The sequence below is a fragment of the Streptomyces azureus genome (genome assembly GCF_001270025.1).
GTDB lineage: Bacteria > Actinomycetota > Actinomycetes > Streptomycetales > Streptomycetaceae > Streptomyces > Streptomyces azureus.
This window is the reverse complement of sequence record NZ_DF968469.1, coordinates 1-44,705: the sequence shown is the minus strand read 5'-3', so window position 1 is coordinate 44,705 and position 44,705 is coordinate 1. Positions and strand designations below refer to the sequence as shown.

General features: G+C 70.3%; 36 protein-coding genes and 5 pseudogenes. 22 read left to right on the top strand and 19 right to left on the bottom strand.

Translation table 11 applies throughout. The features are described from left to right. Positions 1–354 (bottom strand): MOSC domain-containing protein (locus AOQ53_RS36070; RefSeq protein WP_148640428.1); only part of this gene is annotated, 354 nt, incomplete at its 3' end. A gap of 45 nt (positions 355–399) precedes the next feature. Further along, the gene (locus AOQ53_RS36065) at positions 400–831 is read right to left on the bottom strand and encodes a DUF6643 family protein (RefSeq protein ID WP_059423876.1); all 432 of its coding nucleotides are present in this window, start codon (positions 829–831) and stop codon (positions 400–402) included. Positions 832–1,129: 298 nt separating this feature from the next. Here AOQ53_RS36065 and AOQ53_RS36060 point away from each other — a divergent pair, with 298 nt between their 5' ends. Further along, positions 1,130–2,404: a TerD family protein gene (locus AOQ53_RS36060; RefSeq protein ID WP_059423875.1), complete on the top strand. Its 1,275-nt coding sequence runs from the start codon at positions 1,130–1,132 to the stop codon at positions 2,402–2,404. A gap of 15 nt (positions 2,405–2,419) precedes the next feature. Here AOQ53_RS36060 and AOQ53_RS36055 read toward each other — a convergent pair whose 3' ends face one another. Next, positions 2,420–3,613, bottom strand: coding sequence for a glycosyltransferase (locus AOQ53_RS36055; protein WP_059423873.1), 1,194 nt, complete (start codon positions 3,611–3,613; stop codon positions 2,420–2,422). Between the two features lie 39 nt (positions 3,614–3,652). Here AOQ53_RS36055 and AOQ53_RS36050 point away from each other — a divergent pair, with 39 nt between their 5' ends. Both AOQ53_RS36050 and AOQ53_RS36045 read left to right on the top strand, forming a co-directional pair. Next, positions 3,653–4,438, top strand: coding sequence for a glutamate racemase (locus AOQ53_RS36050; RefSeq protein ID WP_059423871.1), 786 nt, complete (start codon positions 3,653–3,655; stop codon positions 4,436–4,438). 116 nt (positions 4,439–4,554) lie between these two features. Further along, positions 4,555–5,109 carry a hypothetical protein gene (locus AOQ53_RS36045; RefSeq protein WP_059423869.1) on the top strand — a complete coding sequence of 185 codons (555 nt, stop codon included), beginning with the start codon at positions 4,555–4,557 and terminating at the stop codon, positions 5,107–5,109. A gap of 12 nt (positions 5,110–5,121) precedes the next feature. Here AOQ53_RS36045 and AOQ53_RS36040 read toward each other — a convergent pair whose 3' ends face one another. Beyond that, positions 5,122–6,147 carry an O-antigen ligase family protein gene (locus AOQ53_RS36040; RefSeq protein ID WP_059423867.1) on the bottom strand — a complete coding sequence of 342 codons (1,026 nt, stop codon included), beginning with the start codon at positions 6,145–6,147 and terminating at the stop codon, positions 5,122–5,124. A 319-nt stretch (positions 6,148–6,466) separates the two neighbouring features. On the opposite strand from AOQ53_RS36040, the gene lnt reads away from it, so the two are divergent. The 4 genes from lnt to AOQ53_RS36020 all read left to right on the top strand — a co-directional run bounded on the left by lnt (position 6,467) and on the right by AOQ53_RS36020 (position 11,500). After that, positions 6,467–8,083, top strand: coding sequence for an apolipoprotein N-acyltransferase (gene lnt / locus AOQ53_RS36035; protein ID WP_059423865.1), 1,617 nt, complete (start codon positions 6,467–6,469; stop codon positions 8,081–8,083). A gap of 68 nt (positions 8,084–8,151) precedes the next feature. Then, on the top strand, positions 8,152–8,631 hold the full coding sequence (locus AOQ53_RS36030) for an NUDIX hydrolase (protein ID WP_059423864.1): 480 nt from the start codon (positions 8,152–8,154) through the stop codon (positions 8,629–8,631). 54 nt (positions 8,632–8,685) lie between these two features. Next, positions 8,686–9,486, top strand: coding sequence for a 3-hydroxybutyrate dehydrogenase (locus tag AOQ53_RS36025; RefSeq protein WP_059423862.1), 801 nt, complete (start codon positions 8,686–8,688; stop codon positions 9,484–9,486). A 73-nt stretch (positions 9,487–9,559) separates the two neighbouring features. After that, the gene (locus tag AOQ53_RS36020) at positions 9,560–11,500 is read left to right on the top strand and encodes a helix-turn-helix domain-containing protein (RefSeq protein ID WP_059423860.1); all 1,941 of its coding nucleotides are present in this window, start codon (positions 9,560–9,562) and stop codon (positions 11,498–11,500) included. Between the two features lie 60 nt (positions 11,501–11,560). Here the strand turns inward: AOQ53_RS36020 and AOQ53_RS36015 are convergent, their stop codons facing one another. The 3 genes from AOQ53_RS36015 to AOQ53_RS36005 all read right to left on the bottom strand — a co-directional run bounded on the left by AOQ53_RS36015 (position 11,561) and on the right by AOQ53_RS36005 (position 16,438). Then, on the bottom strand, positions 11,561–12,946 hold the full coding sequence (locus AOQ53_RS36015; RefSeq protein ID WP_059423859.1) for an MFS transporter: 1,386 nt from the start codon (positions 12,944–12,946) through the stop codon (positions 11,561–11,563). Between the two features lie 642 nt (positions 12,947–13,588). Continuing rightward, complete coding sequence (locus tag AOQ53_RS36010; RefSeq protein ID WP_059423857.1) at positions 13,589–14,809, bottom strand: metallophosphoesterase; 1,221 nt, start codon at positions 14,807–14,809, stop codon at positions 13,589–13,591. A gap of 123 nt (positions 14,810–14,932) precedes the next feature. Continuing rightward, positions 14,933–16,438 carry a S53 family peptidase gene (locus AOQ53_RS36005; RefSeq protein WP_059423855.1) on the bottom strand — a complete coding sequence of 502 codons (1,506 nt, stop codon included), beginning with the start codon at positions 16,436–16,438 and terminating at the stop codon, positions 14,933–14,935. A 401-nt stretch (positions 16,439–16,839) separates the two neighbouring features. Between AOQ53_RS36005 and AOQ53_RS36000 the strand changes: the two genes are divergently transcribed. Then, positions 16,840–17,880 (top strand): acyltransferase family protein, encoded by a 1,041-nt coding sequence (locus tag AOQ53_RS36000; protein WP_236711933.1) that lies wholly within the window; start codon positions 16,840–16,842, stop codon positions 17,878–17,880. On the opposite strand, the gene AOQ53_RS44330 is transcribed toward AOQ53_RS36000, so the two are convergent. Further along, positions 17,853–18,440 (bottom strand): mannosyltransferase YkcB-related protein, encoded by a 588-nt coding sequence (locus AOQ53_RS44330; protein WP_148640427.1) that lies wholly within the window; start codon positions 18,438–18,440, stop codon positions 17,853–17,855. The genes AOQ53_RS36000 and AOQ53_RS44330 overlap by 28 nt on opposite strands. 87 nt (positions 18,441–18,527) lie before the next feature. Then, positions 18,528–20,915: a transglycosylase domain-containing protein gene (locus AOQ53_RS35990; RefSeq protein WP_167745801.1), complete on the bottom strand. Its 2,388-nt coding sequence runs from the start codon at positions 20,913–20,915 to the stop codon at positions 18,528–18,530. 330 nt (positions 20,916–21,245) lie between these two features. Here AOQ53_RS35990 and AOQ53_RS47045 point away from each other — a divergent pair, with 330 nt between their 5' ends. After that, a complete protein-coding gene (locus AOQ53_RS47045; protein WP_236711932.1) occupies positions 21,246–21,704 on the top strand; it encodes a PAS domain-containing protein in 459 nt (152 codons plus the stop codon). Positions 21,705–21,725: 21 nt separating this feature from the next. After that, complete coding sequence (locus tag AOQ53_RS47040) at positions 21,726–22,199, top strand: ATP-binding protein (protein WP_236711931.1); 474 nt, start codon at positions 21,726–21,728, stop codon at positions 22,197–22,199. 133 nt (positions 22,200–22,332) lie between these two features. Here the strand turns inward: AOQ53_RS47040 and AOQ53_RS35980 are convergent, their stop codons facing one another. Beyond that, complete coding sequence (locus AOQ53_RS35980; RefSeq protein ID WP_236711930.1) at positions 22,333–22,710, bottom strand: DUF6281 family protein; 378 nt, start codon at positions 22,708–22,710, stop codon at positions 22,333–22,335. Between the two features lie 641 nt (positions 22,711–23,351). On the opposite strand from AOQ53_RS35980, the pseudogene AOQ53_RS35970 reads away from it, so the two are divergent. Then, positions 23,352–23,621: pseudogene (locus AOQ53_RS35970) on the top strand (transposase); the annotation flags it as partial. A 37-nt stretch (positions 23,622–23,658) separates the two neighbouring features. Here AOQ53_RS35970 and AOQ53_RS35965 read toward each other — a convergent pair. Next, positions 23,659–24,129 (bottom strand): asparagine synthase-related protein, encoded by a 471-nt coding sequence (locus AOQ53_RS35965; RefSeq protein ID WP_078945665.1) that lies wholly within the window; start codon positions 24,127–24,129, stop codon positions 23,659–23,661. Here AOQ53_RS35965 and AOQ53_RS35960 point away from each other — a divergent pair. Next, positions 24,123–24,611, top strand: a complete 489-nt coding sequence (locus tag AOQ53_RS35960; protein WP_078945664.1) for a DUF4231 domain-containing protein — start codon at positions 24,123–24,125, stop codon at positions 24,609–24,611. The genes AOQ53_RS35965 and AOQ53_RS35960 overlap by 7 nt on opposite strands. Positions 24,612–25,078: 467 nt before the next feature. Here AOQ53_RS35960 and AOQ53_RS35955 read toward each other — a convergent pair whose 3' ends face one another. After that, positions 25,079–25,486, bottom strand: coding sequence for a hypothetical protein (locus AOQ53_RS35955; protein ID WP_059423840.1), 408 nt, complete (start codon positions 25,484–25,486; stop codon positions 25,079–25,081). A gap of 567 nt (positions 25,487–26,053) precedes the next feature. Here AOQ53_RS35955 and AOQ53_RS48300 point away from each other — a divergent pair. The 5 genes from AOQ53_RS48300 (at position 26,054) to AOQ53_RS45380 (ending at position 29,034) form a co-directional block, all read left to right on the top strand. Further along, positions 26,054–26,815, top strand: coding sequence for a transposase family protein (locus AOQ53_RS48300; RefSeq protein WP_408055224.1), 762 nt, complete (start codon positions 26,054–26,056; stop codon positions 26,813–26,815). 2 nt (positions 26,816–26,817) lie between these two features. Beyond that, positions 26,818–27,444 carry a class I SAM-dependent methyltransferase gene (locus AOQ53_RS35950; RefSeq protein WP_059423839.1) on the top strand — a complete coding sequence of 209 codons (627 nt, stop codon included), beginning with the start codon at positions 26,818–26,820 and terminating at the stop codon, positions 27,442–27,444. 805 nt (positions 27,445–28,249) lie between these two features. Beyond that, the gene (locus tag AOQ53_RS35945; RefSeq protein ID WP_236711929.1) at positions 28,250–28,489 is read left to right on the top strand and encodes a hypothetical protein; all 240 of its coding nucleotides are present in this window, start codon (positions 28,250–28,252) and stop codon (positions 28,487–28,489) included. An 11-nt stretch (positions 28,490–28,500) separates the two neighbouring features. Further along, positions 28,501–28,644 carry a hypothetical protein gene (locus tag AOQ53_RS45075; RefSeq protein ID WP_167745800.1) on the top strand — a complete coding sequence of 48 codons (144 nt, stop codon included), beginning with the start codon at positions 28,501–28,503 and terminating at the stop codon, positions 28,642–28,644. A 195-nt stretch (positions 28,645–28,839) separates the two neighbouring features. Continuing rightward, on the top strand, positions 28,840–29,034 hold the full coding sequence (locus AOQ53_RS45380) for a hypothetical protein (protein ID WP_059423837.1): 195 nt from the start codon (positions 28,840–28,842) through the stop codon (positions 29,032–29,034). Here AOQ53_RS45380 and AOQ53_RS47035 read toward each other — a convergent pair. The 3 genes from AOQ53_RS47035 to AOQ53_RS35925 form a co-directional block, all read right to left on the bottom strand. Then, a complete protein-coding gene (locus AOQ53_RS47035; protein ID WP_236711928.1) occupies positions 29,024–29,392 on the bottom strand; it encodes a hypothetical protein in 369 nt (122 codons plus the stop codon). The two genes, AOQ53_RS45380 and AOQ53_RS47035, sit on opposite strands and share 11 nt — an antisense overlap. Before the next feature lie 332 nt (positions 29,393–29,724). Continuing rightward, positions 29,725–32,592, bottom strand: coding sequence for a TIR domain-containing protein (locus AOQ53_RS35930; protein WP_236711927.1), 2,868 nt, complete (start codon positions 32,590–32,592; stop codon positions 29,725–29,727). Then, positions 32,589–33,506, bottom strand: a complete 918-nt coding sequence (locus AOQ53_RS35925) for a hypothetical protein (RefSeq protein WP_236711926.1) — start codon at positions 33,504–33,506, stop codon at positions 32,589–32,591. Before AOQ53_RS35925 ends, AOQ53_RS35930 begins: the two co-directional genes overlap by 4 nt. 129 nt (positions 33,507–33,635) lie before the next feature. Here AOQ53_RS35925 and AOQ53_RS43930 point away from each other — a divergent pair. Next, a pseudogene (locus AOQ53_RS43930) lies at positions 33,636–33,733 on the top strand (pirin family protein); the annotation flags it as partial. 192 nt (positions 33,734–33,925) lie between these two features. Next, a pseudogene (locus AOQ53_RS48295) lies at positions 33,926–34,576 on the top strand (AfsR/SARP family transcriptional regulator); the annotation flags it as partial. Positions 34,577–36,386: 1,810 nt separating this feature from the next. On the opposite strand, the gene AOQ53_RS42275 reads toward AOQ53_RS48295, so the two are convergent. From AOQ53_RS42275 to AOQ53_RS35910, 3 genes and pseudogenes are all read right to left on the bottom strand, one after another. Beyond that, positions 36,387–37,151: an ABC transporter permease gene (locus AOQ53_RS42275; RefSeq protein WP_078945662.1), complete on the bottom strand. Its 765-nt coding sequence runs from the start codon at positions 37,149–37,151 to the stop codon at positions 36,387–36,389. After that, positions 37,148–37,949 (bottom strand): annotated as a pseudogene (locus tag AOQ53_RS35915) (ATP-binding cassette domain-containing protein); the annotation flags it as partial. The pseudogene AOQ53_RS35915 and the gene AOQ53_RS42275, both read right to left, overlap by 4 nt. Positions 37,950–38,265: 316 nt before the next feature. After that, positions 38,266–39,732, bottom strand: a complete 1,467-nt coding sequence (locus AOQ53_RS35910; protein ID WP_059423834.1) for a non-reducing end alpha-L-arabinofuranosidase family hydrolase — start codon at positions 39,730–39,732, stop codon at positions 38,266–38,268. A 681-nt stretch (positions 39,733–40,413) separates the two neighbouring features. Here AOQ53_RS35910 and AOQ53_RS35905 point away from each other — a divergent pair. The 3 genes and pseudogenes from AOQ53_RS35905 to AOQ53_RS42265 all read left to right on the top strand — a co-directional run. Next, positions 40,414–41,844 (top strand): endo-1,4-beta-xylanase, encoded by a 1,431-nt coding sequence (locus tag AOQ53_RS35905; RefSeq protein WP_059423833.1) that lies wholly within the window; start codon positions 40,414–40,416, stop codon positions 41,842–41,844. Positions 41,845–41,944: 100 nt separating this feature from the next. Next, complete coding sequence (locus AOQ53_RS35900; protein ID WP_078945661.1) at positions 41,945–43,243, top strand: RICIN domain-containing protein; 1,299 nt, start codon at positions 41,945–41,947, stop codon at positions 43,241–43,243. 38 nt (positions 43,244–43,281) lie between these two features. After that, positions 43,282–43,838: pseudogene (locus AOQ53_RS42265) on the top strand (MMPL family transporter); the annotation flags it as partial. Positions 43,839–43,988: 150 nt separating this feature from the next. On the opposite strand, the gene AOQ53_RS35890 reads toward AOQ53_RS42265, so the two are convergent. Then, positions 43,989–44,690 carry a FadR/GntR family transcriptional regulator gene (locus AOQ53_RS35890; protein WP_059423877.1) on the bottom strand — a complete coding sequence of 234 codons (702 nt, stop codon included), beginning with the start codon at positions 44,688–44,690 and terminating at the stop codon, positions 43,989–43,991. Between the last annotated feature and the right edge of the window lie 15 nt (positions 44,691–44,705).

The window sequence follows — 44,705 nt, the reverse complement described above, 5'->3', positions numbered from 1 at the left end:
GCCGAGATAGGCGCTGCACCAGGCGTGCGCGGCATCGTCCTCGGCCGGGACCGCGTCGACCTTGTCGCGGAAGATCTCCACCGGCAGCGTGTCCAACGGCCGGGGGACGGGCACCGTCAGGGGCTCCATGCCGGGTGCGGACAGCCGGACGCCGCCGTCCGGCAGAAGCTCGGCGGCGGCCAGTGCGAGGCGCGGCTGCCCACGCTGCGTGACGACCTTTCCCCCGTCGTCGACCAGCGCCCAGCGCCGGTCTCCGGTCAGTCCCCAGGGCTCCACGACGGCCTCCCGGGGCGCGAGGCCCCGGACCGCCTTGACCGGATGGACGTGGATCGAATGCAGATGCGCGTTCCCCATGGGGCCATCGTGCCAGCCGGCACCGACAGCCCCCGGGCGGGCGGCTCAGTAACCGCGGTACTGCTGGTTGTTGTACGGGTCCTGATAGGGAGCCTGGGCGGGCCGGGGAGCCGCGGGGCGCATCGCCTCGTAGCCCGCGCCGGGTGCCGCCGGGCGCGGCTGCTGCGGCTGGGGGCCGGGATAGCCGCGCGGTGCGGTGGCCTGCTGCGGGATGTACGCCGCCGGCGCCTGCTGGAGCGGGGCGGGTTGCTGCGCCTGCGGGTAACCGTAGGCGGGCTGGGACGGGGCTGCCGGAAGAGCGGGCAGCGCCGACGGGAGGGCGGGCAGGTTGCCGCCCGGCGTGTCGTACTGAGCGGGGACCCGGATCGGGGCGATCTGCGGGGTGCCCCGCTCGGCGACGAGCTTGTCGTAGATCGGGGTGTCCGGGAAGGAGGCGGAGTAGTAGCCGCCGCCATAGGTGGAGCGGGGGGAGGTCATGACACATAAGTTAAGCCCACGATGTGCTGGTTGGGGAGACCGATAAGAGGGTTGTTTTCCGTGTCCGCAGTGACCGGGTATCCCCAATGCGAGCGAACTCGGCAAAAAGGGGCGCCGAGCAAGGCTCCGATCGTGTAAAGGCCGAGCTCCGGGCGGTTGCCAGGAGTTGACCACCGGTCTTCCGGTGTGGCGGCGCATGGGAGTTCGTCGCACGGAGGAATAGGTTTGTGCGAACGGAACTCGACGGACGGCCGGGATGTGCCTGGCGCGGCGACACGCAATGGGGGCGGACATGCAAATGCTGAAAGGTTCAAATACTCCGGTGCCTACCGCGGCGCTGAGGGTGGAATTGGGCTGGCGGGCCGGACCGGGGGTGCCCGACGCCGACGCCTCCGCTTTGCTGCTGGTAAGCGGAAAGGTCCGCTCCGACGCGGACTTCGTCTTCTACAACCAGCCCGCGCACTCCTCCGGCGCGATCCGGCACGAGGGCAAGCGCAACGCCGACGGCCGGGTGACCGACACGCTCCTCGTCGACCTCGCGCGCGTGGAGCCCGCGATCGAGACGATCGTCCTCGCCGCCTCCTCCGACGGCGGCGCGTTCGGGCAGGTCCCGGGCCTGTACATCGAGGTCCAGGACGCCGCCCGGGGAACCGCGGTCGCCCGCTTCGACAACCCGGGCGCCACCACTGAAACCGCTTTCGTCCTCGGCGAGTTCTACCGCCGCCAGGGCGCCTGGAAGTTCCGTGCCGTCGGCCAGGGCTACAGCAGCGGACTCGAAGGACTGGCCACGGACTACGGCATCACGGTGGACGAGCCGCAGCAGGCGGCCCCGGCTCCGGTTCCGGCCCCGGCTCCCGTACTTCCCGTTGCCGCGCCCTCGACGCACACGCCTCCGCCCCCACCGGCCGCGCCCCCTGCGGCACCGCCCGCGCCCGTCCGCCTCACCAAGGTGACGCTCACCAAGGCGGCCCCCTCCGTGTCGCTCACCAAGCAGGGCGGCACCTCCGGCGCCCTGCACGTGAACCTCAACTGGCAGGTCCGCAAGCAGTTCTCGGGGTGGAGCAGCAAGTTCGGCCGCGCGGCCGCGATGCACTCCGACCTCGACCTCGACCTGTGCGCGCTGTATGAACTCACCGACGGCAGCAAGGGCGTCGTACAGGCCCTCGGCAACGCCTTCGGGTCACTGCACCAGCCCCCGTACATCCACCTCGACGGCGACGACCGCACCGGCGCCGTGTCGACCGGTGAGAACCTCACCGTCAATCTCGACCACAAGAACGCCTTCCGGCGCATCCTCGTCTTCGTCACCATCTACGAGGGCGCCCGCTCGTTCGCCGAGCTGAACGCCACCGTCACCCTCCAGCCGCAGCACGGTGCCCCCATCGACTTCTCCCTCGACGAGTGCACCGTTCCCTCGCCCGTGTGCGCGCTCGCCCTGATCACCAACACGGGCGGCGACCTGGTCGTACAGCGGGAGGCGCGCTACCTCGTGCCCGAGCGCGGGGTGAGCCCGCAGCGGACCGTCGACTACGCCTACGGGTGGGGCATGAACTGGACCCCCGGCCGGAAGTGACTCCTCCCGCGGCCGTCAGCCCTCGTCGGGCACGGCGTCCGGGTGGGCGTAGGTGCGGCCCTTCCAGGCCGCACCGCGTCCCCGGTAGTGCTGCACCGCCGAGTCGACCGTCATGAGGAGATAGAGGAACGCGGTGAACGGCAGCAGGGGAGCGAGCCACAGCGGCTGCCCGTAGTAGCGGAGCATCGGCACGTACGTCCCCGTCATCACGATCCAGGCCGACCCTCCGACGACCGCGGCTGCCGCGTTCCACGCCACCAGCCCCACCACGACCGCCACCGGCGGCACCAGGTACACCAGCGCCAGCCCGGCGACCGTCCCGGCCAGCAGCAGGGGATTGTGCCGCAGCTGGGCGTAGGCGCTGCGCGACACCATCCGCCACAGGTCGGCCAGCCTCGGATACGGCCGGACGCTGTCCACCCGGTCGGCCAGCCCCAGCCAGACGCGGCCGCCGCTGCGCTTCACCGCCCGCGCCAGGGCCACGTCGTCGATCACGGCATGCCGGATCGCGTCCGGGATCCGCGCCCGTTCGGCGGCCTCCGTCCGCAGCAGGACGCAGCCGCCGGCCGCGGCCACCGTGCGCGTGCCCTCTTTGCCGATCCGGCGGAAGGGGTAGAGCTGCGCGAAGAAATAGACGAAGGCGGGCACGACGAACCGTTCCCACGTGCTCTCCACCCGCAGTCGGGCCATCTGCGAGACGACGTCGAACCCACCCGCACGAGCCGTCGCCACCAGCTCCCGCAGACTGTCCGGCGCGTGCGCGATGTCGGCGTCCGTCAGCAGCAGGTACTCGGGATCACGCGCGCGAGCCAGGCCGACGCCGTGGCGCACCGCCCACAGCTTGCCGGTCCAGCCCGCGGGCGGCTCGCCCGGCGAGCCCACGGTCAGCGGCAGCCCGCCGTTCCCGCGCGCCAGTTCACGCGCCAGGTCACCGGTGCCGTCCGTACTTCCGTCGTCGACGAGGAAGACCTCCGCCCGCCCCGGGTAGTCCTGCCGGAGCAGCGACGGCAGCGCGGCGGGCAGCACCGCCGCTTCGTCGCGGGCCGGGACGACGACGCACACGGACGGCCACGCGTCCGGTTCCCGGCGCGGCGGCAGCCGCACGTCCGTACGCCAGAAGAAGCCCTGACAGAGCAGCAGCCACAGCCAGGCGAGAAGTGATCCAGCGGCAGTCCACACAACGGCGCTCACGCGCGCAGTCTGCCCCACCGGAACGGCCCGGGACCGCTCATCGTCTATCGTGATCGGGTGAAGATCGCGCTCATGGACTCCGGAATCGGTCTGCTGGCGGCCACCGCCGCGGTGCGGCGGCTGCGCCCCGACGCCGATCTCGTACTCTCCCTGGACCCCGACGGCATGCCGTGGGGCTCGAGGACCACGGAGGACCTGATCGAACGTGCCCTGGCCGTCGCCGAGGCGGCCGCCGCGCGCCGCCCCGACGCCCTGATCGTCGGCTGCAACACCGCGACCGTGCACGCGCTCACCGCCCTGCGGGCCCGCCTCGAACCCGGGCTTCCGGTCATCGGCACCGTCCCGGCGATCAAGCCGGCCGCGGCCGGCGGCGGACACCTCGCCATCTGGGCCACCCCGGCCACCACCGGCAGCACGTACCAGCGCACCCTGATCCGGGACTTCGCCGGCGGGGTCCCCGTCACCGAGGTGCCCTGCTGGGGCCTGGCCGAGGCCGTCGAACGCGCGGACGAGGCGGCGATCGACGCCGCCGTGTCCGCGGCGGCCGCACTGACCCCCGACGACGTGACCACCGTCGTCCTGGGCTGCACCCACTACGAACTGGTCGCCGAGCGCATCCGGGGGGCCGTCCAGCGCCCCGGCCGGCCGCCCCTCGTGCTGCACGGCTCCGCGGGCGCCGTGGTCGCGCAGGCCCTGCGCCGGCTCGGCGAGCAGCCCGCGCCGGGGGCCATGCCCCACGGCACCCTGACCGTCCTGCTGAGCGGACGCGAGGGCACGCTCCCCGCAGCCGCCCTGGCGTACGCCGAAGGACGGCTGCTGCGGGCGGTCACGCCGGCCGGCTGACCGGCACCGGTCACCGAGCGTCGTCGGCGTGCTGGACCCGCTCCCGCCGCCCGGCCGGCGCAGTCACGCTCCGCCATGAGGAACCAGCGGAGCGAAACCTGAGTAACCTCATAGGCATGAGGGACCACCGCCACGGCGAGAACGCTCCCCACGCGCACCCCGACGTCTGGACCGGCCGGGCCACCAACCGGGTCCAGTGGCTGCTGGCGCTCATCGGCGCCGCCTGCATGGCGTTGGGCATCGCACTGGCCGTCGACCCGGCGTGGACGTCCGGCATCGTCCCACTGGTCATGGCCGTGGCCGGCTGCATCGCAGCCGGGCTGCTGGTCCTCTTCGGGACACTCGCCTTCGTGCACGTCGCCCTGCGGGTCGACGAGGAGCACCTGGAGGTGCGCTGCGGCCACATCGGAGTGCCCCGCCGCCGCATCCCGCTCTCCCATGTGGTGGGCGCCACGTACACCTCGCACGTCACTCCCCGCCACTGGGGTGGCTGGGGTTATCGATGGCGGCCGGAGATGGGCACCGCGGTAGTCGTACGACGGGGTGAGGGCGTCGTGCTGGAGCTGTGGGACGGCCACACCTTCACGATCACCGTGGACGACGCGGAGGCGGCCGTACAGGTGATCAAGGCGCGGCTGGGGCGGACCAAGCCGGGCGCTGCCGCGCACTGAACGGGCTTCCGATCACCGCGCCGGGGTGCGTCCGGCGCCCCTGGAACGCGTGTCCGGGGCGGTGCTCGACGGTTCGACGATGAGCGGCCGGGCCGTGGCCATGCCCGCCAGCAGTCCCACACCCACCGACACCGCGGTGAAGCTGAGCGCGTTGCCGATCGCGGCGATGGCCGCCAGCGCCGTCAGGGCCACGCCCGCGGTGAGCGCCACCGGCGTCGGGCGGGGGCCGCGCCACAGCGCGTACAGCACCCAGCCGAACGCCGCCGCCAGCAGGACCACGCCGACGATCCCCTGTTCGGCCGCCTGCTGAAGGGGTGCCGAGTGGGGCTTGCCGTCGGACAGCAGTGACTGTGCGGACGTCGTGCTCAGCTCCCCGAAGCGCCCCGGGCCGACCCCCAGGGCGGCGTCGTCGCGCAGCAGCTGCCAGGCGTCCTGCCAGAGCTGTACGCGGTGCGGCGTCAGCCGCTCCTCGAGGGCGGTCACGAGCCCGCCCGGCACGGCCCGCGCCGCGACCGCCCACGTCAGACCGGTCACCAGGACGGCGACCGTCCCCAGTACTGCGAGGCCGGCGCCGCGGTGCCGGGTGCGGCCGGCGGCCAGCGAGCACAACAGCACAGCGACCGAGGTGACACAGCCGGTGGCCGAGCCGAGTACGGCCGCCAGCACCGCCGTCCCGGCGGCCAGCAGCCGCAGGGCGAACCGCACGGCCGGAACACGAGCGGCCCAGGCGGCGCAGCACGCGGCACCGGCCGACAGCGTCAGCACGGCAGCCGTCGCCCCGGCATGCCCGAGAGGTGTGGTGATCTGCGGGCCCGGCACCAGGTGCGGGACGGTCAGGGTCAGCCCGATACCGGCCAGCGCCCCGGCGCAGGGCGCGCCGACCGGCAGCAGCGCCCCGCCGATCCGCCCGGCGGCGTACCCGGCCGCCACGGCCAGCACCGCGAGCAGCACACCCTCGGGCCGGCCGTCGTGCACCGCCGCCGTGATCAGGGACCAGCCGGCGCAGGCACCCAGCACCACGACGCCCGCCGCGTCCACAGCGATCGGTCTCTCACCGTCCGCGCCCTGCCCGGACGTGGACGTCAGCCCACTGGAACCCACCGCGCCCCGCCCCCGCACCACGTCGCCCCTGACCTGTGAAGACCCCGGTCGCACGGGCCGCCACCGGCCGCACGACTGAGGCTTCGGGACACCGTAGCCGCTGGTGGACGGTTTGTGGATGTGTCGTGACGAAATGAGCAGGAACGTTGCGGCAGATACGCCCTGACTCGGTGCGCGGTCGGGCCCGCGGCGCGTGACGCCGCCGCCTGGTGGACCGCGCTGTCGGTGCCAAGGTCACTCGCCTTACACTCCGGGAGTGACCGTCACCGCAACCTCCGTCGGCGAGTCGGACCAGCTGGAGCCGCGGATCGCGCCCGAGGCGCGGGCCTGGGCCCGGCGGCTCGGGCGTCTCCTCCCGGCCGCCGCAGCCGCGCTCTCCGGCCTTCTGCTCTACGTCAGCTTTCCGCCCCGCACCCTGTGGTGGCTGTCCCTGCCGGCCTTCGCGATCTTCGGCTGGGTGCTGCGCGGCCGCGGCTGGAAGGCAGGGCTCGGCCTCGGCTACCTCTTCGGGCTGGGCTTCCTGCTGCCGCTGCTGGTGTGGACCGGAGTGGAGGTCGGTCCCGGTCCCTGGCTCGCCCTGGTGGCGATCGAGGCGATCTTCGTCGCACTGGTCGGCGCCGGTGTCGCCGCCGTGTCGAAGCTGCCCGGCTGGCCCGTGTGGGCGGCCGCTGTGTGGATCGCCGGCGAGGCGGCACGCGCGCGCGTGCCGTTCGACGGCTTCCCCTGGGGGAAGATCGCGTTCGGGCAGGCGGACGGTGTGTTCCTGCCGCTCGCCGCGGTGGGCGGTACCCCGGTGCTCGGCTTCGCGGTCGTGCTGTGCGGCTTCGGGCTGTACGAAGTCGTCCGCCTGGCTGTGGTGTGGCGGCGCACCGGCACGGTGCGCAGGACCGCGGCGGCAGTGGGTCTGCTGAGCCTGGCCGTCCCGGTCGTGGCGGCCGGCGCCGCCCGGCCGCTGGTCAGCGACAAGGCCGAGGACGGCAGCGTCACCGTCGGCGTGGTCCAGGGCAACGTGCCGCGGGCGGGCCTCGACTTCAACTCCCAGCGGCGGGCCGTCCTGGACTACCACGCGCGCGAGACCGAACGCCTGGCCGCGGAGGTCAAGGCAGGCAAGGTCGCCAGGCCCGACTTCGTGCTGTGGCCGGAGAACTCCTCCGACATCGACCCCTTCGCCAACCCCGACGCCCGCGCCGTGATCGACACGGCGGCCAAGGCCGTCGGCGTGCCCATCTCGGTCGGCGGCGTCGTCGAACGGGACGGCAAGCTCTACAACGAGCAGATCCTGTGGGATCCGGCGAAGGGGCCCGTCGACACCTACGACAAGCGCCAGATCCAGCCGTTCGGCGAGTACCTCCCGCTGCGCTCGCTCATCGGGGTGATCAACAAGAACTGGACGGCGATGGTCCGCCAGGACTTCAGCCGGGGCACCAAGCCGGGCGTGTTCACCATGGACGGCGCCAAGGTCGGTCTCGTCACCTGCTACGAGGCGGCCTTCGACTGGACCGTGCGCTCCGAGGTCACCGACGGCGCCCAGATGATCTCCGTGCCGAGCAACAACGCCACCTTCGACCGCAGCGAGATGACCTACCAGCAGCTCGCCATGTCCCGGGTCCGCGCGGTCGAGCACAGCCGGACCGTGACCGTGCCGGTGACCAGCGGGGTCAGCGCGATCATCATGCCGGACGGGAAGATCACGCAGAAGACCGGCATGTTCGTCGCCGACTCACTGGTGCAGAAGGTGCCGCTGCGCTCCTCGCAGACGCCCGCCACACAACTGGGCATCCTGCCGGAGATCGCCCTCGTGCTGGTCGCGGCCGGCGGACTGGGCTGGGCCGTCGGGGCCGGAATGCGCGGGCGACGCGCCGGTGACGTGTAGCCGTACGCCGGACGCACGCCGCCTGAAACCCGCCGGGGCGCCGGAAGCCGCCCATTAGGGTCGGCGGCATGGCTACTCCCGACTTCATCCGCACCCTCCGTGCCTCGGCCGGTCATCAGCTGCTCTGGCTCCCCGGAGTCACCGCCCTGGTCTTCGACGACGAGGGCAGAGTGCTGCTCAACCGCCGGGCCGACACCCGCAAGTGGTCCGTGATCGGGGGCATCCCGGATCCGGGGGAGCAGCCGGCGGCCTGCGCCGTGCGGGAGGTCTACGAGGAGACGGCCGTGCGCTGTGTCGCCGAACGGGTCGTCCTCGTCCAGGCACTGGACCCCGTCACCTACGACAACGGCGACATCTGTCAGTACATGGACATCACCATCCGCTGCAGGGCCGTCGGCGGCGAGGCGCGGGTCAACGACGACGAGTCGCTGGACGTGGGCTGGTTCGACATCGATGCCCTGCCCGAGCTGAACGAGTTCGGGCTGTTGCGGATCAAGCAGGCTCTGTCGGACGCCCCCACATGGTTCGACCCCACTGCATCCGGCTGAACTGTAGGGCGTGACCACATGGGGTGCGGCAGGAGTGCTGCCTAGGGTCGAGGCATGACCGCGCCCCATGTCCTTCCGGCACCCCACGCCTCCCCGCTCGATCTCGGTGGCCGCACCGCGCTCGTCACCGGCGCCGCCGGCGGCATCGGCCGTGCCTGCGCGCTGCGGCTCGCGGCCGCCGGGGCGAAGGTGAGAGCGGTCGACCGGGACGCCGCGGGCCTGGAGGCGCTCGCCGGGCAGGGCAGTGACCTCGCGGGCACCGTGGAACCGCACGTCCTGGACCTCACCGACCTGGACGCCGCCGAACTCGCCGCCGCGGGTACCGACGTCCTCGTCAACAACGCCGGGCTCCAGCTCGTGAGCCCCATCGAGGAGTTTCCGCCCGACATCTTCCACACGGTGCTCACCGTGATGCTGGAGGCACCTTTCCGGCTGATCCGCGGTGCCCTGCCCCACATGTACGGACAGGGGTGGGGCCGCATCGTGAACGTGTCGTCCGTCCATGGGCTGCGCGCCTCGGCCTACAAGTCGGCCTACGTGGCCGCCAAACACGGGCTGGAGGGACTCTCCAAGACCACCGCCCTCGAGGGCGCGCCCCACGGTGTCACCTCCAACTGTGTGAACCCCGCCTATGTGCGCACCCCACTGGTCGAGAAGCAGCTTGCCGACCAGGCCCGGGCGCACGGCATCCCCGAGGAGCGCGTGCTGTCCGAGGTGCTGCTCCAGGACAGTGCCGTCAAGCGGCTCATCGAACCGGAGGAGGTCGCCGAGGCCGTGGCGTACCTGTGCGGTCCGCAGGCGTCCTTCATGACCGGTACCTCGCTCGTGCTCGACGGCGGCTGGACCGCCCACTGAGCGGCCCTGTGCGTCCGTCGGGAGTTGTCCACAGGGCTGACGGGACGGCCCGGTCATGGTGAATCCTGTGAGCATGTCCAGCGATCACGTGCAGTCAGCCGAGCGCTCCGCCGGCATCGCCGAACCGCCACCGGCCGGGGCCGAGACGCCCTATCTCGAGCTCCTGGCCCGGGGCGCGTCCGCCGACGCCTACGAGCAGCCGGTGCTGCTCGCGCGCGCCGAAGGGCGCCCGGCGGAGTGGATCGCCGCCCTCCAGCGGGCCAAGCCGCTCGCCCTGCGCGTGCGTTCGGAGCTGGAGGGACGGCGCCGCCGCGAGGCCGAGCTGTCCGCACTGTTCGAGACCGCCCACGACCTCGCCGGGCTGCGCGACCTGGACGCCGTACTCCAGGCGATCGTGCAGCGCGCCAGGTCGCTGCTGGGCACGGACGTCGCCTACCTCAGCCTGAACGACCCGGCGAGGGGCGACACCTACATGCGGGTCACCGAGGGCTCGGTCGCAGCCCGGTTCCAGCAACTGCGGCTCGGCATGGGGGAGGGGCTCGGCGGCCTGGTCGCACAGACCGCACGCCCCTATGTCACCGACGACTACTTCAAGGACGACCGCTTCCAGCACACCCGCACCATCGACGCCGGCGTGCGGGACGAGGGGCTCGTGGCCATCCTCGGCGTGCCGCTGACACTCGGACACCACGTCATCGGCGTGCTGTTCGCCGCGGACCGCCGCGCCCGGGTCTTCGAGCGGGAGCAGATCGCCCTGCTGGGCTCCTTCGCCGCCCTCGCCGCGGCCGCCATCGACACCGCCAACCTGCTCGCCGAGACCCGGTCGGCCCTCGCCGGCCTGGAGCGGGCCAACGAGATCATCCAGGACCGCAGCGGCGTCATCGAACGCGCCTCCGACGTGCACGACCGGCTCGCCGAGCTCGTCCTGCGCGGCGGCGGGGTCCACGACGTGGCCGCCGCCGTCTCCGAGGTCCTCGACGGCACGGTCGAGTTCGCCGAGGCCACTGCGGCGCCGGCCGAGGCCCTGGAGGCGTCCCGCGCGGAGGGCCACGCCGTGCGGCACGAGGACGACTGGATCGCCGCCGTCACCGCCGGCGGAGAACTGCTCGGCGCACTCGTGCTGCGCGGCCACCCCGGGCTCGACCCCGTCGACCAGCGCACCCTGGAGCGTGCCGCCATGGTCACCTCCCTGCTGCTCCTGGCCCGCCGGTCCGCCGCCGAGGCCGAACAACGCGTCCGCGGCGAACTCCTGGACGACCTGCTCGACGCCCGTGACCGCGACCCGCGCCTGCTGCGGGAGCGCGCGGCCCGCCTCCACGCCGACCTCGACGCCGTCCACGTCGTACTGGCCGCGCGCCTGGAGGGCGACGCGCCCGGCGCCGACCAGGAGGCGGACGCCCGCAGACGCCTCGCCGCCGCCGCGTCCCACCTCGCCGCGACCCGGCACGGCCTCGCCGCCGCACGCGACGGCGGCACCGTCCTGCTGCTGCCCCTCGGATCCGGCGACACCGCCACCGAACTGGCCCGTCGCGCCGCCCGGCACCTGGGCACAGCGGTCCACGCACCGGTCACCGTCGGCGCCTCCGCACCCGCGGAGAACCTCGCCACCCGTCCCGACGCCGTGGCCACGGCCTACGCCGAGGCCCGGCGCTGCCTCGACGCCCTGCGGCTCCTCGGCCGCTCCGGGGACGGCGCCGCCGCCGAGGATTTTGGTTTCCTGGGGCTGCTCCTGGCCGGTGACCGGGACATCCCCGGCTTCGTCGACCGCACCATCGGCCAGGTCGTCGCGTACGACCGACGACGCGGCACCGAACTGCTGCGCACCCTCGACGCGTACTTCGCCTGCGGCATGAGCCCCGCCCGCACCAAGGACGAACTGCACGTCCATGTGAACACGGTCGCCCAGCGCCTGGAGCGTGTCGGCCGCCTCCTCGGCGACGACTGGCAGAGCCCTGCCCGCGCCCTGGAGATCCAACTCGCCCTGCGACTGCACCGGTTGTCGGCACAGCACTGACCCCCATAGGCGGGCCCCCGCGCGCGGGGACGCACGCACGGGGGCCGGTGCCGGGACATGTCAGGGGGTCCGGGCGTCCGCCGCCGGTGCCGTGGTCCGGTCCGCGTCGGCGGGAGGGACGACGTCGGCCAGATCCCGGTGGCGGGTCTCCTTGGCCGCCGCCACCGCGACGACCGTGAGGACGGCGGCGCCGATGACGTACAGGGCGATCGGCGTGGAGCTGCCGTAGTCGGACAGCAGCGCGGTGGCGATCAGCGGCGCGGGCGCGCCCGCCGCGACCGAGGCGAACTGGGCGCCGATGGACGCGCCGGAGTAGCGCATCCGCGTCGCGAACATCTCGGAGAAGAACGCGGCCTGGGGCGCGTACATCGCCCCGTGCAGCACCAGCCCCACCGTGACAGCGAGGATCAGGTTGCCGAAGCCGCCGGTGTCGATCAGCGAGAAGAACGGGAACATCCACAGCCCCACCCCGACAGCACCCATCAAGTACACGGGACGGCGGCCGATCCGGTCGGAGAGCGCGCCCCACGCCGGGATGGCGGCGAAGTGCACGGCCGAGGCGATCAGCACGGCGTTGAGCGCGGTCTGCTTGGAGAGGCCGACCGAGGTGGTGGCGTAGACGAGGATGAACGCGGTGATGACGTAGTAGCTGATGTTCTCCGCCATGCGCGCGCCCATCGCGATCAGGACGTCACGCCAGTGATGCCGCAGCACGGCGACCAGCGGCAGCTTCTCGGCAGTCGCGGTCCGGTCCGCCTTGCGGGCCTCGGCCTGCGCCAACGCCTGCTTGAAGACCGGCGATTCATCGACAGACAGACGAATCCACAAACCGACGATCACCAGCACCCCGGAGAGCAGGAACGGTATCCGCCAGCCCCAGCTGCCGAACGCGGCGTCCGACAGGACGGCGGTCAGCAGGGACAGCACACCGGTGGCGAGGAGTTGCCCCGCCGGCGCACCGGTCTGCGGCCACGAGGCCCAGAACCCGCGCCGCCGTGCGTCCCCGTGCTCCGACACCAGCAGCACGGCACCGCCCCACTCGCCGCCGAGCGCGAACCCCTGCACCAGCCGGAGCACGGTGAGCAGGACCGGCGCGGCCGTCCCGATGGTGGCGTGCGTCGGCAGCAGCCCGATCGCGAAGGTCGCCCCGCCCATCAGCAGCAGACTCAGCACCAGCAGCTTCTTGCGCCCGAGCCGGTCGCCGTAGTGCCCGAACACCAGCGCACCGAGCGGCCGGGCGGCGAACCCGACCGCATATGTCAGGAACGACAGCAGTGTGCCGACGAGCGGGTCGGAGTCCGGGAAGAACAGCTTGTTGAACACGAGCGCGGCGGCGGAGCCGTAGAGGAAGAAGTCGTACCACTCGATGGTGGTGCCGATGAGGCTGGCGGTGACGATGCGTTTGAGGCTGGCGGGGGGTGGGGGAGCGGTCGCGGGGGTGGACATCGGCACCACTTCCATGCGGTTGGCGGGGACGTTTTCGTGTCGCCATACCGTAGGAATCCGCAGGTCAGGCGCACATGTGGCGGGGCAACATAGTTCGAGGATTGGCTATGCGTATGGCCACCATGCCGACTCATGGAGAGGCGGTTCAGGGGCTCAATGGCGGTCGAAACGAGTGCCGTCCGGACGCGTAGTTCAGGGTGATTTGATGGTGCGGTGCTGACTCCCGTGCTGGTTTGGTGCTGACTCAAAGTCCAAGGCCTCACCCGTCTTCACCTGTCCCTGACTTGGTGCTGACTACGCCCCGTTGAACTCGGGCATCTGGGGTTGATCGGCTCAGAGTCGTTGCGTGGTAGGTGAGTGGGCTGAGAGACCGAGCGCGGCCTTGCCGCTCAGCCGCCGTGGACACGGGCAAGGCGCTGCGCCCGGGCGTCGTGCGCGTTCGGCCCAGCAGATTCTTCGTCTGCTGGTGGTACAGGCGTCACGCGTCGCTGACCTGCGCAAACGTGGCCAGGTATGGCTCATTGGAGCCGTCGGCCCGGGAATGGTCCGGATCTTGTCCTCGGCGAGACGGGCCTGGTCATCTGCCGACGCCGCCCCCCTCGGCCCGTGGACTGCTCCAAGCGGATGTACTGGCTCCCAGTGCTACGGCTGGGTGGGCAGGTGCGGGGAGCGGAGCACGAGCAGGGTGATCTCGCTGGGGGCGAAGACGCGGAACGGCGGGCCCCAGAAGCCGGTGCCGCGGCTGGTGTAGAGGAGGGTGCGGGTGCCGTGGTGGCTGAGGCCGGCGAGGGCGGGCTGGTCGATGCGGACCAGGTGGTGGAAGGGCCAGATCTGGCCGCCGTGGGTGTGGCCGGAGAGCTGGAGGTCGATGCCGTCGGCTGCCGCCCGGTCGACGAACTTGGGCTGGTGTGCCAGGAGCAGAACGGGTAGGTCGGGATCGGCGCCGTTCAAGGCTCCGGCGAGGTGGGCGCGGTGGCCTGCCAGGCCGGAGGACTCGGCGGTGACGTCATCCACGCCTGCGACCACGAGGGTGTCGCCTCCGCGTTCGAACAGCAGGTGGCGGTTGCGCAGCGGCTCCCAGCCCAGCTCGCCCATCAGGTCGACCCAGCCCTGGGCCTCGCTGTAGTACTCGTGGTTGCCGGTGACGTAGACACGGGCCCGGGTGGCCCGCACGATACCGAGTGGGACGGCCTGGGCGCGGCGGCGTTCGGCCGTGCCGTCCGCGATGTCGCCGGTGTGGCAGACCAGGTCGGCTTCCAGAGTGTTCACCGTCTCGCATACCCGCGCCGACCAGCGAGTGCGATCGAGCGGGCCGTAGTGGGTGTCGGTGATGAGGACGACGCGGATGCCGTCCAACCCGGCACCCAGCCGCGGGAGTTGCACGTCGAGTCGGCGCACGCGCGGCACGCGGCGGGCTTCGGTGTACCCCCAGGCGAGTAGTGCGGCGGATATGCCGAGGACGGCCCAAGTGACGATTCGGGCCCGGTCCTGACTCTCGCCGACGCCGGCCACGGTCAGGGCGAGCCGCAAGAGGACGCCGAGCAGAATGGACCAGGTGAACAGAACCCAGCTGCTGCCCAGCAGGGTGTCACCGACGATCGCCGCCCGGTCCTGCTGCCGACGGCCGTGGCCGCGCACCATCGCGAGCGGCATACCGACGAGGCCGAGGGCGAACAGGGCGGTGCCGACCAGCGTGACGGGCAGCGGCCAGTGCTGGCCGGTGTGCAGGAGCACCCAGCAGGGCACGGCCCACAGCAGGACGGGGGCGATCAGGGGGAGGTAGCGCATCAGGCGGTGCAGTCGGCTCTGCCGCGGAGCTTGCGCTTCGCTGTCGGCGGGCCGGGTGTCGCTGGTGTCGGTCACGCTTCCCCTCCCTGACCAGGATGCCGTCTCGCGCACTGTATCCGGTCGCCCTCGGGCGGGCCGGAGCGGCGTTGATGGGCGCGGAGTCCAGGCCCACCACCTGCCCGGCTGTGGCCCGGAAGGTCAGCCGCCGTGCACGGCGCTGACGAGGTCGGGCAGGAGCTTCGCCGCGTTCGGCGTCCCCAGTCCGGTGACGGGGTCCCATCCTGTGCCGGCCGCATAGCCCGGGACCGACGTCTCGGCGGTGTTGTTGCCCACGGTGACGTCGTTGAAGTCGGCCGCGTAGGTGGCCGGGTCGGACGCGAGCTTGTACAGAGCCGGGTTGATCCGTCCGAGTCCACCGTGGTTGAGCTGGGCGGCGATGGAGACCAGGCCCGCCCACTGAGGACACGCCAGTGAGGTGCCGCCGATGTCGTACCATCCCGTGCTGCACGGTGTGCTGCCGCACTTCAGCCCGCTCTGGCCGTCGGGCGGGAGGGACAGGTACACCAGTGCTCCCGTCGACGGACTCGCCTGCAGGGAGATGTCCGGAACGCCGCGCATGGCGCCGATGGCCGTGCTGCCGGCCGGCAGCGTGCCCGACTGGTAGTCCGGCTTGGCGAAGACGCCGCTGTAGCCGCCGCCGGAACCGGTCCAGCCGGTCTCCGACTGGCCGGGGGCGTTCTGGCAAGCCCCCGGCGGGGAGGCGCTGTCGACGACCCTGCCGCTGGTGGCGCCCGGGTCGGTGCACAGGTTTGTGCCGCCCACTCCGGTGACCAGCGGGTCGGATGCCGGCCACTCGACAGCGGGACCGGAGAGCGTCGACCCGCCCTGGCCCACCGGTGTCTTGGCCGAGCCGGCGCTTCCGTCGTCACCCGACGAGCCGAGAACGGTGACGCCGTCCTGTGCCGCCGACTTGAAGGCGTAGCGCAGTTTCTCCAGCGACTGGGCGCTGCCGAAGGCGCCCTCCGCGGAGGCGAACGACTGGGAGATGACGGTGGCGAGGTGATGCGCGACGACGTACTGCTCGGCGGCCATCATCTGAGGGAAGCCCTGTACCCCGAGGGTCTCGGCGGTGGGGGTGGTCACCAGCAGGATGTTGGCGCCGGGCGCCATGGCATGGGCGGTCTCGACGTCAAGAGCCACCTCCAGTGCCCACGCGCTCTTGTCCTCCTGCCCGGGGCCGCTGCTCGTGGACGGTGGCGCTTTGGTGGCGGGCGAGCCCTGAAGATGAAGCTCGCTGAAGGTCGGCATGCCGGACGCACAGCTGACGCCCTCTTCCCCGCACATGGGCGCGATGCCGAATGCACGGTCGAAGACATGCAGGTCGTGGGCCATGGTGTCGCTGCCGTAGGAGTCGACGACGGCGATCGTCTGACCGCGTCCGTCGTCCCCGGCTGAGTGCAGCGGGCCCACGTTGTAGGCGGCCTGGATGGCCTGCGGGGTGAAGCAGCGGCGTCCTGCTGAGGCGCACTGCGACTGGGTGGGTGGGGTCTGGCTGGTGGTCACCTGTGTGTAGTCGGCCACGGTAGGCCGTACGCGCGGATAGGCGGCCTGGTGGGCCGCGCTCGTCGCGGGGACGGCGCCCGCCGCCGCGAGGCTGAGGGTTCCCACCCCCGCGAGTAGCCACCGTCTGATGGTGCGTGCCATCAGAGTCCTTCCTTGAGTGCCAAAGGGGACTTGGGCGTCCGCCACCTCAGGTGGGGGGTGGGTACAGGGGGTGCGGACCTGGCGAGGCTAGCCCTCGCGACTGCCGGGCCAACACATTCGTCCTGTCAACAATGATCAAGGAATGGCCCTTGCCGAACAGGTCGAGCGGACGGCCCACACCGATGTGATGCTCCCCACGAGCCCGGAATGAAAGGCGACGATCGGGCAAGGCTCACGCGCATGCCGCACACGCACAACACTCGGCAGGTGACGTGATGGCGGCGGCGGCCGGGTCAACCCGGACGCTGCCCGCCACAGCGACCGCAGTCGAGGCCGCTTCCACAACCGCCGCTTCCACAACTCCGGCGCCTTCACTGCCGTCACTCACGGGACTGCGATGGATGGCGGCGTTGCTGGTCTTCGGGCTGCATGTGCGCAACTTCGGATACTTCGGGGGTACCGGCGGGCACATCGCGACGTGGGGGTTCGGGGCCGGGGCCACCGGGGTGTCGTTCTTCTTCATCCTCTCCGGCTTCGTCCTGATGTGGTCCGCACGGCCGGGCGACCGAGCACCGGCGTTCTGGTGGCGGCGTATCGCCCGGATCTATCCGGTCCACCTCGTCACCGCCGCGATCGCGCTGCTCATGGGGCTCACCCTCGCCCACCAGGCGAAGCCCACCCTGTATCAGGCCCTGGCCAATGTGCTGCTGCTGCATTCCTGGTGGCGCCCCTGGTGGCAGACGCTGGATCCCGTCAGCTGGTCGCTTGCCTGCGAGGCATTTTTCTATGCCGCCTTTCCGCTGCTGGCTCTCTGGCTGCGCCGCCTGGGAGCCCGGGGATCGGCCGTCCTGGCCGGTCTGTCGGTGCTGGCGGTGCTGGTGCTGGCCTGGTCGGACGCGCACCACTGGCTGGGCCAGCCGCTCTACTCCTTCCCTGCGGCCCGCCTCCCCGAGTTCGTCCTCGGTGCCGCTGTCGCCCGCATCGTCGGTCTCGGCCAGTGGCGCGGGCCCAGCCCGCAGGCCTCACTCGCTCTGGCGATCATCGGTTACTTCCTCGTCCCCCACGTCCCCGCCGGCTACCCGGCCACCACCTGCACCCTCATCGGTTTCGCCCTGCTCATCCCGGCTGCGGCCGTCGCCGATCTACGCGGCCTCCCCTCGATGTGGCGGCACCGAAGGCTGGTGCGGCTGGGCGAACTCTCCTTCGCCTTCTACATGATCCATCTCCTGGTGCTGCGGATCGGCACCAACCTGCTCGGCACCTCTCCGCACTTCGGCGTGCTGCCGGCGCTGACCACCACCGTCGTCGCGTTCGCCGTGGCGCTGGGGTTGTCCTGGGCCTTGTACGAGGGTCTGGAACGCCCGGCCAGACGACTGCTCCTGCGCAGGTATTCCCGGCGTGAACACCGCGCCGGTCAGCCGGCCGTCGGACGGCAGTCGTAGAGGGTGAAACTCCCATCCGTCCGACGCTCTTCGTACGCGCGTGGGGACACGCGTGAGCAGTGGCCCTTGACCCAGGCGGTCGCCGGGGTGCTCGGACGCTGGGTCGTCAGCATTACGTAGCGGACCTGGTGCTCGCCCACCAGCGTGCTCAGCCGCGCCGCGCTCGGGAAGGGTGTCAGCCCGGTGAAACCGCCCATGACCAGCAGCGGATCGGAGGCGGCCCGCAGCAACGGTTCGGCGGTGTACGCGGCCTGGGTGGCCAGCAGGTACTTCTCGCCGCTCCGATGGGCCGTCAGGTAGGCGAGCAGGGCCTTGTCGCGGGCGCCCGGTGTGGAAAGCCCGGTGCTGAAGGTGGGCTCGTGGCCGTGCAGTCGGCGTAGTTGCCGCCGACCGGGCCGGCCAGTGGGGAGGTGGCGGCCCCTGCGTAGAGCGGGTCGGTGCTGGACACCGCCCAGGCCGTGGGGAGGACGAGCACGGCGGCGACGCCGGCGGCCAGTGCCCAGGCTCGCTGCCGGGAACCCGTGCGCGGCCCGCGCTGGCACAGCGCGGCGACGCTGCACACGGCGAGCATCACCACCACGGGCAGCTCCGCCGCCTGCGCACCTCATCCTGAGACCGTTCTGGCGGGGCCGGAGCCGGAGCCCAGGTCATCGGTGTGGTGATGACCCGCCACCGTTCCCTTGCTTGCCGCCTCCCGGGCCGAGGAGACCTCCTGTCAGGCCGGGACTGGTCGGCGAGGGGGAGGGTGTGGGAGCGGTGGGGGAGGCGCACCCGCCCGGGATGTCGCTGCACGGCGTGGTGGAGGGGGACGGTGCCGGTGTGGTTGGTGAGGGGGTGCTCGAGGGCGACTCGGTCGGGGATGCCGAGGGGGTGGCGGACGGAGCGCCGTTCTCGTTGGCTCCCTTGCCGAGTGGCGGTGCCGGGGGGAAGGACTTCACGGGCTGGCCCTGGAGGGCGGCGGACATGTAGCCGAGCCACACCTGGGTGGGCATGTCCGCGCCGAAGACCTTGCTGTAGCCGCCGACTCCGGACATGGACCGCAGGCCCGAGTTGCCGGAGCCTTCCTTGAACATGGTGACCGCCGTGGACAACTGCGGGGTGTAGCCGATGAACCAGGCGGACTTGTAGTCGTCCGTGGTGCCGGTCTTGCCTGCGGCGGGCCGTCCGAGGGCCAAGGCGTTGGTGCCGGTGCCGTGCTCGATCACGTCCCGCAGCACGCTTGTGACGGTGTCGGCGGTCGAGGCGGGCATGGCCCGGGTACCGGCGGGCGGGGTGAACCCCGGGAGTTGCCGCCCGCCGTCGAGGACCTTGGTGACCGAGTAGGGCTCGTGGTGGACCCCTTCCGCGGCGAAGGTGCCATAGGCGTCGGCCATGCGGATGGCCGACGGGGTGGAGGTGCCGATGTAGAAGCCGGCGGTGTCGTACTGGAGGCTGCTGCGCAGCAGGCCGGCCGCCAGCGCCTCGTTCTCCACGGTGTCGTACCCGACGTACTCGCCCAGCTGGACGTACGGGGTGTTGACCGACTGCTCCATTGCCTTGCGCAGGGTGATGTAACCCCACTTGGTGGAGACGTCGTTCTGCTGATGGAGCAGCCCGGTGGGGTCGCTGCCGTCCGGGAGGTACTGTCCCTGCTGGTTCTTGATCTTGATGCCGTTGTCGCCGTCGAACCTGCTCTCCGGCGTGATCGGCGACGGCGGCTGCCCGGGGGAGAGGACCGCGCCGCGGTCCAGGGCGGCGGCGAGATCGAAGGGCTTGAAGGTGGAACCGACCGGCACGCCGGAACTGTTGGCGTTGTCCGTGTAGTGGCCCTTGTTCCAGCCGTCGCCGCCGTACAGGGCCACGATCGCTCCGGTGGCCGGGTCGACGGAGGCGGCACCGACCTGCACGTTCCGGTCCGCCGGCCGGTGCCGCGGGTCCAGGTGCCGCCCCCGCATCCTGGCCACCGAGGCGCTCAGTTCGGCGACCTGGTGCCTGTCGAACGTGGTGTGGATCTGGTAGCCGCCCTGGTTCAGCTGCTGGTCGGTGAGGGACGAGTGCTGCTCGACGTACTGCTGCGCGATCTGGACGAGGTAGCCGACCTGCCCGCTCAGCGAGCCGGAGTGGGTCATCGGTTTCGGCACCGGGAAGCCGGCCCGCAGATACCGCTGTTCCTGTGAGGGGCTCAACTTCCCGATGGCGGCCATCCGGTTCAGCACGTACTTCCAGCGGGCGGTGGCCTGGGGGCGGGCCTGCGGGTCGTCGGCGTTCATCATCACGCTCGGCTCGTTCACCGTGGCCGCCAGGAACGCTCCCTGGCTGACGTTCAGCCTCTCCACCGGAAGGTGGTAGTACGCCTGGGCGGCGGCCTCGATGCCGTAGGCCCCGCGACCGTAGTAGTTGCTGTTCAGATAGCCCTGGAGGATCTGCTGCTTGCTGAGCTTCGCTCCGATCTTCAAAGAGATCATGATCTCCTTGAACTTGCGCGACAGGGTCTGGTCCTGGCTGAGGTAGGTGTTCTTCACGAACTGCTGCGTGATGGTCGACCCGGACTGCACCTGGCCGCCCTCCGCCATGTGGTACAGCGCCCGGAGGATGCCCTGGGGGTCGACGCCCGGATCGGTGTAGAAGGACGCGTTCTCCGCCGCGAGGAAGTCCCACCGCACATCGGACGGAACCTGCGACAGGCTCACGTTCTGCCGGTTCACCTGGCCCACGCTGGCCATCTGCGAACCGTCCGACCAGTAGAACACGTTGTTCTGGAGCTGGGTGTTCGGGTTGACGCTCGGAACGGACACCGTCGCGTAGGCGAAGCCAACCGCGCCGACCGTGCCGCCGAAGAGCAGCATGAGGACGGTCAACACCTGCTTCCAGGACGGCAGCCAGCGCCGCGGACCGCGTCTGCCGGCCCGCGGATAGTCGATCAGCCGCCGCTTCCCGGACGTCCCGCGCCAGGAAGAAGCGGCCGGTCGCCCGTCCGGTCCGTGTCTCGCCGTCGTCCTGCGCGACGAGCGCCGGTTCGCCGTCCGGGCGGTCCTGCGCATCTCCGCTCGGGTCATCCCGGGCTGTCCGCCCGCAGGGTCCTTGTGCGAAGGAGACCCGCTACGGTAATCGCTCATCCTTGCTGCCTTCAGTGAGATTCGCATGCCGGAGTCGGTCGTAAGAGGCGTGACCGTGCTTGCGGGTGAGAAGGCTTCGTGCAGGTGAACGGCCCACCGCTTTTGCTTCTGTGTCGGTTCGAGGGACCGGCGCCAAGCTGAGCCTAAGCAGACCATGCCGGGCAGAGGCGACTGCTTGGCGCCCTGTTGACCGCTCCATCGACACGAAATGGCCTCCGGCTGACCGGCTCGATACTTCGATCAGGCCCTCGACCGGGCATCCGGGAGGGCGTGATCGCCTTCGATCCCGACGGCCGGATCACCGTCGTCAACGACGAGGCCCGCAATCTGCTCCGCGTCGGCACGGTGCTCGGCAGCAGGCTTGACGCCGTGCTGCCCGACGGGCGGCTGCGCCGCGCCCTGGACGGCACGCTGACCGGCACGAACCTCAGCGTGCTGACCGACGACCACTGCCTGGTGGTCAACCGGATGCCGGTGACCCTGCACGGCCGTGAACTGGGCGCGGTGGTCACCGTCCGCGACCGCACCGAGCTGATCGGGCTGCTGCGCGAACTGGACTCGGTGCGCGGGCTGACCGACGCCTGCGCGCCCAGCAGCACGAGTTCACCAACCGTATGCACACCGTGGCCGGGCTGCTGGACATCGGCGACCACGAGGCCGCCTTCGAGTACGCCGTCGAGTCGGCCGGCGCCGACGAGGCGCTGGCCGAGTCCGTACGCGAACGGATAGGCAGCGCGCTGCTCGTGGGGCTTGATCGTCGCCAAGACCACGGTGGCCGCGGAACGCGGCGTACAGGTGGTGCTCAGCGACGACTCCGCGCTCGGTGAGGACCCGCCGCATCTGCGCCGGCTGCTGACCATCGTCGGCAACCTGCTGGACAACGCGATCGACGCCGCGGCCGGCGGACCGCCCCCGGCGGGCAGGCGCGAGGTCGAGCTCTCGCTGGTCGAGGCTGTCGACCAGGTGCTGCTGCGGGTCGCGGACAGCGGCCCGGGGGATTCCGCCGGGCGCCGCCGAGCCGATCTTCGAGGACGGCTGGTCGACCCCGCCCGACCGGGCATCGCCCGGCGCGGGTTGGGGCTGGTCGCCCAGCAGCGTCGCCGAGATCGATCAGGTCGCGAGCACCCACAACGAGACCCAACCGACCGATCGATGTTGCTTGCGCAACGGCCTCGGCGGACCGCCGGTGGGTGGCCCGGCTGGAGCAGTACGAACCGGTGCTGAACGCGCTGGACACTTCGCGAGCCGCTTGCAAGATCGGAACTCGGCGACGGCCCTCAGCGTGATCCTCGCCGTGTTCGAGCGCCGCAGCAGCAGACCGGGCTGGTGCGGGGCGGTGCCGCCGCCCGCACCGGCGTCAGGATCCCTCGATCACTTTCCGCACCTCGGGCGGCAGTTCCTTGTGCGAGTAGACGACAACGAGCCGCGCGTCCGCAGGCGTGTCGCCGACCGCGATGGCCACCTCGGGTGGGACGCCGTTCACCTCGTAGGCCGTCATCGTGTCCGCCGGTAGGGTCTCTTCCTGGCCGCCAGTGTCGTCGCACGCGGGCTGGGTGGCGTTGCCCAGCTTCCCGCCGACCGTGAACGTTACGTCCGCGACATCCTCGTATGTCCGGTCCTGATGCAGGATCCGGTAGGCGCAGGACGCCGACCCGTCGCCGTCACGGCTGTTGCTCGTCGTGCACGCAGCGGCAGACCCGCGGAGCTCCCGGACCATCTCATCGACGCCTCCCATGGGGACTGCCGGGTAAATACTGCGCAGGGCCAGGACATCGCCCTGGCCGAGAGTCCTCGCGATCGTCTTGCACCTGAACGAAGCCGGGTAGCTCCGGCGCGACTTGCGCGCCGGACGGCTGTTTCACGGCTGTGCGCCGACAGGCGAGCCATGGCTGGCGCCCAGCCGTCGTCCACGAGCATGAGATGCCCTGCTGTCCGCGGCCGGTTCCGGTTGGTGCTTATATTTGCCGAAACCGCAGAGGCCGTAGGGCCTGAGCCGAGGCTCGAAAGTTGTCACGTCGGCATGCTCTTGTCACCGAAGCATGAGCGGGGTTCGAGAGGGAGACGGGCGGAGTGCTGGTGGCGAGGCCGGCAGCTGTTATCGCCTGTTCGTCGCCGTGGGTGAGGACTATGATCGCCAGCAAGGCGGGGTCGTAGCACAGAGGTAGTGCGCCGCGACATCATCTCGGAGGACGTCGGTTCGAATCCGACCGCCCCGCCCCTTCCAGTCCAGAACGCCGCCCTGTGGCTCGAATCTGTGACCGGTGACAAGGAACGCGCCGATTCGGCGACAACTGCCATGCCTCGTCACCCTGGAGCCGCATGTCAACGGCCGCCGGTAGTGACAACCATCGGGCCTCGGCTCAGCATCATGTGGTGATGGTCGAGCGCATGGTGCCGGACGAGTTGTGGGAGCTGTTTCAGCGGGTGGTCCCACCTGCTCCAACACGGCCGCAGGGCGGCGGCCGGCGGCGGTACAGTGACCGCGAGGTCCTCGCGGCGATCATCTTTGTGGCCACCACGGATTGCAACTGGCGGCAGTCGCCGCCGGTCTTCGGCCCGTTGGGGCCGACCGCGCACTGCCGGTTCACCGAGTGGAGCACCGCCCGGGCTTGGGCGAAGCTGCACCGCCTCATCCTCGGCGAACTCGAGATGGGAAGCAGGAGGTGACTGGAGTTGAGCCACGTCATGACCTTCGACCCCGACTGGGTGAGGGCCTCCGCACGCTGGGGGACGAAGACGCCGTGCAAGGGGGGGAGGGGGCGCTGAGAACCTTGTCGACGGAGCGCATGACCTCCGCGTTGGAGGCGGGGTCGTGGGCGCCGGGGTATCCGCTCTTGGGCCGGTCCGCGGTTTCCCGCGGGAGGACGTCGGAGAAGGCGAGCCGCAGCAGGCTCTTCCAGCGGCCGTCGGCGTTCTTCATGTCCCAGGGCACGTTCCACGCGTATTCGACCAGCCGGTGATCGCAGTACGGGACACGTACCTCCAGGCCCACCGCCATGCTCATGCGGTCCTTGCGGTCGAGGAGGTAGGTGAGGGGGCCTTTCAGGCTGTAGTACATGACCTCACGCATACGGGCATTGAGCCTAGTCGCTCTTGGCTGTCCCTTGAGGATGGCGCCATCTGGAGTCGGTGCCAGATACTGAGTGCATGTCATCCGGTCGCCAGGCTCGCGGACAGCCCTGGGAAGACGCCGCCGACCCAGCGCTTGCTTATGCCGTGAACCATATGAATTGGTATAGACGCGCCTGTAAGCGGCACCGGATCCGTACCAAGGTGACCGACTTGGTGATCTTGCTCAGTACGGCCGCCACTGTGCTGACCTCGGCGTTGCACGCCCCGGCCCTAATCACGTCGCTGATTGCATCCGTCGCCCTGTTCTTCGTTGGGTTTCGTCAGGTCTTCCACTCCAACGAACGTTGGGTGGCTATTGGGACGGCATGGCTCGCGCTCGAACAGGAGATTGTTCGCTACCACTTGATGCCGGACGCCGCACGCGATGACGCCGCAAGGCAAGCTCTGCTTGACCGAACTGCCGAGATCGTTCTGACGGAAACCCGAGGATGGGCTGACCGGCGTAGTGGCTTCGAGGCGCTGCCCGCACCGCAGACGAACACCGGTGCGCCCGGATCTCCCTGAGCAGCTGCGTCTGGTCCTTCCGCATCTGGATCTCCTATTCGGCGGCTTCTGCCGGCCTTGAGGTTCGGTTGCTGGAGCGTCGGCTGACTTCGGCGGACTAGGCGGTCCAGTCGCCCGCGGAGAGACGTTGCCAGGCGACTGCGACGTCGGTGTGGATGCCGAGGGTCCGGGCGAGGATCGCGGCGGGGGATTCGGTTGCGAGCTGGAAAAGCGCGGTGCTGCGGGCCTGGTTGGGCCGGATCCCGAGCTGGTTGAGGCGTTGTGTCAGCTGTGGTGCTGATCGGCCGTCAGGGCTGTCCGCCGGGGAAGAGCCATGGAGACGGCACCAGGGCGCCGATGGTCGCGTGGCCCTTGCGGTTCGCGGCGACCGCGCGGGCCAGCGCGGCGACGGGCTCGGGCAGGAGAACGACGTAGACGAGGTGGGCTTCGCGCGGATCGCGGGTGGTGCGACCGCGGACGACGTCGACCTACGACTGGGAGCCGAAGCCGCGCACCACCAGGACCGGGATGCCGTACTCGGCAAGCCAGCCGGTGAGCAGTTGCCGGAGGGTGTCCTTCTCCGCAGCAACGTAGAGCGCGTGCGTCTGGCCCTGGGCGCGATCGAGTCCGAACCAGTTGACCGCCTCGTTGAGGAACGCGCTCACGTCCGGCCAGGTCGGCGGAACGTGCACCTCACGCAGGGTGTCGACCAGGTCCGGGAAGCGGCCCTCCCCGCGGGCCCGGGCAAGGTGGGACGACAGGTGCCGGTACATCGACGGCGTGTGCGTCAGCACGCCCTCGGAGGCGAGCCGGTACATCACCTGCCGCAGCATGACGCCGCCCTCGTAGCCCTGGATGATCTCGCGTGCCCGGTCCACGACGATCGGCCACCGCACCCACCAGTTCGGTGTAGCGCCACCCCGGCTTCGGGCCCGGGTGCTCGGGGTCGGCTCCGTAGATCCTGCCGCGCAGCAGCTGCTGATCGTCGCTGTCCATGCCCTCCAGCCGCGCAGCCACCACCGACAACGAGGGCTTGCCCAGGCGGCCTTGGGCAAGCCCTCCCGCTGCCGGGAGGCTCGGGTCAGATGTGTCATATCCCTTGATCGGTTACCTAGCGTCATACGCGCTGCGCACCAGCCGTCCCGCTACTCCGCTTGGCGTCGGTGCGGGGGACGCGCACGACGGCCGGCGGCATATCGACGGCGATGACATCGCCCTTCCCGCACGTCCCGGATGAACTGAGGTGTGGCGGCAGGGGCCGTGGGGCGCCCGTGCAGCAGCCACCCGGCGAGACCTTGTCGATCAGTCCGATTCCGCTCCCCGTACGCTCGTCTGTCAACAGGCCGAGGTAGACGGAGAGGGAGCGCATGGCAACGGACAGGGACATACGCGAGCTCGCGGCAGGAGTGCGACCGGGTCGGTGACAGACAGGCCGACTACTCCCACAAGCACCGTCGGCACGGGTGAATGTGCAGGTGGTGACCGATCCGCGGGGAGGTGCTGTGGCTCTCGCCCGCTCTGCCGGCCGCGCTCACGACCTGACCGCAGCCCGTACTCACGGGGTCATCCGGAGCTGCGAACGCCAAGGCGTCCCGATCCTGGCCGACCGCGCCTACATGGGCGCCGGCCCATGGGTGACGACACCCCTCCGACGCCCACCAGGCCGTGGCCTCACGCCCACCCAGCAAACCGTCAACCGCGCACTATCCGCGGCACGGGCACCGCTCGAACGCGGCGTGGCACGGCTCAAATCCTGGCGGATCTTCCGTCACGCCCGCTGCAGCCCGAACCGCATGACGTCAATCGCCAAAGCCGTCCTCACCCTTGAGCGGCACCGCTGTACCGGCGGGCAACTCAGTCGAGAAGCAAGGCGACTGCGCCGCTGCCCGGTGCGGCGCGGCGCGCTCCGTTCGGTCGGTCGGTGCGGCGGAGAGATGGAACTCCAGCGGTCCGATCGTGTTGGTGTGGGAGGGCCAACACCCACCTGGCGGGAGGGGATACCTGCGCCGCACCACCTGACCGTCACGCTTTCACGTCACTGGGTGCCTGACGACGGCAGCCGGGTGGCCAGGTACGGGTGCAGAGGTAGCGCATGGTCGGACTCCTGTGCGAGCCTCGCCCTGTGTACCGTCGTAGCAGGCCGCGAGGTCTGGACCGACGAGCGGAATAGGGCGATGGCACTGTCCTCGCTCCTGCTGGGCGAGGCTGACCGGAAGGCACGCTGAACATGACCGGGCAACGCGACCGTTGGGCGGAACTGACCGGCGGACAAGCCGGAGAGGAGTACGCTCAGCGTTTCGCGCGGCTCGCCGAATCGGGCCAAGACATCCACGGCGAGGCCGCCTTCTGTGCCGCGCTGCTGAAGCCAGCCGCCCGGATACTCGACGCTGGCTGCGGCACTGGCAGGATCGCGATCCGGCTCGCCGAGCTGGGCCACTACTGCACCGGCGTGGATGTTGACCCCTCGATGCTCGCTGTTGCCCGCCGCGACGCGCCCACGCAGGAGTGGCTCCTCGGCGACCTGGCCCGTCTGGATGCCCTCGGCTTGAATCCGGGCTTCGACCTGGCGCTGGCCGCCGGAAACGTCATCCCTCTGCTGGCCCCCGGTACCGAACCAGCTGTCGTCCGGCAGCTGGCCGCCGCACTGCGCCCCGGCGGTCTGCTGGTCACGGGCATGGGACTGGACGCGGCACACCTGCCGCTGCCCGAACCATCGGTGACCCTTGCAGAGTTCGACCACTGGTGCGCCCAGTCCGGACTGACCCTGCGGCAGCGCTACGCCACCTGGAGCGGCGACCCCTACTACCAAGGCTGCGGTTATGCCGTCAGCGTGCACTCCCGCCCCACCACGTGAGTCCTTGCCTATCCGCGACGATGTCGCCTGGTCGGCGATCGCCGACCATCTCGGCGCACGACGGTGTCTGCCCCGGGCACGTGCCCACGTGCCCCCACACCTTGATCGTCTGCCACGGGACGGGGCACTATCCGAGGCGGCGGAGAAGTGCGCTCTCGGCGTGCCCGCGGGCTGAGCAGTGGCCCGCCTTGAGAAGTCCGAGCTGGGCGGCCGTGACGCTCATTTGACGCTCGTCCTGATGAGGTGTCAGGCGGGTTGTCGGGCAGGTCAGGAGGACCTATCGGGTGGCGTATATCGAAGGGGCGCCGAGGGCGGGCGACGCTCTGCGAGGAGCTGCTGGTTCCTGATGGTCACTTGCCCCGGAAGAGACCAGTCAGCGTTTTGACGTGCAGCGATGGACGCGCGAGCCGATGACCTACGCTATTCGTCATTCGCGTGTTTCACGCTCGTGCCCCTTGACGCAGCCGGAAGTCCCAGAAAAGTCCCAGGGGGTTCCTCATATCGGCCGACGCTTTCGGCCTTGTGGCGGGCCGTACGGACACGTTGTCCGGGGTGCCATTGCCCCCAGGGCTCCCCAGGGCTTTCCCCCACGGCGACGTGGGCCTGGCCGTATGGTGGGGATCGGCATGTGGCGGGGCCTACCGATGCTCGGTGCGGTTCCGCCCGCTCGACGAGGCGTGGGGGATGGAGGGGTGGCTGTGGGGGGTGACCGGCGCGCCGTCCTGGTCACGACGGTGATGGTCCTGGCGGTCCTCGCTGGTGCGCTGTCGCTGCTGAGTGGGACCGGGCGAACCAGGTGGCCGGGGTGGTCTCCGCGGTGGTCGGCGTGGCCGCCCTGGGGGTCGGTGTCTGGGCGCTGCTGAGCCCGTCCAGAAGCACGTCCGTACAGGTGTCCAGGACCGGGCGTGCCACGACCACTGGTGGCGGGGGCGCCGACACGGGTGTGGTCGCCTCCTCGTCCGCCGGTGCGGTCGCGGTCGGGGAGACCGGTGACGCGCGGGCGGACGGCGGCAGCGCGAACACCGGTTACCGGCGGCAGGAATAGCGGCGCATCCGATGTTCTTCCGCAGCCGCGCCGCGGTGCGCAAGTCGGGCGGATCCTTCGCCGAGGGAGCCGGTGCCTTCGCCAACAGCGGCGTGATGATTGACAGCCGCGTGCAGGTGTCGCACGGTGCATCGCCGTCTCCGGCTATCTCCTGAAGGTGGAACAGGACTACGCCGCCGCCGACTTCCAGGGGCGTGAGAGTGAACTCGCCCAGCTGGCCGCCTTCTGCGCGCACGATGTCCCCACGGAAGGTCTCGGCGTCGGCTACTGGCGCTGGGTGGCCCCGGTGGGAGGGAAAGTCCGCCCTGCTGGCGCAGTTCGTCCTGAATCCTCCACCTGGCGTCGATGTCGTGTCGTTCTTCATCACCTCCCGTATGGCCGCGCAGAACGACGCCGCGGCGTTCTGCGAGGTCGTCCAGCGGCAGGTGTACGCCTTGCTGGGCGAGGAGGAGCCGCTGAGCACCCCCGCCACGCGCGACGCGCAGATGGGCCCGGAAGTCTGCACGCCCGCTGCTCCCGTCGCGAGGTGCCCCGTCACGAGGTGATGCGGGGGACACCGGGTGTCAGCCGGTTGCCCTCACGGGTCCAGACGGTGGTCGCGTCACCGCTCGGGCAGCAGTGCGCGTCGTTGGGGCGATACCACTTCTCGTGCACGATGATCTGGCCTGGTGCGAACTCCGCTCCTGCGAGTGCCGTGTGGTACGCGGTGGACTTCTGTCGTGGGGTGATCGAGCCGAGGACGGCGAGGTTCTTCCCTGCATGCGCGTACACCACGTATCCGACGGCGATGTCTGCGTTCTGCGTGGCTCCGTTGTCGTCGCACCCGACGAAGGCGACGGCCTCGTCGCGGTGGTCGCCGTCGGTGTCGCCGTAGAGGGTGTTCTTCGTTCGAATGACGCGCACCGATCCCCATGTCCGTGAGGTGGCCATGGCTTCGCCTGTGGGGCCGAGTCGCACGAGGCCCGGCACGCCGCAGAACTCGCCCGGGATAGGGACATCGGCCCAGTTCAGGTCGTGCAGGTCCGCCGGCGCAGGTCCGAGGACTGAGGAAGCGTCCGGCGGGGAGTCAGGCGGGGAGTCAGAGGCGGAGGAAGTCGGCTGCTGGGACGACGGCGTGATTGGGGGAGCAGGGTTCGGGGCGTCGCACGCGCCGGTCATCAGAAGGATCGTCAGGAACGCGGTGAGCGGGATGGTGCGCTGAAAGCCGTTTGCCACGGTGTCCTCCGTCTCGTGCGTCAGGAGCAGGGTGGGTCGTAGGGCCGGTCCGGGAGGTACTGGGCCCACTGGTCGGGGGTGATTCGTGGGGACTCGGCGCACAATTGCTGCAGGATGCCGGTCCGGTCCACCGTCCACAGCCGCGTGCCTGCGCTGTCGCTGACCGCTAGCAGGCGCCCGTCCGGGCTGAAGCCCACGGTCGCGTGGGGGTACAGGCCGCCGTCACTCAGCGCGGTCACTTCGACGGGACGGGCCGGGTTCCTGACATCCCAAAGGCGGATGCGGCCGTCCAGGCCGGCGGTGGCCATGAGTTCTCCGCCGGGATGGAAGGCGAGGCCGGTGATGGCGCCGGTGTGCCGGGTGGAAACCCCCTGGCGCACCGGACGTCCGGGACGCGATACGTCCCAGGTGCTGATCGTTCCAGTCTCGTCCCCGACGAGCAGGGTGCGGCCCTGCGGGCCGAATGCCAGCGCGCGGGTGCCCTTCGCCGTGGGGAGGTCGCCCGCGGGTCTGGGCGGGGCATGCCGGGCGACCCACCAGAGCCGTATGCCGCCCGTCTGGGTCGGTGCCGCCAGCAGCGTACCGTCCGGGCTGAAGGCGAGATTCTGGTGACCGTTGCCCGGACTGTCGAGTGTGCCGAGCAGGGTGGGCCGCGTGGTGTCACCAATGTCCCACACCTGTGCCCGGTCGCCAGGGCTGCTCCGTGCTGCAGCCAACGGAAGGACGGGATTGACGGCCAGACTCTTCGCTCCGACCTTGCGGGCCGCCCCCCGGGTCAGCAGCCGTGGGTGAGTCGGGTCGGTCATGTCCCATGCCTTCAGGGGCATACCGGAGAACAGGGTGCGCCCGTCGGTGCCGAAGGCCGCAGCCTGACCGCCGGGGTTGACCGTCTCCACAGTCGACAGGAGACGAGGTGCGCCTGTGCCATCCACCCGCCATAGGGTCGTGGGTTCGCCGCCAGCGGCCACAATGCGGCTGTCCGGACTGAATGCGGGCGGAAAGGTCCCCTCGGCCGGCAAGGTCGTGAACGTGGAGGTCCGCTCGCTTCCCGACACCGCCCACAACCGGACGGCACGGCCGCCTGTGCCGTCGTCGAGCAGCGTGTCGTAGGCGTCGGTCGAGGCCACGGTGTGCCCGTCCGGACTGAAGGCGAGCCCGCCCACCGTCGTCGTGTGGCCGCTTAACCGGGCGCCGGAACGGGGGCGTAAGGGGTCGGACACGTCCCAGAGGGCGACGGTTCCGTCACTGTCTCCGGTGGCCAGGGTCGTCGCGTCGGGGGAGAAGGCCACCGAATAGATGCCGAACCTGCTCTGTGTGTACAAGTCTGCTCTGGCGACTGGGCGGGCGGGGTCTGCGACGTCCCACAGACTCACCCTGCTGTCCTCACTGGCGATGGCGAGCAGCGGGCCGTCGGGGCTGAACACCGCGCGCTGCGGGGTTTCGGAGACGTCGACGGGTGGCGAGGCGACCGTGGCGACCGGGCGCGGTCTGGCGGAGCCGGACACGGTCCACAGTCGCAGGTGTCCCAAGTACGCTCCTCCCGCGTCTCGTTCCTCCGTAACGATCAGATCGCCACTCGGGCTTGCCGCTACTGGATAATCGGGCAAGGGGCCGAGGGACCTCGGCTGAGCGGGATCCGAGACGTCAAGGATGGCGCCTGTTTTCCATGTCATGGCGACCAGCTGCCCGCCTGAGGTGAAGACGAGGACGCGGACCTCCCTGCGATCGCGCACCCCGGGCGTCTCTGCCAAGGCCCTGAGGCGGCTGCCCTCCGTCACGTCCATCAGCCACACAGTGCCGTTCGCGCCGCCGAGGGCTAACTGCTTGCCGTCCGGGCTGAAGGCGACAGCGGTCGCCTGGCGTTTCATGGACGTCGTGAAGATCGGCTGTGTTCCGCGCGTGGGGTCGAACAGCCGGAGGCCGTCGTCGGCTACGGCGAGCAGGCCCCGGCTGCTGTATGCGGCCGCCGCGCGCACCAATCCGCGGCCGTGGACAACCCGGGGCATCGCGTAGCTGTCGACGAGCGCGCCGACCGCCTCTGCTGTCGGCGCGAGCCGGTACGCTTGTACTAGCAACTGGCGTGCCAGATCCGGCTGGGCGTCCCTGATCGACGAGGCCTCGGCGACCAGTTGCCTGGACTGCGCTACCAGGGTCTGGGCGCGGGCAGCGTTGCGCTGGGTATAGGCGGTGACCCCTCCGGCGACGGCCAAGAGGAACAGTACGGTGAGCGCTGCGAGCGTGGTCTTCACCAGACGGCGAGTCTGACGGTGCCGACGTACATGGTCGCCGATCAATTCGTCCTTGGACTTGCCTGTCAGGGGTGCGACGAATTCCGCAACGCATTCGACCAGCCGGGGGTCGGCCGCACTGGCCTGCTCCGGACTGCGCAGCCAGCGCAGGTCCACCCAACGGGGCTCCGCGTCGAATGCCCGCTCCATCTCCTGCTTCGGCAGGGCGTCGGTACGCGACCAGTCGAACCCCGCCCGTTCGGAGTCCCAGAACAATGTGCCGTCGGTCCAGCCGATGAGCAAGGTGTCCGCAGACCGGTGGGTGAGCCACCAGCGGATCTCCTGCTGCACCCACGGGGACGCGGCTGCCAGCGGGCTCGCCATCACCACGAGCCACCGCGACCGGGTCAGCCCCTGCTCGATCTCCTGCCAGAGATGGGGACTTGCCGCGAGATTGGTCTCGTCACGGAACAACTTCAGGCTTCTCGGCCGATACCAGGGACAATCGAAACCCTGCAATGCGTTCTGGAAGGCCTTCGCTACGTCCTTGTCCCAAGCGTGGCTGTACGAGACGAACGCGTCGTATTCGCCTGACTCGCCGCGAGGGGTGCCGTCTGCACCACGCCTACGAATCCGTCTCATGCCCGTCGCCGAGCTCACCGCGGGGTCCGCCCGTTGCCGCCGGGCGGCGTGGTGCTCCCCTCGGTTCTGGCGTCGGGGCTGCGGGGGAGGGGCACGTGCCCGATGAGGGTCTCGGCTTCACGAACACCGGCGAGGCGGGCGAAGCCGATGGCGTAGGCGTGGATGTCGCGCTGCACCCGCTGCAATTCTGCCCGGCAGGCACCGTTCTCCGACCATTCAGACTCCGGGCCGTCGGGGTGGGCCTGCTCAAACTCCCTCAGCCGTGGGTGCCAGTGGGACAGAAACGGCCTCAGCTCGCGGTTCAGCATGGTGATCGCGAGGTACTCAACCGTCTGGCCGCCGGGTACCGGAGCGGAGGGGCGCGCTGCCTTCAGCGTCTCCCGCGTCGTAGCGAACAGCCCGTACATCGATGTGAGCGCTTCCCGGACGACTCCCTCGTCACTGGCCAGGGGCTGTGTCGATACACGGGTCACTGTTTCGACGAACATGCGCCAGGCGACCTGGCGGGAGTCGTTGTTAACAGCGAATGTGAGCTCGCTCAGCTGCGGGATGGTGACCTTCACCTCGGTAAGCTGGGCGAGGCGCCGGTACCACTGCACGGCGAGGACGGTCACGGCACCCACCGCGCCGCCCGTAACGACGAACAGAATGCGACTGGTCACCTGAGTGAGGCTGAAGACGGCCAGTCCCGTGAGTGCGCCAGCGGCAGCCGCCGCGACGAATCGGGCGACTGAGACACCCACGCCCCGCCACCGGCGGCCCTGCCGTGCGCCGGGACGCCCTAAATGCACGCTCATCCGCTCGTCCGCCCCCATCGTGCGTTCGGGCGCGTGACCGCCGGTCACGCGCCGCCTGCCGAGTGCTTCACCCGGGTGATGTGTGAAGAACATAGCGTCACCCCGGCGATCGACATAGACGGACTCGGCTGTCACGCACCTACAGACGTCCTTCGACTTCGACCGCTGGAAGGCCTGCATCTCAGGCCATGGATGCACGCTTAGTGTTCGCAGAAATGGTCATCTGTGAGAGTTCCGCGAAAGCCCCCGGACTGATCACGTCAAGGCACGCGGTTCGGGGAGGTGAAGGGATACGACGGTGCTCCGCTGGCTGCCCCTGAGCTGCCGCCGGCACGCTAGAACCACGAAGAAGGGTCCGCTGACCTACGATTATTGTTCCCTCCATTTCCCTGGTTTGCCCGGGAGTGCCCGGCCGAGGGGGCGGGGTGCGTGAGGAGATGGCGGGAGGGGAGCGTCGGGCCTGGACCGGGACGTCGCTCTTTGGGCTGAGGCTGTGGGTGGGTGCGATCCCTGTGCGCCCTCGTGGTGGTGGGCGACTTGGCTAATCTGCACGCGTGACCATCGACCTGACCCTCCTGCCGCGTGTCGCCCATCGCGGACAGGAGATCACCGCGCCCCGGCTCCGCGGCCTCCTCGCGCTGCTCGCCGGCGACTTACGCACGGGCTGCGGCACCGAGCGCCTTGTGGCGGGGCTGTGGCCGGACGAGTTGCCGGAGCGGCCGGCGAAGGCGGTGCAGGTCCTGGTGTCCAGGGCGCGGGCGCAGTTGGGTGCCGACGTCATCGCCGGCACACCGACCGGATACCGGCTCACCTTCGCCGAGGACCAGGTCGACAGCTCCGCCCTGCTGCTGCACGCCGCCGCGAGCGCGGACCGGGCCAGGGCAGGGGACCACGCGGGATCGCTGGCCGCGGCCGAGGCCGGGCTCGCGCTGTGGGAGGGCACCCCTGACGAGGCGTACGACACCGACGACCCGGTAGCCGCGCTGCGCACCGAGCGCGCCCCCGTCCGCGGCACTCTCATACGCGCGCGGGCGCTCGCGCTCGCCCGCCTCGGACGGCACGCGGAGGCGGCCGGGCCGCTAACGGCGGCCGCCTCGGAGCATCCGCGAGACGAGGAGGTGCTCGTCGAGCTGCTGCGGGTCGAGGCGGTGACGGCGGGCCCGTCCGCCGCGCTGATGCGGTACGAGGCGTACCGCCGTGATCTGCGCGAGACGCTCGGCACGGATCCGGGCGCCGGGCTCAAGGCCGTGCAGCGGGAACTGCTGCGCGGCGAGGCACCCGTGGTCCGGCACGGCGTGCCGCACGAGCCGAACCCGCTTCTCGGGCGGGACGAGGACATCGCGGCGGTGCGGCGGCTGCTGAGCGCCTCCCGTGCCGTCAACGTCGTCGGTCCGGGCGGCCTCGGCAAGACCCGGCTCGCGCACGCCGTCAGCCGCCGGGCCGAGCAACGCGTGGTGTACTTCGTGCCGCTCGCCGGCGTCACGGCGGACGAGGACGTGGCCGCGGAGGTGGCCTCCGCGCTCGGTGCGGGCGAGGGGCGGGCCGGCGCCCTGAGCGGCCACGCCTCGGCCGACCCGGTGTCCGGCATCCTCGGCGTGCTCGGCTCCGGTCCCGCTCTGCTGGTCCTCGACAACTGCGAGCAGGTCATCCGGGGCGCCGCCGACCTCGTACAGGCCCTGGTCTCGTCCTCCAAGGACCTGCGGGTGCTCGCCACCAGCCGGGCCCCGCTGGGCCTCACATCGGAGGCGGTGTACGCGCTTCCGGAGCTCGGTCTCGACACCTCGGTCGAACTGCTCACCCAACGGGCCCGGGCCGCCCGTCCCGGAGTGGAACTGCCGCCCGACGCGGTGGCCGGTCTCTGCCGCCACCTCGACGGACTACCGCTCGCCGTCGAGCTGGCCGCGGTCCGGGTGCGGGCCCTTTCGGTGCCGGAGATCGCCCGCCGCCTCGGCGACCGGTTCGCGCTGCTGCGCGGCGGGGCGCGGGACGTGCCGGAGCGCCACCGCACGCTCCACGCGGTCGTGGACTGGAGCTGGAACCTCCTCGACGAGGACGCCAGGGCGGCGCTGCGCACACTGTCCGTCTTTCCCGGCGGCTTCTCCGCCGAGGCGGCGGAGCATGTGTTCGGCGAGGACGCGCTGTTCCTGCTCGAGCAGTTGGCAGATCAGTCGCTGCTCACCGTCTCCGACACCCCGGCCGGCGTGCGGTTCCGGATGCTGGAGACCGTACGGGAGTTCAGCGCGTCACGGCGCGCGGAGGCGGGCGAGGACGAGGAGGCCGTCGGCCGGTTCCTCGCCTGGGCGCGGGACTTCGGGGTCGCGTACCACGACTGGATCTTCGGCTCGGAACCTTCCCCGAGCTCTCGGCTCCGCTCGGGCAGGGAAGGTCCCATTGCCGCCCGGGAGCGGGTCAGGGCCGAGCAGGACAACCTCGTGCCGGCCCTGCGGCACGCCCTGGCCCGTACGGACGGCCCCACCGCCGCCGCCCTCACCGCTGTCCTCGCCGCCCTGTGGTCCACCGGCTCCGACTACCCCCGCCTCACCGCCCTCGCCGCGGACACCGGCCCACCGCTGTCGCACTACCACCCCGAGCCCGAATACGTCGAAGTCGCCCGCGCCGCCGCGGTGTTGTGCACGGCGAGTCTGTTCATGGGCTACGGCCCGCACGTCGTACGCCAGCTCGTCACCCTCCGGCGCCTGCCCCCGGCCCCGCCGGACACGCTGGTGGGCGCCACCGCGGTAGTGCTGAGCGCCGTTCCCGAGATGCTGCCTCCTGACTACGAAGTGCTGCGGAAACTCTGCGACAGCGAGCAGCCGCTGCTCGCCGGCGTCGCCGAGTGCGTCGCCACCTACGTCTGGGAGTACGAGCACGACATCGACCGCGCGCTCGCCTCGGCGCGCCGGATCATCACCGTGCTGGCGCCGGTCGACAACCCGTTCCTGCAAGTCATGGGCTATGCCCGGCTGGGCGAGCTGTGCTTGAAGACGGAGCAGGGCGAGGCCGCGTACGGGTATCTCAAGGCGTGCTCGAGGCGCTGCCGCGGCTCGGCGGCGAGCACGACTTCATCGGCGTCCGCTGGGGCCTCGCCCTCGCCTGCCTGCAGCGCGGCGATCCCGATGAGGCCGAGTACTGGCTGCGGCAGGCGGAGGGCGACAACACCTGGAACCAGCCCGGGATCGCGTCGATGGGGACGAAGGCGCTGGAGATGAGCGGGAGGAGGATGAGCGGCATTGCCATGTTGCCAGCCGCCTCGGGGTTCGGGCTGGCCATGCCCATCCCTACCGCGATCCAGGCGAGCGCCAGGGTGAACAGCGCGATCAGCCCGAAGGCCGCCAGCCACTCCAGGGCCGTGGCGTCCGTGGAGCGGAAGCCGATGGCCACGGCGATGGCACCGACGAGGACCAGGCTGGCGAGCACCTGCAGCACGCTGCCGACGACGTGCCCGACGAGCACGGACCCGCGGTAGACCGCCATCGTGCGGAAGCGGGCGATGAGGCCCTCGGTCATGTCCATGGAGACGGAGATCGCGGCCCCGATCACGGTGGAGCCGATGGTCATCATCAACAGGCCCGGGACGAGATAGGCGATGTACTCGGAGCGGTCCGCCCCGCCGCCACCGATGCCCGCGCTCATCACGCCTCCGAAGACGTAAACGAAGAGCAGCAGCATGATCGGCGTGAGGAGCAGGTTCAGGGTCATGGACGGGTAGCGCAGCGCGTGCAGCAGGTTGCGGCGCAGCATTGTGTTCGAGTCGCGGACGGCGAGGGAGAGGGCGTTCATCGGACGGTCCCCTTGGGCTGGTTGGGGACGCCGGCACCGCCGGTCAGGGCGAAGAACACGTCGTCGAGGTCGGGGGTGTGCACGGTCAGCTCGTCCGCCTCGACGCCGGCCGAGTCCAGCCAGTCGAGGATGGAACGCAGCTCGCGCTGACTGCCGTCGCTGGGGATCTGCAGCGCCAGAGCCTCGTCGTCCCTGGTGGCCTCGCGCAGGGCGACGGCGGCGGACTGGTACGCGGCCGGGTCAGTGAAGCGCAGCCGGACATGTCCGCCCGGGGATGAGCCGCTTCAGTTCCTCGGCGGTGCCGTGGGCGGCGATTCTGCCGTCGTTGAGCACCGCGATGCGGTCGGCGAGTTCGTCGGCCTCCTCCAGGTACTGGGTGGTGAGGAAGACGGTCACCCCGTCGGAGACGAGCTCGCGGATGATCTGCCACATGTTGTGGCGGCTGCGCGGGTCGAGGCCGGTGGTCGGCTCGTCGAGGAAGATGATCCGCGGGTTGCCGACCAGGGTCATGGCGAGGTCGAGGCGGCGCTTCATGCCGCCGGAGTAGGTGGAGACGGCCTTCTTCGCGGCCTCCACCAGGTCGAAGCGCTCAAGGAGTTCGGAGGAGGTACGGCGGCTCTCGCTGCGGGAGAGGTGGTGCAGGTCCGCCATGAGGAGCATGTTCTCCTCGCCGGTGATCAGGCCGTCGACGGCGGAGAACTGCCCCGTGACGCCGATCGCGGCCCGCACGGCCTGCGGGTCGGTGGCCAGGTCGTGGCCGCCGACGTGCAGGCTGCCGGCGTCGGCGGTGATGAGGGTTCGTGCTTGGTGATGATGCCACGTAGGAGTGGCCCGAGCACGCCATGTGCGTTGCCTCCAACGCGGCCATCGCCGCGTACGAGCGCATCGCCGCCCACGACCCGAGCGGTGCGGCCCAGGCGATGTTCACCCACATCACCGAAGCCTGGCTCGTCCGCCGCAGGGCTCCAGGCGACCCGGTGCGCCTGGACCGTGGCAAGCGCCACCGGCGGCGGCACCGCGTTGGGGGATGGTTGTCGCGTGTCCCGGGCGGGCTCGGCCTTCCGCCGAGCCCGCCACGCCGGCTCCGTACCGGAGCCGGATTCGTGTCACGCCGTCAGCGCTGGAGTGTCAGCAGGCCCGGACGGTAGGGCCATTGGCCGTAGTCGCCGCCGGAGTTGGGGTTGCGTCCCTGGTAGAGGAACTGCAGGTTGCAGGGATCGACGGTGAAGGTCTGGTCGGCGCTGGTGCGGATCAGTTCGCCATGGCTGATGTCGTTGGTCCAGGTGGCGCCACTGTTGGCCTTGCCGGCGAAGGGATTGCTCTCGGTCGCGGCCTGGGGTGTCCATGAGCCGTTCAGGCTGGTGGCCGTGAACGAGCGGAAGTAGCGGCCCTGCGAGCCGATCGCCTCGACGATCATGAGGTAGCGGTTCTGGCCCTGTAGCTTGTAGACCTGCGGGGCTTCGAACAGGTTGTTCGTCGTGTCGCTCATGACCACTGTCGAGGTCGTGCCGAAGCTGCCCGGGAAGTTCCCGATCGGCATGCTGGCCCGGTAGATCTTGCCGTTGTCACCGGCGAAGAACAGGTACATGTTCGCGCCGTCAGCGATGAGCGTCTGGTCGATGGGTCCTGTTCCGGAGCCGGTGATGCTTCCGGAGAAGAGCACCTGCTCGGACGACCAGCCGTTCGGGTTGGTGGGGTCGCTCGATGTCCGGTAGGAGAAGGCGGTCCGGCCCCACTGGTAGGCGAGCACCCAGATGTTCTTCGGTGCGAAGTAGAAGAGCGTGGGCGCGACGGTGGAAGCCGACATCCTGTTCTGGCTGGCCGAGGCCATCTCCGACCAGTTGGTGAACAGGCCGAAGTTCATCGAGCCCCAGCTCGTCCCCGTGTCGTGCGTCGTCGCGTAGACGAGTTGCCTGCCGTTGTACGGGGCGACGGTGAAGTCCTTGAGCGAGACCCATCCCGGCTTGGGCTGCGCCAGCGCGCCCGTTGAGGTCCAGCGGTATGTCGACGGAAGAGCGCACGGGCCGGGGTTGCCGGCGCCGACCTTGACCAGCTGCCACTGCTGGTTGGTGCCGCCCCAGTCGTCGTACTGGACGATGTTCGCGTTGTCGGCGGTGGAGGCGCCTTGTACTTCGAGGGCCTTGTTGCTGTGGCGCGAGATGAGCCTCACGTAGCCGTCCGGGCTGTCGGCCAGCCGCCACTGCTGGTTGGTGGCGTTCAGGTCGGCCCACTGGACGATCGAGCCGCCGTTCGCGGTGGACCAGTTGTGGAGGTCCAGCACCTTGCCCGAGTGGCGGGACTTGATGCGGTAGTAGCCGCCCCCGGAATCGACGAACTGCCACTGCTGCTGGCTCTGATCGTTCCTGGTCCACTGGGTGATGCGGGCGCCGTCGTCGGTCGCCATGTTGTAGACATCCAGAGCCTTGCCGCTGTTGCGGTTGACCAGCACATATGAGGCGTTGGGGTCTACGGTCGCCGCGCCGGCGGGCTGGGCACCGAGGAAGGTAGCCACGAGCAGCAAGGGCGCAAGGACGGCGAGTAAGCGTCTTGGACGGACCGGGGACGGGTGGCGAAACCACATCAGAGGGCACTCCTTTGGAGGCGGGGGTGAGGTGACCCCGATGAACCGCAGAGCGGACTGCCGGGATGCAGGGAAGATCTCGAAACATTTCGAAGAATTCCCGGAAGCTTTGACGCCACAAGCTAGGAATGCCGGGCCCTCCGGTCAAGGCCTGTCGCCGATCTGTCCACAAACAGTGCCTCGCCCCGGCCCTACGGCATCCGCCGACGGTGGCGCCGGCGGTTCGCCCCCAGCTCGCCGGGATTCCCGAATGTTTCGGACGAGAAACCGAAACTTCTTCTGCGGGGAGTATTGACGATCCATCGTCAATGCCTCAATCATCCCTGTCTGAGAACCCGGCCTTAGTTCGAGATGTCGAACCACTGGCCCTGGGCAATCTGTGCTGCACGACAGATCCACGCACAACTGCACGACAGATCCGCGCACCAAAGCACCTGCGCCACCCCGTCACGCTCCGGTGAGGTTCGCACCAGCGCATCCTGGCTCTTCGCGCAGTTGGAGAGGTACGCGACGCCGCGTGGCGTTCCCCCGGCTGAGCTGCGATGGAGGGCCCCCATGCCTGTGTCGAAACACCGTCGCCCGCCGCCCGCCGCACGTCACCCGACGGCCGACCGGGTGCCGTCCGCGACGCATTCCCCTGCGCTTCAGTCCTTCCGTGATTTCTACCTTGGAGGCACAGCCATGGGCTCGTACGCCCTTCCCAGACCCGTTGTCCGCCGGAAGATCCGCGGCCTGCTGTTGGCGCTGGTCGTCGGCACCCTCGGTGTGGTCGCCGCACTGGTCGCGCCGCCGACCGCACACGCCGCCGAGAACACGCTCGGCGCCGCGGCGGCGCAGAGCGGCCGCTACTTCGGCACCGCCATCGCCTCGGGGAGGCTGGGCGACTCGGCGTACACGACGATCGCGGGCCGTGAGTTCAACTCGGTGACGGCCGAGAACGAGATGAAGATCGACGCCACCGAACCGCAGCGGGGCCAGTTCAACTTCACCGCCGCTGACCGCGTCTACAACTGGGCGGTGCAGAACGGCAAGCAGGTGCGCGGCCACACCCTGGCCTGGCACTCCCAGCAGCCCGGCTGGATGCAGAACCTCAGCGGCAGCGCGCTGCGCCAGGCGATGATCGACCACATCAAGGGCGTGGTGGCCCACTACAAGGGCAAGATCGCCCAGTGGGACGTCGTGAACGAGGCCTTCGCCGACGGCAGTTCCGGAGCCCGGCGCGACTCCAACCTGCAACGCACCGGCAACGACTGGATCGAGGTCGCCTTCCGCACCGCGCGCGCCGCCGACCCGGCCGCCAAGCTCTGCTACAACGACTACAACGTCGAGAACTGGACCTGGGCCAAAACCCAGGCCATGTACGCCATGGTCCGGGACTTCAAGCAGCGCGGCGTGCCGATCGACTGCGTCGGCTTCCAGTCGCACTTCAACAGCGGCAGCCCCTACCACAGCAACTTCCGCACCACCCTGCAGAACTTCGCCGCCCTCGGCGTCGATGTGGCCATCACCGAACTCGACATCCAGGGCGCCCCCGCCACGACCTACGCCAACGTGGTCAACGACTGCCTGGCCGTCCCGCGCTGCCTCGGCATCACCGTCTGGGGTGTGCGCGACACCGACTCCTGGCGACCGGAGCACACGCCGCTGCTGTTCAACGGCGACGGCAGCAAGAAGCCCGCCTACACCGCCGTCCTCAACGCACTCAACGGCGGCTCCACTACGCCCCCTTCGGATTCCGGACCGATCAAGGGCGTCGGTTCGGGCCGCTGCCTGGACGTGCCCGGCACCAGTACCACCGACGGCACCCAGCTCCAGCTGTGGGACTGCAACAACGGCACCAACCAGCGGTGGACGCACACCGCCGCCGGCGAGCTCAGGGTCTACGGCAACAAGTGCCTGGACGCCGCCGGCACCGGCAACGGCACCAAGGTCCAGATCTACAGCTGCTGGGGCGGCGACAACCAGAAATGGCGCCTCAACTCCGACGGATCCGTCGTCGGCGTCCAGTCCGGCCTCTGCCTCGACGCCGTCGCAGGCGGCACCGCCAACGGCACCCTGATACAGCTCTACTCCTGCTCGAACGGCAGCAACCAGCGCTGGACCCGCACCTGATGGGACCTGCCGCAGACGAAAGGGTGGATCGATGAAGACCTACGGTGCGGCTTCCCCCGCCCCTTCACGCAGACATCGCTGGTGGTCCCGGGTCGCCGCCGTGGTGGCGGCGACCCTCGCGATCGGCATGCTCGCCGTGGTGAATCCGGCGCCCGCCGAGGCGGCGACGGTGGACACCAATGCCTGGTATGCCCTGGTCAATCGCAACAGCGGCAAGGCACTGGACGTCTCCGGCACGTCCACCGCCGACGGCGCGCGGGTCAGCCAGTGGACGCGCAACGACGGAGCCCACCAGCAGTGGCAGTTCGTGGACTCCGGCGGCGGCTTCTACCGCCTCAAGGCCCGGCATTCGGGCAAGGTTCTCGACGTGGCCGGTGCCTCGACCGCGGACGGTGCCGCGATCCAGCAGTGGGCCGACCACAACGGGGCCAACCAGCAGTTCCGCCTGGCCGACTCCGACGCGGGCCACGTCCGGCTGATCAACCGCACCAGCGGCAAGGCGGTGGAGGTGCAGGGCGCCTCCACCGCCGACGGCGGCAACGTCGTCCAGTACTCCGACTGGGGCGGCGCCAACCAGCAGTGGCAGATGATCAAGCTGTCGTCGGGTGGCGGCGGATGCGGCAGCGCCCCGACTCTGGCGAGCGGTACGCACACGATTCAGAGCGGCGGCAAGAGCCGCAGCTTCATCCTCAGGGTTCCCGCCAACTACGACAACAGCCACCGCTACCGGCTGATCTTCGCGTTCCACTGGCGGGGCGGAACGGCCGGCGACGTCGCTTCGGGCGGCACGAGCGGGAACGCCTGGTCCTACTACGGCCAACAGGAACAGTCGAACAACGGCGCGATCCTCGTCGCCCCCCAGGGCCTCGGCAACGGCTGGGCCAATTCGGGCGGTGAGGACATTACTTTCGTCGACGACATGATCCGGCGCATCGAGGGCGGCCTCTGTGTGAACCCGGCACAGCGTTTCGCCACGGGATTCAGCTGGGGCGGCGGTATGAGCTACGCACTCGCATGCAGCCGGGCGAACGTCTTCAGGGCCGTCGCGGTCATCTCCGGCGCTCAGATCAGCGGGTGCAGCGGCGGCACCCAGCCCATCGCCTACTTCGGAATCCACGGCATCAGCGACTCCGTCCTCAACATCGCGCAAGGACGGTCCCTGCGCGACAGATTCGTCAGCAACAACGGCTGCACCCCCCAGAGCCCGCGCGAGCCCGCGCCGGGCAGCCGAACGCACATCACCACCACCTACTCGGGCTGCCGTGCCGGATACCCGGTCCAATGGGCCGCGTTCGACGGAGGCCACATACCCGGTCCGGTCGACGGCTCCCCCGGCGAAAGCGGCGTCGCCACCTGGACCAAGGCAGAGATCTGGAGGTTCTTCGCACAGTTCCAGTGACACGCCCGCACCACGGGTGGAGCCAGGATGATCCTGGCATCCCTCTCAAGGCCGCCGTCGGATTCCTGCTGTCGGCGGCGGCCTCACTCGGCACGGGCGTGGCCCTGTTCCGTGGGGCTGGCCAGCTGACATCTTCGGCCTGGCTCACACCGGTCCCGTCGTGAGTTTCCTGCCGATCATCCTGATCGGTGTGCTCTTCGGACTCGCCATGGACTACGAGGTGTTCCTGATCTCGGGGATGCGGGAGGAATGGGTCCACACCGGCCGGGTGCGCCGGTCCGTGGTCGAAGGCGCGCGGCACGGCGTGCGGGTCGTCACCGCCGCGGCCCTGATCATGTTCACCGTCTTCGCCGGGTTCTTCCCCCTGGACGACGCCCTGATCAAGCCCATCGCCTTCGCGCTGGCCGTCGGCGTGGCCATCGACGCCTTCGCCGTCCGCATGACCCTCGTACCGTCAGTCCTCGCCCTCGCCGGACGACACGCCTGGTGGCTCCCCGCCTGGCTGGGCCGTGTCCTGCCCGATCTCGACGTCGAGGGCACGCGTCTCCAGATGGCTCCCGAGGTGGCGCCCAAGGAACCTGAGCGAGTCGGCTGACCGGCGCCCGTCCGGCGGAGCCTTCCGCGTCAGGCCCCGGCTGGAGGACACAGTCTCCAGCCGGGGCGCGAACATGGCCCGCCGCCACCCGGTCGGGGGTTGGGAGGGGGTGACCGGATGGCGGCGGGGGCTGAGGGAGAGCGCTTGAGGTCAGTCGTCGATCGCCCGTATCGGGTCATCGGTCAGACTGGTGGCCAGCCACTGCTCCACGGCCGTGATGTGGACGGTCGCCGCAGCGGCGGCGAGCAGGGCGTCGCGTGACTGAAGCGCGCTGAGGATCTGCTCGTGGTCCTCGTGGGCGTTGTTCATGGCGTGACGGGTCTGGCTGCCGCGGACGATGCGGACACGCTGTGTGCGGGTGGAAAGCACCTGCAGCAGCATCGACAGCACGGGGTTGCCGACCGCCTCGACGATCCTGAGGTGGAAGGCGATGTCGTGGGCGACGAACTCCTCCACGGTGGCGACGGTCCGTGACCGGTTGAGGATGTTGCGCAGTTCCCGGAGATCCTCCTGCTTGAGCAGCGAGGCGGCCAGTCCTGTCGCCTGCGGTTCGAGCAGCCGTCGTACCTGGAGCAACTGCAGAGCCGTGTGGCCCTGGGAGACATCGGCGGCGAAGGAGAGGCTCTCCAGCAGGAGATGGGGCTCCAGGCTGGAGACGTACGTGCCGTCGCCCTGCCGGGTGATCAGGATGCGCATGGCCGTCAGCGCCCGGACCGCCTCGCGCAGGGAGTTCCGGGACAGGCCGAGTTGTCCGGCGAGGACCTCCTCCTTGGGGAGCCGGGAGCCGGGCGCGAGTTCGCCGGCGAGGATCATCGCCTTGATCTTGTCGATCGCCTCGTCCGTCAGTGCCACGAGGGTGCCTCTCTG

What these genes read in the sequence shown, in the direction of transcription:
- AOQ53_RS36065 (WP_059423876.1), bottom strand. Translation starts at nt 831, where the DNA reads ATGACCTCCCCCCGCTCCACCTATGGCGGCGGCTACTACTCCGCCTCC.
- AOQ53_RS36060 (WP_059423875.1), top strand. Translation starts at nt 1,130, where the DNA reads ATGCTGAAAGGTTCAAATACTCCGGTGCCTACCGCGGCGCTGAGGGTG.
- AOQ53_RS36045 (WP_059423869.1), top strand. Translation starts at nt 4,555, where the DNA reads ATGAGGGACCACCGCCACGGCGAGAACGCTCCCCACGCGCACCCCGAC.
- AOQ53_RS36030 (WP_059423864.1), top strand. Translation starts at nt 8,152, where the DNA reads ATGGCTACTCCCGACTTCATCCGCACCCTCCGTGCCTCGGCCGGTCAT.
- AOQ53_RS36025 (WP_059423862.1), top strand. Translation starts at nt 8,686, where the DNA reads ATGACCGCGCCCCATGTCCTTCCGGCACCCCACGCCTCCCCGCTCGAT.
- AOQ53_RS36020 (WP_059423860.1), top strand. Translation starts at nt 9,560, where the DNA reads ATGTCCAGCGATCACGTGCAGTCAGCCGAGCGCTCCGCCGGCATCGCC.
- AOQ53_RS36015 (WP_059423859.1), bottom strand. Translation starts at nt 12,946, where the DNA reads ATGTCCACCCCCGCGACCGCTCCCCCACCCCCCGCCAGCCTCAAACGC.
- AOQ53_RS36005 (WP_059423855.1), bottom strand. Translation starts at nt 16,438, where the DNA reads ATGGCACGCACCATCAGACGGTGGCTACTCGCGGGGGTGGGAACCCTC.
- AOQ53_RS36000 (WP_236711933.1), top strand. Translation starts at nt 16,840, where the DNA reads ATGGCGGCGTTGCTGGTCTTCGGGCTGCATGTGCGCAACTTCGGATAC.
- AOQ53_RS35990 (WP_167745801.1), bottom strand. Translation starts at nt 20,915, where the DNA reads ATGACCCGAGCGGAGATGCGCAGGACCGCCCGGACGGCGAACCGGCGC.
- AOQ53_RS35980 (WP_236711930.1), bottom strand. Translation starts at nt 22,710, where the DNA reads ATGGGAGGCGTCGATGAGATGGTCCGGGAGCTCCGCGGGTCTGCCGCT.
- AOQ53_RS35960 (WP_078945664.1), top strand. Translation starts at nt 24,123, where the DNA reads ATGTCATCCGGTCGCCAGGCTCGCGGACAGCCCTGGGAAGACGCCGCC.
- AOQ53_RS35965 (WP_078945665.1), bottom strand. Translation starts at nt 24,129, where the DNA reads ATGACATGCACTCAGTATCTGGCACCGACTCCAGATGGCGCCATCCTC.
- AOQ53_RS35950 (WP_059423839.1), top strand. Translation starts at nt 26,818, where the DNA reads ATGACCGGGCAACGCGACCGTTGGGCGGAACTGACCGGCGGACAAGCC.
- AOQ53_RS45075 (WP_167745800.1), top strand. Translation starts at nt 28,501, where the DNA reads ATGTTCTTCCGCAGCCGCGCCGCGGTGCGCAAGTCGGGCGGATCCTTC.
- AOQ53_RS42275 (WP_078945662.1), bottom strand. Translation starts at nt 37,151, where the DNA reads ATGAACGCCCTCTCCCTCGCCGTCCGCGACTCGAACACAATGCTGCGC.
- AOQ53_RS35910 (WP_059423834.1), bottom strand. Translation starts at nt 39,732, where the DNA reads ATGTGGTTTCGCCACCCGTCCCCGGTCCGTCCAAGACGCTTACTCGCC.
- AOQ53_RS35905 (WP_059423833.1), top strand. Translation starts at nt 40,414, where the DNA reads ATGGGCTCGTACGCCCTTCCCAGACCCGTTGTCCGCCGGAAGATCCGC.